Here is a 57,671-nt window from a genome sequence, read left to right as displayed (position 1 = left end):
AATTTTACTTGATTTATTAATATAGTCCATCCTTTTCTCTTAACTTAATGGCATCGATAATTTTTTTAACTTACCTTTTCTGCTTTCTCCTTTTTCGCATACAGAATATAGTATAATCTCCAACAACTCATAATCAAGCAGAGAGCAGTCTTCGATTGATAGAATTCTAGTTTCTAATTTTTCTCTTCTTTTATTCTCACTATTACTCATAAAAACCTCCAAGTTCAACATTATATACAAATTCAGCGCCAGCTTTCTGACGCAGTAGTTCTCGAGGAATCACCCTTTTGAACTCCAAATTGTTTTTTGCAATGTTGTACTTGTTGTCACCTATATGAGTTTCGAAAGAGATCTGGTAATATTTGAAACAGAAATCATACTTGAAATTAATATATGAAATACCTATCTTTAATAGTTAAACGCTGAACTATTATATATGAGCAAAAAAGACCATTATGAATTGCTAGGAGTAGATAAAAGCGCTAACGTTGATGAGATAAAAAAGGCATATAAAAAACTAGCATTAAAGTATCATCCCGATAGAAATCCTGGTAACAAAGAAGCAGAAGAAAAATTTAAAGAAATAACTGCTGCATATGAAATTTTATCTGACTCTAACAAAAGAGCAGGTTATGATCGCTATGGCCACGAAGGTGATTCATATAGTTCTTCTGATGGTTTTCAAGGGTTCAGCTCTGCAGGTGATTTTAGTGACATATTCAATGATTTTTTTGGTGGAGGATTTGGTGGTGGTGCAAGCAGATCAAGGACAAAAGGAAGCACAGTAAGTCAAGGAGCGCCTGGAGCAGACCTACGCTATGATCTTGAAATCAGCTTAGAGGATGCATTTAAAGGAATGCAAGCTCCTATACATTATATAACAAACGTACAATGTGGTACATGCAAAGGTACGGGAAGTGAAGGAGCAATTAAACCAGCTCAGTGTCATACATGCCAAGGAAGTGGTAGAATCAGAACTCAGCAGGGTTTTTTTACAATCGAAAGAACATGCAGCACATGTTATGGAGAAGGGGAAATAATACACAATAAATGCAAGAAATGTGGTGGAAGCGGACGCAAAAGAGATGAAGTGAATATATCAGTTTCAATTCCAAGGGGTATAGAAGATGGTGCTAAGGTAAGGGTAAGTGGTAAAGGAGAAGCTGGGGCAAGAGGTGGAAAAAGCGGAGATTTATATGTATACGTTAAAATAGCACCACACAAAATATTTACTCGGGATAAAGCACATCTACATTGTAAAGTGCCTATAAGAATGACACTAGCTGTGCTTGGTGGTGAAATTGAAGTGCAGTCAATTGATGGAACTAAAATAAAAATAAAAGTTCCAGAGGGTACTCAAACTGGCACCAAACTGCGCTGTAGGGAGAAGGGTATGCCATATATGAACTCACATGTCCGTGGTGATTTGTATGTACAGGTAATAGTGGAAACTTTAAATCCGAAAAATTTAACTAAAAAGCAAATTGACCTATTAAAGGCATTTGAAGAAGAGGAAAGTGCAGGTATAAAGCAGCAATCTGAAGGATTCTTCAGCAAGGTAAAAAAAAAGTAAAAAATTTATGGGACTAGCTGAAGATTTTAAGTTATTTCCTCTATGTGCCATCCGATGGCTGGATCCCAGTGTCACACTACTTGGATAACAATTTATGGATTGCTGGAATGACGCAATTTTTTGTACCTCATTTCAAAATGTAATCGACAGTTTTGCTGTTCATAACGATCAAATTGCAGTTGCGGTATCAGGTGGTGTAGATAGCATAGTCTTACTGCATCTAATTACTAATTGGGCAAAAAGAATCCAGCACCCTCTTCCTATAGCTCTAACAGTAAACCATGGATTGCGTCCAGAATCTCAGCAGGAAGCTGATTTTGTTGTAAATTATGCAAAAAAGCTTGGCTTAGAGTCATTTATATTAAATTGGGAAAAACAAGACGTCAAAGGTAACGTCCAACTGCAGGCAAGGGAAGCGCGGTATAAACTACTAACAGAATGGTGTAAAAATAACAACATTAAGTATTTGTTTGTAGCTCATCACAAAGATGATCAAGTAGAAACGTTCTTGTTGAGACTTGAGCGAGGTAGCGGTATAGATGGATTATCATCGATGCATTACAAATCTTTCTTGAATGATGTGTGTATATTCAGACCATTACTGAATTTTAGTCGTAGCAATATAGAAAAATATGCAAATTTCCGCCAGCTAAAATGGGTTGAGGATAGGAGCAATAAAAATATAAAATACAGGCGTACTTTATATCGCAACTTACTTAAAGCAAGTGATAATCAAGAAATTTTATCAGAGCGAATATGTCTTACAGCTCTTCATATGCAAAGAGCTGCAAAAGCGTTAATGCATTACACACGCCTTGCGTTCAATGACTGCGCTGATGTGCATGAACTTGGGTTTATTGAAATTAAACTCAATGAATTTTATCGATTGCCAGAGGAGATAGCCTTGAGGATTCTTCTTTACTCCATAATGGCAGTCGGCAGTAAATACTACAAACCAAGATACAACAGTCTCGTTTTCATATTTAATAAAATATTACAAAAAGATTGCGATATTAATCACACCCTTTCTGGGTGCAAAATAAAAAAATATGGAGAAAGCATTCTAATAATCAGAGAATCTTCGAAAATAAAGGAGGTGTCTGTAAACTTACCCATGAGTGAATCTATTAAATGGGATAATAGATTTAAGTGCACAATATTCGGAAATCAGAAGTGCTCAGTTACTATTGCTTCACTAAAGAAGACACAAAAAATTCCTGAATTTTTAAAGGATTATGATTGCTGCACTGAAGTGTTTTATTCTTTACCTGTGGTACAAAAAGATGAGAAAATACTTTCTTACCCGTGTGTAAATAATAAGAGTAATGATCTTAACGGCGATGAGGTTAAATGCATAATTAATTGCGTAGTAAAAGAAAATTTGTCAAACTTAATTAATATTTAATTAGGGTAAAGATGAGAAAATTAGATTTTTTAAAAATTGTTTTAGCATATCTGTCAATCGTCGCTCTTGTTTGCTATTTGCATATGTTAATGTTTGGCAAAGAGTCTACAATAAATGCCATGTTGGCATGTGTGATATCCGGTAGTACAATTGGACTGTATATTATCGTTGGACTTGTGTTATGTGCAGTTATATATGTGATAGCAACTGGCAGCGAAGAGAAAAAGCCAGTTAATCCAAATGAACAAAAAAAAATAACATTTGATGATGTTATAGTTTCAGATGAGTTAAAAGAAGACTTGAAAGTGATTTTTGATGGTATGTCAGCACAAATGCGAGAAAATTGTAAAATACTAGGTTTAACACCAGCGAAAGGCTACCTTTTTCATGGTCCTCCTGGAACTGGAAAAACTCTTCTTGCTCGTGCAATCGCAGGTGAAGCTAATATTAATTTTATAAGTATCTCGGCCTCTGCGCTTGTTGGACAGTTTGCTGGTCACGGTGTAGAGCGTGTATGCAGGCTATTTAAATAAGCAAGAAAAAATCCTCCTTGTGTAATTTTTATAGATGAAATAGATTCCATAGGTGCAAAGCGCATTTCTAATAGTAGTAGCGTGAGTCAAGATCACAATAAAACTTTAATACAGCTATTGAATGAAATGGATGGTTTTTACCCCAACGAAGGTATAACAGTAATTGCTGCAACTAACCGTCCAGAGGCTTTAGATGAAGCGCTGCTTAGACGCTTCCCTGAGAAAATCAATATTTCTTTACCGGACCTGATTTTACGAGAGAAGATACTTCGTCTTCAAATGGGAACTGCACCAGCTGAATCATGCCTAAGCCTTGAAGAAGTTGCAAAAAAAACTGAGGGTTATTCAGGGGATGATCTAAAAAATTTAGTACGTAAAGTAAAACTTCGCGTTGCAAAGCGTACCGAAGTTATCGTTACCATGGATGATTTTGACAATGTACTTGAAAAGCTTAATCGCGAACGTCAAAACCTTAAGAATAAAGAAAAAAAGGTATAGGTAGAGAGTAGGCTTAATACTGTTCGTGATGTGTTTGCTGCGAGTCAAAATGTAACTGTTCACGGAGTATTTTCCCACTAAGCAGGAATAGCGACTAAATTCTGTAATTTCTGGACAGGATTCTGATTATTCAAGCGTGCAGTTACAAATATCGAGAGTATTCTTTCTATGAACTTTTCTCCACGTTCTGACCAAGTGAAAAAGCTATTTTTACGATAAATGACATACCGTCTGGCCTGACGTTCTGCAAGGTTGTTAGTTGTCTCAATCAGATCAGGACCGCACAAATTTCCACATCATATCTTCAGAAGGTAGAATATTGGCGGCCATCCTAGAGGCCTGAGTGCCTTTTGCAGCAGGTCTCATGTAATATTTGTCCCATAACTCCTCCTTTAATGGTAACTTCTAATATATCATGCCATCACACTCTGGGACTGTACATCTAGACAAGATAAATCCAATGAAGTAGCTTTACTAAAATTGTTGAAGTATAAAGATAGAAAATCAGGAGCTTGCCAGCCAAAAAGTGGTGGTTGAAAACGTGAATCGCTATCGAAATTAACTTGTGAATAGTTCTATAGAGTTTTTTCAATAGTGCTATCTATAAGATAAACTGTATTATTTATTCCATAAAGCTTTATAAAAGAACCCATTCTTGGGCCAGTCTGTTTACCAAGCAATGTTTCATACAACAATTGGAACCAATCGCGTAAGTTGCTAAACCCATATTTTTTTCCAATAGAAAATACCTGAGATTGAATCTCTTCGGCAGTAGCAGTTTCGGCTAAAGAGTATAAAGTGTGCTTTAAATCCAGCAATGCTTGCTTTTCTGTTTCACTTGGAATTTTGTATGATTTTGTTGGTTTGACAAAGTCATGATAGTATTTCACCGCAAAATTTGAAAGCCTATCGAGCATTTTATTATTCTCTGGCGTAACATTTGGTGCATAAGTTGATATAAAACCCCAAAGAATTTCTTTATTTTCAGCGTTACAAGCTGCTGCTAAGTTTAAAAGCAGCGAGAAATTTATACCTGAAGTTTCTATATTAGGAACGTTACCCTTATGGATATGCCATGCAGGATTAGACTCCTCGTTAGGTGCCATTCCAGTGCGTAACACTGGAATGACAGAAGAGAGCCCTGGAGTGACACGTGATTCTGGAACGACAGAAGGTTCTGTAGTTATTCTATCGCTTATATTTTCTTCCTTATTTTCATGATAGCGTTTTACAAACTCTAAGTACTCATCAGTTGATTTTGGTATTACGTCAAAGTATAAGCGTTTAGCCTTTTTTGGACTTTGAAAGATATATAACGCTAAACTCTCGGTTGGTGCATAAGTTAACCACTCTTCAATTGAAATTCCATTTCCTTTTGATTTGGATATCTTCTTGCCCTCTTTATCAAGAAAAAATTCATAGCAAAATAGAAGCGGTGGCTTTTCTCCAAGTATTTCACATATTTGGCTTGAAAGCACAGCAGATGGTGTTAAATCTTTTCCATGAGCTTCATAATTTACTCCAAATGCAGCCCATCTCATTCCCCAATCCGGTTTCCATTGCAGTTTACATCTTCCTTTTGTTACTGGAACTTCTATTTTTTCTCCATTTAAATCTTCATATGTTATAGTTCCTTTTTCCGTATTTGTTTCAATTACTGGAACTTGTAAAACTTGAGAAGTTTTTGGGCATAATGGTAAAAATGGACTATAGGTCTGCTGCCTCTCTTCTCGAAACGATGGTAGCATCACATCCATAACTTTATTGTAGTTCTTTAGCAAGAGTAAAAGCTTTTCATCATAAATGCCGGATTTGTAGCACTCCGTTGCGCTTCTAAATTCGTATTCAAATTCAAACAAATCAAGAAATTTGCATAGCAGTGAATTCATATGATGCCCATAACTCTCATGAGTACCAAATGGATCTGGTATCATAGTGAGTGGCCTATGTAAATGCTCTCTTAGCATTTCTTGATTTGGTACATTATCTGGTATTTTTCGCAAACCATCCATATCATCTGAAACTGCAATGATTTTAGCTTTTATATCAGGAGCAATTTTCTTTAGTGCATTTACAACAACTGTAGTGCGAAAAACTTCTCCAAAAGTTCCTATGTGTGGCAAGCCTGATGGACCATAACCGGTCTCAAATATTATTTCTTTTTTATCAGGAAATTTTTGTAATATTTTCTCTGCTTCTTGAAATGGCCAACTCGTCATTATGCGATTAAATTAGTGATCAACATATTTTACTAAAAGTGCTGCTAGTTTCAATGAATTTTTAATATAATGATATAGTATTAGTGTGAGAGCTTTTAATTACAAAGGTTTAAAATATGTCTACAGGTAGCATACAAACAGATCAATTGTTTAAGGGTCTTACAAGGCCAGCGATGCTTTTCGGCGTGAGTTACATGTTTGCGATATTGAATGTCCTGATTTGCATGGTAGCTTTTATTAATTTAAATGATCTGAGGATATTTCTTCTACTCATAGGAATACATGGGCTTGGCTATATAGCTTCTGCAAAAGAACCGTTGTTTATTGAACTATTTATGGTAAAATTGGGGAAATGCTCCAAGTGTATAAATCGTCTTTATCATGGAGCCAATTCTTATGATATTACTTAAAATCATGCGATGCTGAGATTTAGAGCTATTCAATCAAAGAATAAATCTACTCTAAGAAGGGAAGTTCATGCTGCTGAATTTATTCCTTATTCTTGCTATTGGAATAGTACAACCTTAATGACAAAGGAAAATTGGCTAGTTAAGGTTATAAAATTGAGTGGTTTTGCGTTTGAAACTGCCGATGATGAGGATTTAGTAATACAAAACAACATCAGGAATCAGATGCTCAGAAGCATTTCATCTCCAGCATTTAGTTTATATTTCCATACTATCAGGCGCAAAAAAAATATTTTTTCTGATGAATTTGCAAATCAAGACTTGCCAAATTTTTTTGCTAATCATGTTAATCTAAAGTGGAAAGAAAAACATGCAACAAGGCAATCGTTTATTAACGACCTATACATTACAATTATTCGTAGAGCTGATACAAAAGGGGTGGAGTTTTTATCGCATCTACTTAAAAAATTTGGGCACGTAACATCAAAACATGCTTGGGAAAGTGACATGCGAGCTACGTATGAAGACTTGGAAGAAACAACAAATCGTGTAGTGACAAGCCTGAGAAACTATTCACCCAAAGTTCTTGCAGTAAAAGAAACTCCCAATGGCCTATTTTGTGAAATAATGGAATTTTTATCCAGAATTGTAAATTGTGGCTTTGTTACAAATACACTTTTTCCGCTGAGAACTGAAATATCAAGGTACTTGCCAGTGCACAGATTGTTCTTTGGTCGAAAGATGATACAGGTTGTGACTCACAATGAAAGCAAATATGCTGGAATAGTTAGTATCAAGGAGTATGGAAATAATACTTCTGCAGGAATGCTTGATTCATTTTTACAGCTTCCTTATGAATTCATTATTACACAGTCTTTTCAATTTACAAACAGGCAAATGGCAATTGGAAAAATGCAGATACAGCAAAATCGAATGATACAATCTGCAGATAAAGCTATTTCTCAAATAGCAGAAATCTCGCAAGCTTTAGATGATGCAATGAGTGGTAAGATTGCCTTTGGTCAACACCACTTGACTATTTTATGTATAGAAAAGAGCCCTAAATCATTGGATAACGCTTTATCATTAGTAGAATCCGAGCTTTCTAATTCTGGTGTTTACCCTATTCGAGAGAGAGTTAACCTTGAACCAGCATTTTGGGCGCAAGTTCCTGGTAACTTTGATTATATTGTAAGAAAAGGCACGATAAGTAGCCTAAATTTAGCTGGATTCGCATCTCAACATAATTATCCTACTGGTAGTAAATTCAATAACCATTGGGGAGATGCTGTTACAGTTTTTGATACAACATCTGGTACTCCATTTTTTTTCAATTTTCATATAAGAGATGTTGGCCATACTATGATAATTGGTCCAACAGGTGCTGGTAAAACTGTTTTAATGAATTTTTTATGTGCTCAGGCGATGAAATTTTCTCCAAGAATATTCTTTTTTGACAAAGATCGTGGTGCAGAAATCTTCTTGAGAGCACTTGGTGGTATCTACACCGTAATAGAGCCAAGAACTAAAACGAATTTTAATCCTTTGCAACTTGATGATACAGGAGATAATAGAACATTTTTAATGGAATGGATAAAGTCTTTAATCTCAGTGTATAATGATAAGTTTACTTCCGAAGATATTGCAAGAATCAATGATGCAATTGAAGGAAATTTTAAACTCAGAAAAGAAGATAGATTTTTGAGAAATCTTGTACCATTTTTAGGTCTTGCAGGCCCCGACACGTTAGCCGGATCTATATCTATGTGGCACAGCAATGGATCTCATTCTGCAATTTTTGACAATAAAGAAGACTTGTTGGATTTTTCACGAGCAAGGGTGTTTGGTTTTGAGATGGCTAATTTGCTGAAAGATCCTGTTGCTCTTGGACCGGTATTGATTTATCTGTTTCATAGGATTAGTATATCCCTTGATGGAACTCCATCTATGATTGTTCTGGATGAAGCGTGGGCATTAATAGATAATCCAGTTTTTGCACCTAAAATAAAGGATTGGTTAAAAGTGCTGAGAAAATTAAATGCTTTTGTAATTTTTGCTACTCAAAGCGTTGAAGATGCAAGTAAAAGTGCTATTAGTGATACGCTTGTACAACAAACAGCAACGCAGATTTTTTTACCAAATCTGAAGGCTACTAGTGTTTATCGCGATGTTTTTATGTTGACTGAACGTGAATATATATTAATTAAGCATACAGATCCAAGCACTAGATACTTTTTGGTAAAGCAAGGAGTAAATGCTGTGGTAGCTAGAATAGACTTAAAAGACTTAGATGATATAATCAATGTATTATCTGGACGTGCAGAAAGTGTTCTATTATTACATGATATATTAAAAGAGGTAGGGGATGATCCAAAAGTCTGGTTGCCTGTATTTTATCAAAAGGTAAAAAATGTTTAAAACTAAACTATCATTACTGTTAATTGCAATATTTTTATTAAATATAGATTTTCTACTTTCGTATCCAGTGTTTGCAGATGAGGTAAGCGGCACTGAAAAAACTGAATTTGTTAGCAGATTTAATTCTACAGGAAGCTTTAGCCGTGCTTCTAACCCTGATTGTGGAGCATTTAAGACAGCTGCAGCTATTGCTGGAATAGCTATCGCTGTTGGTGCAATATTTACCGGTATTGTAATAATTGTCTCTTCTATTGGCATATTTACTGCTCTTGTGATTATTGGAATGATAGCTGCAATTGTTGGAGTCTGGAAAGCTATAGGAGGACTTGTTGTTTGTCAACATAGTTTCGTTAAGCACCCAGTTGCTCGTGACCATGATGGAAATTATAAAGATTTTGAATTGTCGGAATCAAAGTATAAAGGTTGTACTGGTAAAAATTACCAAAAAGAAGAGGAATATTTCTTATGTTTGCAAAGCGAGGCAAGAAAAATAGATCCAAATAAAAAAGACTACAATGGGAAAAAAATAGAAGAGGAAATTTTAAACCTCGCTAAACAGGAAAGTACGAGTAGTTATTATTGGCCAAAAAACAGTGTCCAATATAGTGAATATATAGAAATCTGCCATAGAAATCCCTTAACATTTGGTAACCTTTTTTCAGATATAAAATTTGATTTAAGAGAGAAAGACACTGGATATGAGAGTGGACCATGGTCACCAAAGGTCGATGGTGAGCTAGTATGCAAAGCCCTCAAAGCTGGACAGAGTGAAGTAATACATGGATCTACATTTAAAGCAGTAAAGAAAATGGGTAGGCTATGTGTAGAGTTAGCAAATATTAGTACACTTGGCATTAATATGACCCCTTGGCCACAGGGTATTGATATAGGCTGTACAGAATTGCCACCTGATCCTCTTGCTCCTATGTGTCCAGGATCGAAAATGAAATTCAAAAATAAGGATGGTACGGGTAACGAAGAAGAGGTCCCTATTGGTGCAGATCAAGATCATAAGTCTGTCATGAGAGAAATGGAAAAGAAAGGAAAAATTTTTGTAGGTTATGACAACAAAAGTTGCTTTCAAGGTTATATTTCAGAAGCTTGCTATAATCAAGTGGGGAGTAAGTCATTAGCTCCTATTCCCATAACCTCTATGATAGTGCAATGCATTAGGGAATCTCTGGATAATTTAGTTGCCGGCCTTAATTCAGATGGTACAGTGCGAAAAGACCAGAGTGGTGAAGAAGTGGGTAGTTTTATATCTGTAGCACAAAAAAGGCTAAAAAATACCGTAACTGCTGTTCTGGTTTTAGCTTTAGTATTATTCTCTATCAAGGTAATGTCTGGGGGAGTTCAGAGACCACAAGAGATGTATATGCTGATCATTAAATTTGCTTTAGTGATGTATTTTACAACAGGTGGTGCTATGCAGTATTACTACGGACAGCTGACAAAACTTTCAAATGGTTTATCAGAAATAGTATTGAAAGCATCATCTGAAAGTAAAAATATATGTAACTATGAAGCTGGTGAGGATTACCAACACACACGCAATGGAGAGATAATATCCTATAGTTATCTTGCTCCTTGGGATAGGCTCGATTGTAGAATCTTATTTTATTTAGGAGCGCCTTTACAAGGGGTTGGAGGCAAAATTGGTACTGCAGGTGTTATAGGATTAACTGCTTTACTTGGTGCTGGCCCTATCTTGCTGGTTGCAGGCTCAGTAATTGGTATTCTTTTCGCTGGTGGACAGATTTTAGTGGCACTTGTTGCTATATTTATGGCTATTTTGCTTATGATGGTCGTTTTATGGATGTGTTATATATTTATTTTGTCTCTAATTGCTTTAAGCGTCATTGTTATTTTATCACCTTTGTTTATCCCTATGGTTCTATTTCAACATACTAAGGAATATTTTAATGGATGGATAAAAGAATTGATCACCTATAGCATATATCCAGTTATGCTTTTTTCATTTTTGTCTTTTATGTTCATAGCATGCGATAAAGTCTATTACAAAGACTTAAAATTCGAAAAAGAAAAACTCGAAATATTAGACAATAAGAAATATTGGTTTAAATTGAAAGATGTGGTTAATTCAAGTGGGGATAAGGTTCATCCATGCAGCGAAAGCAAAAATGCGACTACTCTAGCATGTATGCTGCAAGATTACAATTTTGAAAAAAGCAGTTTGCTTGCTGGATTGATCGATTACAAATATGTAAAGTTTCGTGATTTTCAAGGTACGCTTATTGTAGAATTATCAAAATTATGTTTAGTATTGTTCCTATTTTATCACTTTTTACACATCTTACCTAGCATGGCTGCCGAACTTGCTGGTAACCACAGATCCGCATTGGGCTCAGGTTCTACTCCTGGACAAATGATTGGCAAAGCTATATCTGCTGGTAAAGCAGTAGCTGGAGGTGCAGCAGGAGTGACTAAAGCACTGGCTAAAAAAGCTTTATCCAAAGCGAAGTCAATGGTCACGCGTCCAGGTGGTCCACAAGGTAATTCTTCTTAGCAAACGGGATATTATGTTCAAATTTTTGTTGATAGTTCTATTTTTTTTGCTACCTGGTTGTGCAGACCACTGTATTAAGCCAGAAAGCTTGTCGAATTTGCGTGAAAAATTGGATATAGTGTCAACGCAGCAGAAATGGGTTGATTCTGGAGTACACATTTCAGATACGGTAAAAGTAACAGAAATTAATATAGTTCCCAGTAAGCTTAATTTTTGTACTGATCAATATAAAGATTTTATAATTGCAAATGAAGGCACTACTGTTACAAAAGGTGAAGTTTCATTGCCATTTGAACTAAAGGAAAGAGATTCGATAAGCTTTAGTGTTGTCGAAAATAAAATGTGCAAGAATAACGAAAATCATGAGGAAAGGTATGTAAAAATCGACGAGAAGTGTGGTGAGAAAGAAACAGAACATTTTGCAAAGATTTTAAATCGAAAAGTATGTTATAAAAATAACGGTATAGATATATGTCCTAATAAATACACAATAGGCGATGCAAAATGGTTGGATGGAAAGGAGTATTGGACTTCAGATTTTTTAAAATCAGATCAAGATAAGGAAAAAAAGAAAATCAAAAGTATTATAGACCTAATAAGGCAAGGACAAAACATAGATTGCAGCAAACTTTCAAAGGGTGATGCAAGCGAAATAGATACATACATTTTAAATACTGCGTGTGACAAGATGTGTAACGCCACTGTAAATGTAAATTGTACTCAGGTGGAATTTCTTTCTAGGGGCGTAATTACTATTGATACTGTTGATACGATTGTTAAGGAAGCTAAAAAAGAAATAAAAACTTACATTCCATCTTTGCAAATCATGATGGAAAAGGAAGATTTTGAGTATCTGCAGGGTGGCATACGCACTCGCTACGATTATATAATGAAAAAAGGTCATCTTGAAGGTGAGAATTTAACTTTTATCTTTGGTAGTTATGGTGGCAAGGGTGGCTACAACATGAGAGTAACAAAGAATCATAGTCTAGAAAATAACTTTTATATAAGTGTTTCTGATAAATTGCCTGAACATAAGCCTGGTGAAAGTGCATCTGATATATCCGTAGATCTCAATAAAGTCCATGACCCTCAATATATGGAAGGTTTACGAGAAAAGTTAAAGAGCAAAAATGGTACCATGTACTATGGAGTAAGAGATCATGGTTGCGAATATAAAAACGAGGGTGAGTTGAATATTAACCTAACGATTAAAGAACCACCTAGAAGGACTTTCAGTGCAATATATAATTTTTTTGATGAGAAGGTGAGGAGTGCGTTTTTTGGTTCCAGTTATAAAGATGCTGATGCAATCCATTCTGGAAATAGTCCCACAAAGTCTCTTTATCAAAGTTTTGTAGCATCAAATAGAACAAATACCATCAGGTCTACAATAATATCGCTCTTAGTGTTATTTATAGTCTTATATACACTTTATTACTTTTTTGGGCTAACTCATCTTTCTATATATGAGTTTTTAATTATATGTGTAAAGATAGGAGTCATCGCTCAGCTATTGCAGGATAACAGCTGGAACTTCTTTTATAACAACGCATTTTCTATATTTGTTAACACTCCAAAACAGTTAATGGAAATAGCAAGTTTTAGAGGTACTACTTCAAATGTTTTTGAATTTCTTGATTTGCCATTGAATAGGTTTTTTTCACTACACTCAGTATTGTTAATAGTATCTCTTATACTTTCTGGTCCTTTAGGTATTGTAGCTTTTTGTTTGGTAATTTGGGGATTAATCACAGTGTCCTTATCTATTTTTAACGCTTTGTTCTCTTTTGTTACATCTATAGCAATCATTGCATTATTGCTATCTTTAGCCCCTATCTTTATTATTTTTCTCCTATTTAAATTTACTAGGCAAATGTTCAGCAGTTGGGTAGGATATTTGGCAAGATTTGCAATCCATCCAGTGATAATGTTGATTTTTATATCATTAATAAGCCAGGTTATGGATTACATCGTGTACTCAGTGTTTGATTTTGAGGTCTGCACTACCTGTATATTGAGAATAGACCTAAAGATTTTTAATCCTTGTATTCTCTATGCTTATGCTTCTAAATACACACCTAATATCACTGCTATGATGTCTTTTGTTATTTTAGGTCATGCTATGAAAGCTTTGATTCAAGCTTCTACAGAGATATCTGATGGACTTTTTGCTTCCTATACAGCACATGAACCTGGAGAGCAATATAAGCAAAGTTTACTGGGGGTAGTAGGTTTAGATCAAAGAAGTACTATGAGAAGGAGAGGAAGTGGTGGTGCTTCTTATTCATCAGATACGACAAGCAAAAGACCTCAAATACCTCAGGTACCTCGAACACCTCAGACACCAAGTGGAAAATAAAACTATGAAAAACAAAAGCTCATTGTTACTTGTCTTGTGTTTCGTAATAACTAGCTGCACAATGGATTGCGTTGAACCTGGGCTACAAAGCAGAAATACTACTGTTAATGTGGATGTTCCAGTAAAAAAAGCTGATGACGGTGCTACAATTCACTGGGTTAATTCTAATCAAGTTATTAATAAGGATGAAAAAGTAAAATTTACCATCGGTGGATCAATTAATCTTTGCCACTCTCAAGAAGGAAAGAATCCAAGAAAAGTGCTTGTACCTGCTAGCTTTTGTGCTAATGGTAACATGCCAAATTATGATAAAGCTAAGGACATTAGTAAAGTGCCAGATAATTATGGTATTGATGAAAATGAATTATGTAGGGAGCGGGGTTTTGGTAGTAATAGACGTTATGTTGACACTGAAATCAAAGTCAATCCTGGTGATAAATTAACCTTTAGTTTAGTGCCAAGAGAAATGAGAATTGATCACAGCAACCCAAAAGGTGTCAGCTTTGATGACAGCTATTATAAAAGTGAAGAAGGAATTGAGAAAGTTAATGTAAATGAAATATTAAAAGGAGGGGAGTTTTTTACAGATAAGGATGGTAAAAGAATAAAAGTGAAAACTTCACCATTGGACAAAGAAAAAGTTCTAGTTGGCAACGGATACACTCCATATGATAATAAAGTACATTTTAATAAAGATCATATTGGAAAAGATCATACTGGAAGTGAAGTACCATGGATAAATGGCGCGTTATTAGATTTACGTAGAGCTAAAATAGGATTAGATGAATTATGTGGTAAAGATCGAAGTGATGGTTGGGAAAGAAGATGTGGTTTGGACAAAATGAAAAAATACAGCTCTTATGAGCTTAATTGTTATGATCAGAATATATGTTATAACGAAAATGGTACATGGAATAGCAATGGTAGGAATTGTGTTTCTTCAATAAGGTATAAAAAGTACGATGATGAAAAAGGTGCATGCGATATGTACTCTCATCTCAAAGAAATGGAAAAGGATATTAAAGCAGGTACTTTTACTGAAGATGATGATTCTTGGGCCGAGGCTCTTGTAGCAAAAATTGGAGCTCCTTACTTCGGTGATATTCCCGAGAGTAGGCGTGATGATATGAAAGACACTGCTGAAGGTTCTCAATGTCTTCCAAAAAACAATGGGGCAAAAGGTGATAAAATATGTTCAAAAATTAGCAATAAATCTTTTGAAGATTTTTCTTTGGAATTGAATCATGCATACAAAATAAATGAAGATGTCACACCTGATAGCAATGTTATGCTTGCTATAGCATATTATGGCGCTTCTGGATTTAAGAGAGGCGGATATCATGTTGAAGTTAGTAGATCGTGTGAATTCACTAATGGCCAAAAGCTATATATGTATCTAGGTGATGAACCACCTGCAATATCACTTTTTGAAACTCCAAACTTTAAGGAAGTAGAAAGTTTAAATAAAAAAACAGAAGGTAATGTTGACTATTATATAATAGATGGAAGTCACTTAGACGAAGGAGAATCTAAAAAGATATACTTTGGAATTGATGTAAGTAATGTAAAAGAAGAGGATATTACGGACAAAGATGGCAAATATTATGAAAATAACCAATATAATGTAAATTTATTTGTCAAAAAGAAAATCAATGATTTTATTTCATCGACTATGAACAAGATATTTGATTTATTTTTGGGAGAAGAAGAAGGGAAAAAGGGTGTAGAGTACATCATAAACAAAAAAGATGCTGGTAGCATGTATAGTTCATACGAAGAATATAGAAAAGGTCTGCTTCAAGGTGTGAGAGCCTTACTTACTTTATATGTTATATTTACTGTTGTGGGATATATGCTTGGAACAGTACAACTGAGTAAGTTTGATTTCATTATTAGGATGACTAAGATAGCATTTATAGCTTTTGTCTTTAGTGATAAAAGCTGGGAGCTTTTTGGTACAAATTTAGCTAAACTTTTTATAGGTGGTAGCTCTTATTTGGTTGATAGTTTTTCTGGATATATAGGTGAAGGAGGTAAAAAATTTGCATTCTTAGATTTAACTGTTGGGGTATTATTCACAAGCGAAACTTGGTTAAAGTTTCTATCGTTGATGCTTGCTGGTCCTTTTGGGTTTATTGCATTTTTATTGATACTTAAGGCTACTTTTACGTTTTTAACATGCTTTATCAGCGCTATAGTGAAATATTTAATAGCCATTGTTTTTGGAGCAATTTTATTGTCATTAACACCTTTATTTATCGTGTTTATTTTATTTCAACAGACCAAACCCTTGTTTGATAACTGGATAAAAACGCTGGCTCATGTTTCATTACAACCAGTCATTTTATTTTCGTCCTTGTCTCTTTTAAATCAATTAATGTATTCAGTATTATATAATCTCACAAATTTTTCTGCATGCTACCAATGCTTAATTAGTATAAATTTCTTATCATATGATCTATGCCTTATGAAATCAATACTACCGCTTGGATACAGTCCTGGGACTAGTGTTGATGTCGCATTAAATGGTGGAAGAGCTAGTGGACATTTTGCAGCATTACCCATAGATTTAATCCAAGCGTTTATATATTTGATGATTGCCAGTGCAATGAACGCATTTGTTTCTGCATCAGAAACTATTGCGCAAGCAATTTTCAAATCTGGTTATGGAATTGCTGGTAGTGTAAGTCGAGTTGCTAGTAGTGTATCTCAATCTATGTTGTCAACTGTTGGTGTTGATGATGATACCCAAGGTATGATACAACGCATTAAGGGAGCAGAGCATAAAGGTCCAACCAAAATTGAGGCTAAAGCTAAGGCACCTAACACGCAACCTGAAGCACCAAGTCAATCGGGTAATAAAGGTAGTGGTTCTAATGAAACAATGAGTACTTCTAAAGCTAAGAAAGATGGAGGAAAACGTAAATGATATCATGCAGTAACGAATTAAAAAGATATTTTAAGTAAAATTTTAGAAATTTATTTCTCTGTGTTTAGAAGAAGTTTGGATATGCAATCACGTTTAGGCAACCGTTGGTTTAGATTATTACTTTTTGCAGCTTATATGTTGATAATAGGTTGCAGCAAGAATGACATGCCCTTTCCAAGATGTATATCAGCTGACTACTTCGGTCCTGAACCTGTTGCAGTTAGCGCTCATTTTACAAGCGATCACGAAGACTTTATTCCGGAAGACGGGGAAATTATTGATTCTGATACTGGGGAAATTAATTATGGCTTTCATCATAACCAGGTAGTTAAATGGAAAGATACAGGGTTAGAAACCAATGGAGATAGTTTAATAGTACGAGTCAATGGTGCGTGGACATCGTGGAGTAATAATAATAAGAAAGAATCTAAGGGTAACTATGATTTGCAGAGTTTGGAGCAATTAAAGTACGCAACTAAATTTGAAGGAGGGAAGGGTGATAACAGCTTGCCTGATTTTCACTTGGTTTGTAATGATTATAAAATAAAGAAACAAGATCTTTCAAATTGTTCTGACGTAAATTGTAAATGTATTGATGAAGGCAAAGATACAAATATGATATCACGTGGCGTTCCATGTTGGTTCACCAATGGCCATGGTGCGTATCTTTTATTTAGAAGATCCTCAATAGGTAGTGATGGTAAAAAGACATTTATAGACTCAGATCCAAATGAAAATCTGAAGTCTATGCGTAATCCTCCATCCCCTACTATACACTTAGGTTACAACTCTACAGCAGAAGGTGAAAGTGGAGTTTTTACTTTAGAAAGGAATAGCAACAAATTAAAGGATGAAAAGTGTGATGTATTGCCATTAGAAAAGGGGTGGAAAATATATGTAAAAATATTAGATGGATACTATTTAGATAATGCAGGTGGGTATTCATTTGAGTTTTTGGGGGGAGTTCAGCATCCAAGTGAACCTAAATTTTTTGACGAAGTTTATAAGTATCTAAAATGCGTGTTATTGATCAATAAAAATTGTAAAGCATACTTCAATAGCGATGAACCTGCAGCTGCGCAAGCCATGTTCAAAAACATAGTGAAAGAGGGCTCAAGTTTTCATAATTTTGTACTTTCCTTGCTTGTTCTGTTTATAGTGATTTCATCACTTCTTTACCTTTTCGGTATGATACAAGAAACTAAGCATGATATGCTTATCAGAATGATGAAGTTCACGCTCGTAGTAGTATTAATATCTCCTGGAAGCTTTGAATTTTTCTATAATCATTTTCTTGTTTTATTTGTTGAAAGCCTTGAGCAGTTGATAAAGATAATTACTAATTTTGCCCCTAATTCAAATGCTGACGAATTGTTCAGCTTTATGGGGAATATGTATGATAAATTTTTTGCTTATTCTGTTTGGAAAAAGTTTGCAGCGTTTTTTCATTATCAAATGTGGGCAAGCATCTTTATGGTACCGGCGATTTTCATAGGAATAGTTTTATATTTCTTATTATGTTTATATGCTTTCATAATATTTCTCTCTGGTTTTATGGGAATAGCTTTTCTTATAGCTATCATGCCACTGTTCCTAATTTCCATTTTATTTTCACAGCTAAAAAGCCTATTTGAAGGTTGGATAAAATTCTGTATCAGCTTTTGTTTACAATCAGTTATGATGTTCACCCTATTGTCATTGCTGGCTGCTATCATAATGAACACCTTCTATAGACAATTAGGTTTTACTGTATGCTACAATAAATGGTTAGAGATAAGGCTGTGCGCTCCATCATGGATGGGAGGTTTTTGTATTCAGGACAAGCAGTATTTCGGTTGGACTCCAGGGCAAGTTTTTGTGCCTTATACTATCGGAGAAGCCTCTCCGCTTAACATAGATAAAAGTATGGAAGGTATGAGCAGAGCAGGTGGTACAGTAAAATTTACCGGTGGAGCTGGATATATCCCTCTTCCACCTGATTATATTGAAAAAGGTTTTCGTTATATAGATTATCCTTTCTTTAACCCAGTTCCTGGCACTGAGAGGAATCCAGCAGATCATTATATTGCAGAAAATGATATAGTAGTTAATAAGACTTGTGATTTAAAAGATCTGGTTCGTTTAACAAATAGTTTATTACATGCAGTGGAGCAGTCTGAAATCTTATTACTTATCAGTAATATAGATAAAAAGCTAGAAGGCATAGATAAGGAAATAATTGGTGACTACAAAAATGGTATTATTCGATCAGATTTAAAAAATAAAATAAGGCTTTTAGTGGAAAATATAATTAAAAAAAATACAAGTTGTAGGTTACAGAATTTCTATAAAGTAAATGAAAAGTATCAAGACAATAGTGACTATCAAAGAGTGCAAGATATAAATAGAGGCTATTTAATCAATGCAGCGGAAATCTTTATACTATTCTTGCTTTCATTTCTAATGTTCTCATTGCGCAAGTCAGTGCAAGAAATGGGCTCAAATATTGCTGGTGGTGGATACAGTGTTTACAGTATATCTAGTATGTATAGTCCTCATGCTAACACTGGTGCTGGCATTGGTGCTGGTGATTTATTAGGAGAGTTAGTAGCAGAACATGTGCAAAAACCTATTGGTGGCAGTTTGGATGCTCTAGGTAATTTTGTTACTGGACTTCCTAATAGGCTAGCTGGAGGAGCGGCAAATTTGGTTGGCAGGTTGCTTCCTATGAATGTAACTATTTTAGGTAAAGAATTTAATCTAACAAAGCTAGATTTGAATGCGCCCCGTAAACTTGTAAACACTGCTATTGAAGCAACAAAATTTGCAACATCACCTAAAAATGATGTTGATAAACTTGAGGCAAAAATTTACAGGTCATTTGGAGTTTACGAAGATGATATTGAACATAGAAAAATTGGTAAATACCTAAATTACTACAAAGGTTGTGTAGGATCACACTTGGGCTATACATTAGAAGATGCTATGAAATTTACTTGGGAGCATGGCCTTGATTCTACAGGAAAACGTGGTTACGAACATAATCTACTCTATAGAGCAAAATCGCATAGAGAAGAATTTTTAAAGAAGCTTCATGATTACACCATTGGTTACAAAAGGAAGCCAGAAAAGGATAAAGACGAGGATGGCGATAGCCAATCACATGAATCAACAAACGCATCACCTGTGGATCCAACATCAGGCGAATTGCTACAGGCAAAAACATCACCACCAAGCGAAACAGTTATACGGAGTACACCAAGTTCGCGAACAACAAGAAACTCGCTTAAAGGGAAAGCACCAAGTCCACCAACTTTATCAGAAAAAAAAGTTAGTAGGGATGTGCCAACTGACCTACCAGGTCAAGAAAGTGATGAGGAGCAGAGTTAACGATGAAGACTAATAAAAATTTTAAAGGTTTTGATTACTACAAATTGCAGCAAGACAATGATGGTAATATAAAGTTGAATGACTATGATGATGTTTTTAATGCCCGTAGGGCAAAGGTTGATATCTTGCTTGATAGCGTATCACCGGATAACGATGTCGATTTTGCTAAATTAAATAAAGCGCTGAACGAGAAATTTATCAATGATAATGGGTTGTGGTCTACATTGGATAAAGAAGATCATGAGATCGCACAAGAAGAGTTTAAGATATTTAACATTTTAGACAATCTAGACGACCTTGCAACTATTAAAAGTGAAGATTTATTAGAGGTTAGTTTATTACTTTCAGACCTTAGCTTCATAGAAAGAAATATTGTGCTCAATGATGACCAGGATTCAGATCTAGCTGGCTTTAGAAACTTATTTATCGGAAAAAAAGCATCTGGTGAAGTATATAGTGATAAAGAATGTAAAGATTTTCTCGATGATATAGATAAAATCAATACTTTAGTTAAGTTAGAATTAGAAAGCAGAATTGACAAAATGAATAATGATGAAAGAAATGATTATGGCGATTTACAAGATGAGATCGGTCAAGCAATCGACATAGTTAATAAAGATAATTGATTAATCTTTTCTCCTAAATGACTCTGGTATGTGTTCTTTATTGGGCTGCTATTGACATTAATTATATAGCGTTAAATAATTAGTGATTTGGAGCTTAGTATGCTGCGTATTATTGCAGGCAAATACCGCGGAAGGAAAATAGCTACATGTAAGAATCTAGCTGCACGGCCAACTATGAGTATTGTCCGAGAAGCGATATTTAGTATACTTCCCTCAAGAAAGCCTGTTTATAACTTAAATGTACTTGATTTGTTTTGTGGTGGTGGTTCTTTGTCATTTGAAGCACTGTCTCGTGGTGCCAAACATGCATTTATGGTGGATTCAGATTATTATAACCTACAATTTCCTAAAAAAACAGCAGAAGACTTTGGAATTACGGACAATGTCACGCTAATTTGTTGTAGTGCTGATAAATTACCACAACCTATTTCAAAGTGTGACATAGTTTTTATAGATCCACCCTATAATAGCAATTTAATTGAACCAACTTTAGATGGGCTAGCCCACTCAGGCTGGTTAAGCAATGACGCATTAATAATTCTAGAGATTAAGAGAAATAAAGATTTTCAGTGTAACAAAAATTTTAGTGTAATTTTGGAACGTACTTATGGTGTAGCAAAAATAATTTTTCTTTCTCTATCCACTAATAGCCTGTCTTAAAAACATTTAAATAGCTAATTTATTAAGTATAAAGATTACCGTTAATATTGATGGTTAATTTAAGATTAGACCCCCTGCGAAACAACGTGAAGCAAGTTGCTGATAAAATCAGGTAAGAAATCCCCAGCCCAAAAATTATTAAAAACTATGCCGCAAGTTCACAATACCCGCAATAATATTAAATCTCATGTTATATTTTTTCTGAAAATTGCGGTAAATATTTGACATAATCTTAAAAATTTTGATCTCGCGAATCTTATTTTCTACTCGCATCCTGAACGATGCCAACTTTCGATTATGCTCCTTTTCCCCCTCCGTTAGTGGCTTTTTACGGTATTTTTTGTACGGAATCACAACGTTTTTCTGCAGTTTTTGCCAACCTTGATAGCCAGAATCAGCATATTTTATGCTATCTTTGGGCAACAATTTTTCCTGTTTTCTTATGCGAAAATCATGCATTCGACCTCGATGTGACTTTGAAATCGACAGAATTTGCCCATTTCCCTCAATCACAATTTCGGTTTTTATTGTGGTCATTTTTTTCTTTCTGGAATAAGATTTTTTACGTTTTTTTGCGTCTTTTGGCCGCTGTATCGGTTGCTCCGTGACGTCTGCTAAAATTTTTAAAATCCTTTCTGGCGTCAGCGTTCTATCCTTTTTTATCGCAATTTTTTTGGCCAATAATGGCTCCATTTTCTTCAAAAGTCGGCAAATATTTGAGTTGTGCAAATTAAACAAAAACCCTAAAAATGGATGCGTTATGTACGTTCTGTAATAAATTAGAACACATAAAATCCTGTCTTCTAGCGTCTCAACATGCGATTTTCTTCCGTGACATTTCTTTTTCGCCTCCATTTTTTCCCACTCTGGACGTACTTTTGCCACAATTTTTTCAAATTCAGATGTTGTCAGACCCGTTAATTGCCTAAAAATATACTGGGTTTTTGCAACTTTTGCGTAACTTATTGCCATTTTACTCTTCTAAAATTTTCATTTTACATGCTTTTTAGTCGTTTTCACCTACTTTCTACCTTTTCGCAGGGGGGCTACTAATATTAGGAAAATGTGGGCTAATATGGGGTATCAAGGAAAAGGTTTAAAGGATCATATAAAGAAAGAATATGGAATAGACATTGAAATTGTTAAGAGCTCTCCGTGCAGATTTTTGGTACATCAAGACACACCTATAGTACAGCCGCGAAGATGGGTTGTAGAAAGAACTTTTGCTTGGGAATTAATAGAAATAGGAGATTATTAAAAGAATATGATCTGCTAACAACTTCAACAGAAAATTTTATATATTTAGCTATGAGTAAAGTTATGTTAAGTAGGGAATATGCTTGATTTACTAGTTTGTGGACAAGCTCTAACACTTGTCTTATCGCTTTACGGGATGTTCGTACAGCTGTGGAATAAATCGCGGTATTTTAGCCGCTAATAAGTAGCGGGATGATGATGTTATTAAACAGACACAAGATTATTTCATATCTGTTTTAAAATTTCCTCTTGCTCTTTAGCGTGAATGCTAGCATACCCGCATGCAGGAGATGCAGCCACAGGCCTAGCAATGCACTTAGGTCTTTTTGCTCGAATATTCAAATTGGATAATACTTCCTCTATTAATGGATTGATAGAAAACCACCCCCCCATATTCTTCGGCTCTTCCTGGCACCATATAACTTCAGCGTTTTTATATTTCTCAAGTTCTTTACTCAGTTTATCTGCAGGAAAAGGATAGAACTGTTCTAAGCGTATTACTGCCACATCGTTTATTTTTTGTGTTTCGCATGCATCAATTATATCATAGTAAACTTTACCACTACATATTACCACTTTTCGTATTTTGTCGCTTGAAACTAAATCTTTCCTTTGCTCTCTAATCACTGTGCAGAATGTTCCTTCAAAGTCAGATAAATTGGAAACTGCTTTTTTATGACGTAATAACGATTTAGGTGTAAATACTATAAGAGGTTTACGAAAATCTCTATGAATCTGTCTGCGCAAAGCATGAAAATAGTTAGCAGGAGTTGAACAATTAACAACTTGCATATTATCTTCAGCACAGAGTTGCAAAAACCTCTCTATACGAGCAGAGCTATGCTCAGGTCCCTGACCTTCATAACCATGTGGCAATAATAAAACCAAACCACTTGATCGTAACCACTTTGTTTCTGCAGAAGCAATAAATTGGTCGATCATAATTTGCGCACCATTTGCAAAATCACCAAATTGCCCTTCCCATAGCACTAACGAATATGGAGAATCAAGACTATAACCATATTCAAAACCCATCACAGCATACTCTGATAAAGCACTATCTATAACCTCAAAGTGAGCTTGCTTTTCATTTATGTTGTTTAGCGGAATAAATTCTTCCTCTGTCACTTGATCAATTAGCCTTGCATGACGATGTGAAAAAGTTCCACGACCAGAGTCTTGTCCTGATAAACGCACTCCTATTCCTTCTGCTAACAATGATGCAAATGCAAGACTTTCAGCTATTGCCCAATCAATATTATTACCAGAATTTATACTGTCGATTCTTCCATCGAGTATTCTTCTGACCTTATTATTAATATTAAAGCTACTTGGAATATTGGTATTTATATGCACGCCTAATTTTTTCAGCTCATCTTGGGAAACACCAGAATCAGTATAGTACTCAATCAAATCATTAAGTCTTGCTCTTCTTAATTTTGACCACACTCCACCAAACCAATCAGCTTTCTTGGGAACAAAACCCACTGATTCTGTGAGACTTTTATCCAATTTTGCCCTAAATTCACTGCGTAATTTGGCTACTTCATCACCGTCTAATACTTTCTCTGCAATCAACTTCTCCTCATAAAGTGTCGCTGGAGTTTTATGCTTTGATATTGATTTATACGTAAGTGGCTGAGTGAAATTTGGTTCATCACCTTCATTGTGACCATATTTGCGGTAACATATTATGTCAATCACCACATCTTTCTTAAATTTCTTCCTATACTTCATCGCAAGGCTTGCAGTGAAGCTCACAGCTTCTGGATTATCACCATTCACATGAAAAATAGGAGCTTCTATAGATTTTGCTACATCAGTGCAATAAAAAGAGGATCGCGTGCAGCATGGGTTAGCTGTGAAGCCAACTTGGTTGTTAATCACAATATGTATGATGCCGCCCACTTTGTAACCTTCAATATTACTTAAGGTTAATGTTTCATGCACAACGCCTTGGCCTATAAAAGCTGCATCACCGTGTATTGCTATCCCAAGTACAGAATTATTTTTTGTGTCTTGTTTTGCTCTTATTCTTCCAGCCAGAACCGGATTTACCGCTTCAAGGTGAGATGGATTAGGACACAAACTCAAATGTATTTTTTTACCATCAGAAAGTGCTCGGTCAGAAGAATAACCAAGATGATATTTAACATCACCAGAAACCTCAAGACCAGCTGGATATGCAAGATTTCCTTGAAACTCAGAAAGCATGGCAGAATACTCTTTTCCCATAACTTTGGTTAGAACATTGAGCCTGCCGCGATGTGCCATACCAAGGACTACTTCTTCGATACCAAAAGCTGCGGAATCACTAATAATTTTTTCAATTGCAACAATAGTTGACTCTCCTCCTTCTATAGAAAAACGCTTATATCCAGGAAATTTCATATGGAGAAACTGCTCAAACATTTCAGACTCAATCAAGTACTTAAGCATTTCTCCTTTATCCTGTGAATTCAGTTTGTAGTTTTGGCTTTCTATTTTTTCTTGCAGCCATATTCTTTCTTCATAGGAAGAGATATGCATAAATTCAAAACCGATATTTTTGCAGTAAATATTCCTATAGATTTCAGCATCAGACGCTGGAGGTAGATTCGAATATTTTTTGTAATCTATTGATTGATTCTCATTTGGCGATAATGGATCAAGATCTACAAAAAAATGACCATAAGATCTAAAAAAAATTGCCGAACTAGCATCTGTTTCAGCTACATTCTGCACATTACTGGATTCTGCCCTATTAATACCTATATCACTCGAAAAAATTCTCTGCCAATCTTCTCCAATTGATTTATCCCCTTGTAAATAACGGCTATACATTTCTTCTACAAACTCTGCATTATCACCATGAAGGCAGGAATTGTTTTTTAAATCAGGCATAGTTACTATATTGAATATCAAATACTATCAATTATAGCTTAATTTTTTTTAAATAGAATTTTTTTGATCTCTATAATATCCTTTTGACAAAAACGCCTTAACTTCCTCTCCACTTTTTCTGGGTAAGGTCAGACCTTATTCTATAACTTTTTTTGCCATGCTTGATTTTAAGCCACGAATAAAATCCTCAATGCCACACGAGTTTCTACCCTCCATTTGTACAACTTTAGGAAGTAAAGTGCCGCCTCTTAAGCTTATATGCATATTATCATTCATAATCTCACCTTGCTTTGAAGCCAAATGTCCGTTTATTTCAAAATCAGCATCAAGTATTCTTATGCGTTTATTTTCCATCTTGATAAATGCCTTTGGATAAAACGCTTTAATTTTTCTGCAAGCAACTTCACAAGTATCACTCGCATAAATTTTATAATCCTCTACTTTATCAGCGTAGCATGCATCATTGTCGTTCTGTTCTATAGGAACGTGTTTTTCAATTCCATTTAGCACATCCAGTAATAAATGACCACCTAGCTCAGACAATTTTTCATGTAGTACTTCATAATTGTCATTCTTTTCAATAGGAAGTTTTTCCTGTTTTAAAATAGGACCAGAGTCTAACCCCTCATCTAATTGCATAATACTTACACCAGTTTCTTGATCTCCCGCTAAAATTGTGTGTTGAATTGGAGCTGCACCACGCCATCTTGGTAATAATGAAGGATGAATATTGATGCACCCATACTTTGGAGTATTTAAAATTTCTTGTGGAAGTATTAATCCATATGCAGAAACAACTGCAACGTCAGGTTTAAAATTTTTAAATTTTTCTTGCTCTACCCAAGGCTTTAGAGAAATAGGAGTGCATACCTCTATATTATTTTCTTCAGCAATAACATGTACTGGAGATTTTGTCAGCTTTTGCCCGCGACCAGAAGGTTTCGGAGCCTTGGTATATACTGCTATTATCTCATTAGACCCCTTGCATAACCCGATTTCTGTGAGCAGTAAGATTAACGCACTAACAGCAAACTCTGGTGATCCCATGAAGATAATTCTCATGCTGCTGATCCCTCTGCTACCCCTTTTGCTTTGGGAAATCAACAATTCTCTGCTAATTTACCACTTACAATTTCCACCAATTTGGCAAAATCATCTTTATAATTAACAGCTATTTCAGCAAGAATCTTTCTATTTATCTCGATCTCAGCAAGCGCAAGGCCATGCATAAACTTACCGTAAGTAAGCCCATGCTCTCTTGCCGCTGCATTAATACGTATTATCCATAAACTACGGAAATCACGTTTACGATTTCTTCTGTCTCTGTAAGCATATTGCAATGCTTTTTCAACTCTTTGCAATGCAGTTCTATAACAACTTTTTGCACGTCCTCTATAGCCTTTTGCTAATTTCAATATTTTTTTATGACGAGCGTGGGTAGTGACTCCACGTTTTACACGAGCCATTCTATTTTACCTCCATTTTACTAAAGACCATAAGGCATATAAAGTTTAACTATGCGCGAGTCAGATTTACCAAGAATCGTTGTACCACGCTGATTACGAATATTAGATTTACTCCTCTTCACCATTCCATGCCTCTTCCCCGACTGAGTGGCAATAACCTTACCCTTAGCTGTAAGACGAAAACGCTTCTTTACAGAAGACTTGGTTTTTAATTTTATTTTTTTCATACTCTAAATAAACTCATAAATATCACTATTGAATCCTTTAATAGCAACTAAGTAGTAGTATAAATAATTTTATTAAAGAATCAAATTAAAATTGTATATTAAAGAAGCTTAAATGTAATTACACCCAATATGTGAGTAATTTTATCTTTATTTCCCAGCGGCAACAGTACTTGTCTTATTTTCGCACTTTCGCTTTCTTCTTCTTCTTTAATTGGGCATTCGCTATCTACTATAGTATCAAACTTATCAATAACTGCATCTATCTTATATAATCGCAAAAATGGTGCATCAATTGCATACTTATCATCAATGCGCATTTTTTTCTCAAAACCATAGAAGTCAACAGCTTTTTCTCCTGCATCTTCACAAATATAACCTTGTTCTTCAACTGCAATGATAAAACAATTTTGCCATGACTCCATTATTTCAGAAGTATCTATCTCATCTCTTCTTGGCCATGGTCTGCCACCTTTTATGTCACTCCAATGCTCAGCAACTACATTTGCTATTCTTCTTTCTTTTCCCGTATAAGCACTCATTCTAATTTCCACATGTAAAATACAGATATGAAGTAAATTTATCGTGAATATATTGATTTTTTCTTACTATAAGGTGCATGTTGCTAAAAGCTCTAACAGTATTTACATATTATGTAAATTACTATTCTTTAATATATAATCTAAAGCTTTATTCTAAATTATTTAAATAATTATACAATAGAGTTGTGCAAAGTTTTAGTAAATAATTCACCATGGCGTAATTAATAGAATTTATATTACATAATATTTTCATTATAAGGATAACTTTTCATATGGTGTTTGGGATGTTTAAAGCTTAAGTTTTATGTTATTATAAATGTAGATCTTAATATTAAAAATAATATGGTAAATATTAATACAGAGAAACAGATAACAGGATTTTTTGTATACATTATTGGTTTTTCAGGTAGTGGTAAGCTTTCCACTGCCGTAGAACTGTCAAATATGATAGATGCGTTAATTATAAATATAAACTTGTCTAATAATGCTCAAGTTTGTTCTATATATGACGATACTTTTGAACGTGATCAAATCCCTAAAGAAGTCCAAGGCAGGTTGTATGATATTGCACAAATTATGCTTCGGGTAATAGAAATTTATCCAATTAGCTCAAAAAATTACATATTCATCGATGAGCTAATCAAAAATAATGACCATGATATTAGGATGTATAATTCAATAATAGAGCTTAGTGAAAAAATGAATACTAAGGTTCTTCCTATAGTGCTCAAGTGCAATCTTTCTACATTACAAAAGCGGGTTGAATCAAAAAGACAGAGGGAGAATAGGAAGTTTACTAATCCAAGCCTTACCGCAGAAAAATTTAGAAGAAAAAACTTGTTTATACCACCCAACGCTATAGAGATAGAAAACTCGGACATAAGCGCAAAAGAAGTAGCTGAAAAAATAGTAAATCAGATGCGTAAATTTAGCTGAATTACTAGGTATGTATGTCAGAGGATAATTTATAACGATTTCATGTATTGAGGATTATTCAAATATAAAGGTTCAGCATTATTTAAATTTTGCTTATTTTTGAGCCTATAACGTACCAATAATCCAGCATGACTTGCGTTTGGTTGTTGTAAGTTGCAGTCTTTATGTGTAATGCAGTCACTGCTTACCATTGCAATCTGGAATTCAGGGCAACCAGCGTCACACGCTGGAATGACATCAGTTGGACCTGATAGTGGCAACAAATTGCAATCAAATAACTGTGTATAAAACCCTTGTGTATTTTTGATTATGGCTCTGATGTTTTTCTTGTTATTTGTATAAAGTAAAGATATCGCATATGCTTGAATTTCCAAGGCACTCACTCCATATAATGGTTTATTTGTAGCAAGACTAATACCCTGCGCTGCAGATACACCAGCTCTAATTCCAGTAAAGCTTCCTGGTCCAACCACTACTGCTAGATGATCTATTTTATCGTAGTTATAATTATTCTTATTGAATAAAGTATCCAGAATTTGAAAAAATGACTCTGCGTGATTGTTGCTGGCAGAGTTATGCTCTATAAAGTAACTACCATCATAATTGATTATCGCTATTGAACTACCGGCGCCTACAGTATCAATTGCTAAAATAGACATCACTTAAGTTTGTTATAGAGTTTTGTAAACATCATAGTGAATGCACCGTTACCCATAACATTTGCTGAAGTGATTATTGGGTCAAATACTATATATAATGCTGTGATTAATGAAAGCATCTCCGGAGAGAATTTAAGATACTTTTCAAGAATAGGTAGCATTACCACAATTCCACCTGCTGGCACTGCAACGATAGCAAATTTGAATAATAAAAAATAAACAAGGAAGGTCACATAGTCTGTTGTACAAAGTGGATAACCAGAAGTGATCATCATTGACAATATTATAATAAAAAAGCAGTCACCTACTAAATGAAAACTAGCAGTTATTGGTATCACAGACGATGCCACATTATCTTGCTTTACATTTTTTTTGCTTCCTTCGAGCGTGAGTGGCATGGTTGCATTGCTGGACATTGTGCTCATTGCAGTAATAAATGCTGGCATCATATTGCCTATACTAGCTACCCAATTTGTAATCTTGAATGAATTTGCTGCCCCGTATAGGAGGAAAACATAAAGGTAAGCCACAGATGTTATAATAATAAAAATTATTGAGTAATTCTTGAATATTAAAGATAAAACCTCGTCGTGCTGCATTTTTAAAGCAAGCCCAAGTACAAATATTGGAATAACGGGTGTCAAAAACACTTTCAAAACAAATAGAGTTAAATCTAACATTTTTTGTGAAAGTTCTTTACTTTTTTTAGGTAACAACAAAGAGGCGATGATGCTTGATATAAACCCGAAAGCAAGAGCATGAAAATTAGAAAGTAGTGTAGGAAGTTCAAATGACCATAAAGGAGCTATCGCTTCTTTGTGCTGCGCTATATCGTGCATAGAGCCAGTATTCTTTATTATAAAATATCCAACAGAATAAGCTATTAGGCTTGAAGCTAGGTTTGATAAAAAAATTGTTATTACAAGTAATAATATAAACTTTACAGCTGATTGTTTTAGATTATTCACACTACTAAAGATTAGAGTGAAAACAATGAATGGCATTATAAACAACAAAACCTCTTTGATACTGAGACTCACTGAATATAAAAAAGTTTTTGCTTCTATGGCTACCGAGTGACCAAAAAATGCCGCAAAAGCTATAATAGCAAGTAAGGTGAATAGTTGTAGCATATTCTGATGAAGTAATATTTTATTAAAGATAAATACAACAGGTTAAATATTAAGTAAAGTGAAACTATTTTTAGATAGTTAAGAAGCAATATGGTAGCAGCGTTCAATGTCTTACATAATTCAACAAAAAGGGTATATATACTGCTTCACGGAGCATGGCACGAAAGTTGGCATCGTTCAGGATGCGTGTGGAAAATAAAATTCGCGAGATAAAAATCTTCAAAATAATGTCAAATGTTTACCGCAATTTTCAGAAGAAATATAACATGAGATTCAATATTATTGCGGGTATTGTGAATTTGCGGCATAGTTTTTAATAATTTTTGGGCTGGGGATTTCTTACCAGATTTTATCAGCAACTTGCTTTACGTTGTTTCGCAGGGGGCTACTGTCATAGAATCTTGAAATTCTGTAATTTAAGCATTTTGATGCCATTGGGTGAACGATTACGGATTAGCTTAATGAGAGTCCACGCTTCAACTGATACTTTATTTCTTCTTTAGAAGCTCTATATCTAGTTATTTGAACTAAAAAGGCGTGAAAACCACTTAGCCAACCAAAAGCTACCAACTTTTTCTTGTAGTTTATTTAAATTATGAGACTTCTCGTTGCTAACATTTTTATTATTTTCAATTTGATATCCAGAATTTTCCAATGGCTTAGTGATTTCAGCATGACCATTTAAATGAATATCTTCTCCTTGTTTTAAAGTGAATGCATCCACATCTAAACTATTATCAATACTGACATTGAGTGTAATATTGTACTCATTCTCTATTATAGCAACAGTACTCCGTTTATTGTTAAAAATATGTGCTACAACTGCACCATGTGCTACTAAATCAAATAATTTATTTCGATTCTTATTTGCAATGTATTGTAAATCTCTGAGTATCGATGTCACAATTACTTCGCTGGATTTTACCCTTCCAATTCCCTTGCAGTAAGAGCACTCTGTGGTGTTAACTTCCTGTATGTTTGGTTTAATTCTTTGCCTTGAAAATACCATTAAGCCAAAGTCGTTTATATAGCTAAATTGAACCTTAGCTTTATCTTGCTTAAATGCTTGTCTTATAGCAGATTCAACAGCTCTACAATATTGGTACCTTAGCATATCAATAAAATCGACCACTATTAACCCTGATAATCCCCTTAGGCTTACTTGCCTGGATATTTCAGGTGCTGCTTCCATGTTGGTTCTATAAGCTGTTTCCTCTATACTATCTTCTCCTGTCATTTTTCCTGAATTCACATCTATTGAAACAAATGCCTCAGTTAAAGTTATTATTAGAGATCCCCCAGATGGAAGCTTCACTCTATTGCTATATAGTTCAGAAATTTGATCCTCAATGCCGTAGTAGGTAAATATTGGAATAGAACCTCTATATAACCTATAACGTAATTTACTGCCTCTTAACGCATTTTGAGCATACTTTCTTACTTCTTCGAAAGCTTCCCTTCCAGTTATTACGATTTCTACATCATTGCCACAAAAATCACGGACAGATCTCATAATTATGTCTGCTTCATTATAGACTAATGATGGAGCATTTATAGAAGAAACATTTTTTTGTATATTCTGCCATAACGAAGATAAGTAATTGTAATCCTGTTCAATTTCTTTCTTGCTTTTTCCTGAACCAACAGTCCTTATTATTAAACCTGACCTTCTTGGTAAATTTAGTAAATCAAGCACTTCCTTTAGTTGTTTTCTAACACTAGAGTCTTCAATTCTACGCGATACTCCACCTTTACTCATGGAATTTGGCATAAAAACACAGTATCTACCTACTAAGGTTATGTATGTTGTAAATGAGGCTCCCTTGTTACCTCGTTCTTCTTTAGTAAGCTGAACCAATACTTTTTGATTTACTGAAATAACATCCTGTAATTTGTATTTCTTGTATAAAGGTACTTCTCTAACAAAATCATTACCGGATTCACTGCTGCTCTTACTATTTGTGTGATCTGAAGAAACAGTTGTCTTAGTATCATTACCTTCTTCTGCGCAATGATCATTTGAGTAATGCTCAAAAAGAGCTTCCTTTTCTTTTTCCGGAATATTGAAATAATCCAGAGATATCTCGAAAAAAGACAAAAAACCTTGCTTATTTTTACCGTATTCGATAAAAACAGCTTGCAAAGAAGGTTCTATACGCTTTACATAAGCAACATATATATTACCCCTTAATTGTTTTTTTTCCCTAAATTCTTGTTCAAATTCTACAACCTTATTATTGACTGATAAGGCAACCCTTACCTCATCAGAACAGATAGAACTTTCTATTAACAGTAACCTTTTAACACTAGTTGCCACTTATGTACCGTTCGCTCTTGCCATTGAAATTAATGAGTATACTATCCAATGCACTGCTTACTGTCAAGAATTTTGCAGTTTGCGTTATTACTAGTAGTATAAAGCGATTGACTTTTAGTGCTTTGCGTAATAAACTTACATGAAATTCATTGTATTATCATAAATATGGCTAAAAAAAATGCTTCTCTGCTTGTTAAATTGGTTAGCACTGCAACCAAAATAGCGAGGGATGGTGAAGAAAAATTGACAGGTTATTTTTACGTCAAAAAGCGTAACCCAAAAAAACTTATTAAAAAGCTAGAGTTTAGAAAGTATGACCCAGTGGTCAGAAAGCATGTATTGTTTAAAGAAGAAAAGTTAAAGTAGTTTTTTCATAAGGAGGGTTATTTATGAAAAATTCACAATTAGGTTGCTCTATGGTAATAGAGTTCGGCAATATAAAAGATACAAAACTGGAGTTAATAAAGATTGTTGCTCGATTAATAAATAAGAGGTACAAAACGCAGAAAAAGGCAGCAAGTGCTCTAAACATCGATCAACCTAAAGTATCTCAGATCAATAGATCAAGAGTTGAGGGTTTTGCTTTAGAATATCTGATTAATCTTTTGGTCGCATTGGATCAAGACGTACACGTAAAAATAAAGCACAATTCTGAACCTACTTAGCGTCTCAAAAAAGCTTTGCACCCACTTTCATTCATAGGGTGCTAGGCTATGTGAAAAATAGCATTCATAAAAATTTCATGACAATTTATATATTAAATAGTTTTCTTAAGCTAATAGGAAACAAGTCAAAGAAATGTTCATTCCTAACAATGATATTAAAATTGTCTGTAAGTTAGAAAAGGATGATGGGAATACAGTTAAAATTAACCCTTCAAGCCAAGGAACAGAAGAAGATCATGCTAAGGTAAAAGTTACTACTCCTGCAAGTAACATTAGTATTAGCGATATATTTAATTTTTCTCCAGGGTACTTCGATGTAGATCAACAATGGCAGAAATTTCAATTCCATGCTAACCATTCAAGTATACATAACACTAGACTAGTAGAATCTTATCAATTTAGTAAAATACAAGATTATTTATATGCAAAAAAGATGATAAAGGGTTATTGAAATTGTCTATGTGGGACGTAGGGAATAAGAGAGAATTAACTCGTCCTGTAGGTTCAAGTGAAATAATTTGTGATCCAAGAAATATACTGACCAAGGATGGCAGACTTATTGATGTAGAAGAGTATAATTATGGTAGCACAAATAAATTCTTAAAATTTGTTCCATCATGGAGTAAAGAAGTAAAAGTTGTGAGAATTGATCATATTGATGGAGATGATTCTACACAAGACAAACAAATAGGAGAATTACCTGTTGTATATCCCTATTTTGATGCAGCAACCTCTCAAATAAAGTTTATAGGAGGTGGAAACGTTAGTGATGCTGCTATAAAATATGTAGGTGCTGATAGTGGATATTTCACTATAGAATTAAAAAATGGCATTCAATATGGTTATTTTTCAGATGAAAATGGCAAGCCAACCAGTCAATCTGAATATAATAAATTTCCATTACCAGATATAGATCCTTTGCAATTAACACTACCTGCAAACATCGAAGAACTAGCACAAAAAAATTTAGAATTAGAAGAGTGCCACTCTGCAGCCCTGAGTACCGCACAAGTTAAAGGCAAAGCAATATCCACAGTTGTAAATAGAGTTAAACGCCAAGTTGAGGAGGATGAAACCTTTAAAGGCGATATAAAAGATTTACTAAAAGGTGATCAAAGCTTTAAAAATAGCGTAAGGGGAGAAGCTGGTCCAGCAGGCCCTACAGGATCTCAAGGTGTTCAGGGAGATAGAGGCTTTGAAGGAATTCCAGGTGCAACTGCAGAACAAGTTGCTAAATTCTTATTAACTCAGAAAGGAAATGATTTAGGAAAAGCAGTGATTGATGCAGATTCATCCAATCAACATCCATTATCAAGTTGGCTTAAAAATCAGCTGAAAGGTGATCAAGATTTTCAAGAAAATGTTGCTGATGAACTGCTTGATAGAACTAATGGCAACAGCATAGTGTCAGAAGTTGCAAAAAGAATGAACAAAAGATCAGTGGAAGATAGAGCTGTAAAGAAAGTAACAGATAAGGTTGATGTGCAGGATGTTGTGGATAAAGTAGATCAAGATAAAGTTATAAAAGAGCTCATAGAGGCTCTTGGTAGCAATACTACTGAAGCAATTATTCGAAATAAAATTCGCGGTGTCAGAGACACTAGATTTGCCGATAAACTTGTCAAAGAGGTTGGAAGCGATAAAGCTAAAGATATTGTTAGTGATAAAATTACTGATCCATCGCTACTTATTGATAAGCTTTTAGAAAAGAGTTCAGATCTTGAACAAAATGTCATAGCAATTTTAACTGATCCAAACAACACTGGGTTAATAATTAAAGTATTTGCAGAAAAATATCCTGAAATTGACATTGAGTCTATTATAAAAAATTTACAAAAACCTCGTGCAGCAAGGGATTTGAATGTTCGAAATAGCTTCAAACAGGGAGAAGAAGCAGCACAACAGGCAGAAATTGCACAAAAATCTGCAGAAAATGCCAGAGATGAAGTAAAGGCTTTGCCAATCAAGCACAGAGTTCTGCAAAAGAGGCCACGTCAGCAAAAGATGCATCCATTAATTCATTGCATGATATTGCCCAACGCTACTCAAATTTAAATAGAGATAAGAGTAATCTGTTAAGAAAAGCGCATAAGGTAAAAAGAAGTACAGTGGAAGAAAATGTGAGTGAAGAAACTACACAAATGCTAACAATGCACGATATACGCAGGCTTTTGGAAAAAAACGTAAGTGAATCAGCAAATAGAGTAAAAGGAATGCGAAAAATATGGTAGACTTAAGTGAAGAGAAAACGGTAAAAGAAATAGAAAAGATAAATTCGCAGGTAACACAAATCGAATCAGAAGTTTTAGAAGTTAAGGATATGTTTACACAAGTAGATGAAAGACAACAAGAGATTCAGGAAAGAACGCAAGAAATTGAACGAGATGTTCACCAAGTTGGGTCTGACTCTCTAAATGCACAACGAACAAGCAGGAAAGTTGTTCAAAGAGCTGATGGCTCAAGAATCAAAGCTAAACAGGCTGCGGAAGAGTCAGTAGATGCACGAGATGAATCTCAAATTTTCGCTGAAAATTCATCAAATTCTGCGAGTGAAGCCCAAGTATCTGCAGAAAGAGCAGTAGATGCAAGAGATAAGTCTCAAAATTTTGCAGAAAAATCACAAAATTCTGCAAGTGAAGCCCAAGTATCTGTAGAAAAAGCCGCTCAAGCTATTGAGAAAATAGAAGAAGAAATTAAAGATATGGAGCAGCGAATACCACATACAACACCTTATTCTAGCGCATATAAAGAAAAAAAAGATCAGATAAAAATAATTCAAAGTGATAATAATTCAACTAAAATAGCAATTGAGGGCAAAGGTGTTATTGGTAAATTCTCTAAGACCGGATATTACTTTTGTAGCGGTCAATTACACATGCATAACCCTGAAACAGGAGTTGATATAGTCATTCCTTCAGAATTTAACCTTCTCAAGGTTGTAGAAAATTCAGAAATGCCCACACATTATATGTTGGTGCTCACAAATCAATTGGGCAATGAGCTCTTTGAATATAAAAAATACGATCCAACTTTTTGTTCTCTTGCGAACGAATTTAAATCTCTAGATTTACAACAAATTAAAACTCTAAATAAGATTAATTTTCAGAATGGATCGTATTTTATATTAAAACCAGGTGCTGTTAGCTCTCAGGGTTATGCAGTTAATGTGCATGAAATTGAATCCAACGAAAAAATTGGGACGCTGGTCGATGAGTTTTGCTACTATCAAAATGGCAAGTTCAATTATATGAATTACCACACAGGAAGTGAGATTCACCATTCTTCGTCTCATGAACACTATTTATCTCATGAACACTATTTATCACTAAGTCAAAGCGAAAATTATCAAGCTGAATCTAGTATTGTTTGTGACGAAAGTAGTGAAAAAGTTGCACATGATGTGAACCCGATTATAACCAGCGAGTTTGGTCTACTTGAATATCTTGCCGATCATAGCCCAATTTGATGAAGCCATAGCACTTCCCAATATAAATGATAAACTTCCATAATCTCCTCTATCTCTCAAAGCTTTTAGTGACTCCTTGCTGGCTTGTCTTGTCCACCAATTTTTTGAAGTTTTGGTGTTGCAACAGTTGGTTTTATAAAAGGTGTAATGAGTTCTTTTTTATCATTGTCTCCAGTACCTAAACCCAATGCACTTAATTGGTCTTCTAAATCTTCTTTTAGTACATAGTTATCATTGCTGCCTTTTACTTCTACTGAAGCTATCAATAATCCTACATAATTGCCAGATAGTATTGGTTTATTATTGGTAAAGACAATGCGTACTCTCTCTCCTTCTGAATTAGTGAAACCCATACAAAATTCATTTGGTATAAGCTTATCATCGTCATTCTTCCTTTGATACTTGGTCGTTATGTACTCATAATCCCCATTTGTTTTTTGTACCTCTAGAATTAAGCTTCTTTCATTACACAAAACAATCTTTGGACCTTCCATTTCAGATATTTTATTGTTTGCGATAACATGAGATATTGCAAGAACAGCCATTAGAGCAAACAATGCAGCAAAACCAGCTAGTATACCCATACCAAGAGGAGTAGCTGCAAAAGCTACAAGTGGAGCGGGTGGAGCAAAGAATGCAATTGGAGCTGGGCTCCAGTATGGCATTGAAATTGTCACTAAAGAAGCTATAGAAGATAAACCAGCTGGAATAATGAGAAATGTAAGTGCAATGTTTTTACCGCGGCACCGACCCAAATTATCTACGTAAGTTGACATAACTTATCTCCTTTAATGTAATATTAATATATTTAGAGTATATATAAAAAAACATTATAATCAAGTAATTTTTAATCCAATTGCTTCGGGTATTATGCTGTTTTTTTACTTTTCGCAGGGGGGCTAATCTTTCCTTTCTCATCAACGATACTAATAAAAGTTTCTGTGAGTGAGACATCTAACCCGATATAATGCTTCTACTCAATAGCAATTACAGTATGTCTAATCTCTTTCGAGAACTGACTTACAAAAGTTGATTAGATTGCAAGATTGGTATTCAGCCCTTTCAGCCCTAGTCTCTGGGAGCGTATATATAATATCTTTTATAAGCTAATGCTTTGGTGTTTCTGATAAAGGAAATGTATCCTCTTTATTTTCTACGGTGGAAGGTGTGCTGCTTTGACTTTTGCTCTCAATTGGAGTAGTTGGGTGCATTAAAGCAATTTTTATGACTTCATCAACATTCTTAGCAAAAACTACATTAATTCCTTCTTTAATATTTGCCGGAATCTCCTGCATATCTTTCTCATTTTCACTCGGTATTATCACAGTTTTAATTGATCCTCTGAGCGCTGCGAGCAATTTTTCTCTCAAACCACTAATAGCTAAAATTCTACCACGCAATGTCACTTCACCTGTCATAGCAACACTTTTGTTAACTGGTATATCTGTCATAAGAGAAACAATAGATGTACATACTGCACCACCAGCGGAAGGACCATCCTTTGGTACAGCTCCCTCGGGAACATGCAAGTGTATATCATTATTTTGAAATTTTTCAGGCTTTATGCCAAAAGATAAACAATTTGATCGAATATAACTATACGCAGCCTTTATAGACTCTTGCATAACCTCTCCAAGCTTTCCTGTGTACTTTATTTCTCCCTTGCCCGGAATTATGACTGACTCTATCATCAAAATATCACCACCTGTTTCAGTATAAGCAAGTCCAGTTACTACTCCGACTAGATTCTCATTTTCTGCAATACCGAAGGTATGTTTACGCACTCCCAAATAATTCTGTAAATTGTCATCTCCTACAGCTATTGTCTTACTTTTCTCTGTTAATATTTCTTTAACTGCCTTCCTCATAAGCTTTGCAAGCTCTCTTTCCATGCTCCGTACACCACTTTCACGTGTATATAAACGTATCAACTTATATAGCGCATCATTAGTTACACTCCACTCCTTCTGATGTAAACCATGCTCCTTCTTTAACTTGGGAATAAGGTGGTGTGAAGCAATATTAACCTTTTCGTCTTCGGTATAACCAGATAATTGTATAATTTCCATCCTATCGCGCAAAGGATGTGGTAAATTCAAGCTATTTGCTGTTGCTACAAACATTACACTTGAAAGATCAAACTCAACTTCTAAATAATGATCAGTAAAGTGTTTATTATGCTCGGTATCCAAAACTTCAAGTAATGCGGATGCAGGATCGCCACGTGAATCAGCACCCATCTTATCTATTTCATCAAGTAAAAAAAGTGGATTACATGAATTAGCCTTCTTCATGTATTGAATGATTTTACCAGGCATTGAACCAATATAAGTTTTTCTATGTCCACGTATCTCAGACTCATCACGTACCCCTCCAAGCGATATGCGAACAAAATCTCTGCCCACTGCTTTTGCTATAGACTTTGCTAGAGAAGTTTTACCAACACCTGGAGGGCCAACTAAGCAAAGTATAGGGCCTTTTATCTCTTTTACTCTTTTTAATACTGCCAAAAATTCTATTATCCTGTCTTTTACTTTCTCTATACCATAATGGTTTTCATCTAAGATCTTTTTAGCGGCATTTAAATTAATCTTTGTATCTTTGTACTTTCCCCATGGTAAATCAAGAATCCAATGTAAGTAACTAGAGATAACTGTAGCTTCAGGTGAAATAGGATTCATTTTTTTGTATCTTTTCAACTCGGTCATAGCTTTCTCTCTTGCTTCTTGAGAAAGTTGTGTTTCGTTTATTTTTTTTTCAAATTCATTTAGTATATTCCCTTCATCACCATTTTCAAACTCACCTAATTCCTTCTGTATAGCTTTCAATTGCTCGTTTAAGTAATAAACTTTTTGAGTACTTTCAACTTGAGACTTAATTGTTTTATATAAACGGTTTTGTGCATTTAAAATGCTTATTTCTCTTTCAATAAAAGCAAAAACTTTTTTTAAACGCTCTTTTAAGCCGTAAGCTTCAAGTATGCTTTGCTTATCTGATATTTTTATATTTAAGTATGAAGCTACAGTATCTACAAGTTGATCAACTTCTTTAATTTGATCAATAGGATTGATAATAGTCTCAGGCTGGTTTTTTTTGTTCAACTTACACCAACTATCAAACGCACCTATGACAGACCGTCTCAAAGCTTCTAAATCAACATTATCTTCATCTTCTTTGTTTACATAATTGCTGTCTAATTCTACTTTAGCTTGCAACAAAGCGTGAGAACTAATATATTCTACTACTTTTCCCCTACTTATCCCTTGAACTACTACCTTTACTGCATTGTCAGGTAATTTTATTAACGGTTGTACAATATTTGCTAGCACACCTACTTCATAAAGATCTTCTGGCTCTGGATTATCAATAGATCCGTCTCGCTGTGTAACAAGAAAAACCTCCTTTGGGTGGTTACTACTTATCGCATACTCCAGTGCATTAATAGATTTTTCTCTACCTATGAATAAAGGTACCACTATGTTGGGAAATATCACTAAATCTCTTAAGGGCAATACTGGTAATAGAGCTGAATTAGAGCTTACAGCACATTCATTCATAATATACACCTAAAATTAATCATTAACTGTCATAATATTATCTTTATTATTATGATTAGCCGTTGCTTTTCCGAGCTCTACCATTTTCTTAGTGATTACTATGGTGCTGTCCTCAAATTCTCCGTTTCCAGCTTTGTACATAATGTCAAGCAAAAGTGATTCTAAAATAGCACGCAACATTCTTGCACCTGTTTTATAGCTTATAGCTTTTTTAGCAATAGCTGAGATCGCTTCATCCAAAAACTCAAGATTAACTTTGCTAAATGCAAACAATGCTTTGTATTGCTTTATTAGTGCATTCCTTGGCTCTGTCAATACATGTACTAAGTCTTCATGATTTAACTCATCTAAAACAGCATTTATCGGGACTCGCCCTACGAATTCGGGTATTAAACCAAATTTAATTAGATCTTCAGGTTGAACATCATGTAAAACATTTTTTTTCTTTTTATCTTTAGCATGGCTTATATCTGCTCCAAAGCCTACTGATGTTCCCTTTTTTCTTGCTTCAATAATTTTATCTATACCGTCAAAAGCTCCCCCACAAATAAAGAGTATTTTACTGGTATCTACTTGTATAAACTCTTGTTGCGGGTGTTTTCTTCCACCTTGTGGTGGAACGTAAGCAATCGTACCTTCCATAATCTTAAGTAGAGCTTGCTGCACTCCTTCCCCTGAAACATCACGAGTAATTGAAGTGCTTTCAGATTTCCTTGTTATCTTGTCTATTTCATCTATAAATACTATGCCACGTTGCGCCTTTGCAACATCATAATTTGCAGCTTGTAATAAACGCGACAACACGCTTTCTACATCATCACCCACGTAACCAGCCTCAGTTAAAGTTGTAGCGTCAGCCATAGCAAATGGTACATCTGAAACTTTAGCAAGTGTTTTGGCTAACAAAGTCTTACCAGAACCGGTGGGACCAATAAGCATTATATTTGATTTCTCGATTTCAATATCACTTATAGAATTGAATTGCACCATGGATTGACAATGATTGTGCATAGCCACAGATAGAACATGTTTGGCATGCTCTTGGCCTACAACGTGTTTGCTAAGAAAATTCTTTATATCTTCAGGCTTCTTTAGCAGTAGTTTCATATCAGATATATGATCTGAACTAAAAGATCTATCCTTCTTTTGACCTATTGCTTTATAAGATAATTCTATGCACTCATTACAAATAAATACCCTCACGTTATCTGAAGAGTTAGTGATTAATTTATCTACCTCATCCTGTACTTTGTTACAAAAAGAACAGTAGTGTAAATCATTTTTATTATCCATTAATCTACCTTTGTTTAACCTTCAGTTTTAATATCTGTACGCTCAGCTATAACCTTGTCAATCAAGCCAAGTTCCATTGCTTCTATAGGATCCAAAAATTTATCTCTCTCCATCATTCCTTCAATTTTCTTTAGTGAATTTCCAGTGTGTTTTTCATAAATTTGATTCAATTTTTTCTTAATTCGCAAAATCTCTTTAGCATGTATTTCTATATCAGTTGCTTGGCCTTGATAACCACCAGATGGCTGATGTATCATAATCCTCGAGTGCGGCAAAGAGTAACGTTTGCCTTTTGCACCGGCTGCAAGTAATAAAGAACCCATAGACGCAGCTTGACCTATACATAAAGTTGAAACATCTGGCTTTATATACTGCATTGTATCATAGATCGATAAGCCGGCGGTTACAACACCACCTGGTGAGTTAATATACATGTAGATGTCTTTATCAGGATTTTCTGATTCTAGAAATAGGAGTTGTGCTACAATTACGCTGGCCATGTTATCCTCAACAGGGCCGGTAACAAAAATTATTCTTTCTTTTACTAATCTTGAATAGATGTCATAAGCACGTTCACCGCGACTAGTTTGCTCAACTACAATTGGTATAAGAGTCATGCCTTTTCCTATTAAATGTTATCAAATAATTCCTTTAATTCTTTCACAGAAACAATCTGCTCTTCTTTATTAACTTTTTCTATTATATAGTCTGTAACTTTATATTCAAGCGCTTGCCCTCTAACTAGCTCTTGAAACTGTCTGTCTACCTTAAAATGTTTAAGCACTATATCAAATGGTACATCTCTACTGACATATTGATTTACGATAACATTAAAAATGTCATTTTGAGTTAATGATATTTTATGTTCTGTACTGAATTTCATAAATAACATGGCAAGCTTTACACGTTTTTCAGCTTCTTTACTAGAGTTATCTTGAGTGCTCAATTCTCTTTCTACTCTCTGTTGTTCCTGTTTTACTATATCTGTAGGCAAATCAAAGCTATAGCTAGCATCCAAATAATCAAATAGCCCTTTTTTCATTAAGAGATCTATCATTTCAGTGCACTGATTGCCAACCATTTTTTTCGCATGATCTATGAGCGAAGAATAATCGCCAAATCCAAGACCCTTAGCTATTTCATCATCGTTTTCAAAATCTTTAACAACTTGAATATCATTAATTTGAACAGAAAAATTAGCCTCCTGTCCTGCAAGGGAAATTACTTGGTAATCTTCAGGAAATTTCAACTTAAAGCTTTTTTCTTCTCCCTTTTTCATACCAGTTAATTGATCTTCAAAGCCGTTAATAAACGTGCCAGATCCTAACTTAACGGCAAAATCCTTGCTAGTTCCACCCTTAAAAAGTTTACCCCTAATACGCCCCTCAAAATCAATTATTAATTTATCTCCAGTTTTTGCCTGATAAGAGGCGTCATCAACAGAAACGAAATTAGGAAATTTTTTCTTGATGGAATCAATAAATTCTTTTGTATCTTTCTCTTCAATTTTTACTTCAATTTTCTTTAGATTTATTTTTTCAAGATCTATTGCTGGTACTTCTGGCATCGATTCAAAAGATAATTTATATACAAAAGTACCATCGTCATCTTCTTTATCTAGATCTGGTAATGATGTAACATCAACCTTTGGATAAATGTGAGATTCAACCTTAACTTTTTTCATCAAGTCATCTGAGCAATAATCAATTGTGTCGTTCAGCACACGCTCCAAAGCTTCACCTCTATAATTTTTAACAAGAAGGTCGTAAGGGACCTTTCCAGTTCTAAATCCAGGCGACTTTGCGGTTTCTGCTACCTGCTCTAACCTAGAACTCACCCTTTGTTTTATATAAGCACTACTAACTGTAATTTCGTATTCATGTTTTAGCTTATCTACGCTAAGCTCTTTATAAGTATATATGCTGCTTGATGAATCTACTTCAACTTCTGCATTTTTAGGTATATTATTAGACATTATAATCCATTTATCAATATTTTAATTTATATCTTAATAAAGCCATTTTACCAAAATTTAAGTTAAATACAATCCTTAAGAACGGATTTTTCTATAAGAATAAAGTATATTTAGCGATTATAAATTTTTCCTTAAAACATAGCTACACGACCTTAAATGCGGATAGAGGGACTTGAACCCCCACGAGCAAGCTCACCAGGACCTAAACCTGGCACGTCTACCAATTCCGCCATATCCGCGAAATTCTCTAACCTATGAGCCTATTATAGGCATCATATTAAAAACATTCAAGGTTTAAAGCCTCACTTAATTTCTAGTATTTACACAGCTAAAAAAAAATATTAACATTTTTTAATGAAAGCTCTAAAATCTTGGAATCAATAATGAGATTAATAACAAGCTTCTTGCTCTTAATTTTTCTGATTACACAAAGTGGCTGCACAACTCTGATAATAGGTGGCGTAGTGGCGACAGCGACAGCAACAGCTGTAACAATGCAAGACAAATCGTTGGGTAATATAATTGACGATACGAACATGGTAATCAGAATTAATAAGGGGCTTTTAAAACATGGTCTATTTTCCTCTATAAAAGTTAAGGTCAGTGAAGGGAGAGTATTACTTATAGGGAATGTTGATACTCCTGAAAAACAGCTCACAGCCGAAAAAATAGCTTGGCAGCAAAAAGAAATTAAAGAAGTAATAAATGAAATAAGAGTCACACCAATTAACATGACTTCCATACTAGATACCACTGTGGATGGTATGATAACGGCAGAAATAACAACAAGATTGCTGGGGAAAAGGAACATTAAATCAATTAACTATAGCATTAACACACTAGATAAGGTTGTTTATTTAATGGGTATAGCCCAAAATAAAGCGGAATTAAAAGCTGTAATAGCAATTGCAAGAAAAATCAAAGGAGTGAAGCAAGTTGTGAGTTATGTACGGTATAGGCATAGTAAATTACGTCACTAGCCAAAATGAGTTGAGTGTTCAACAAATCATACGCGACAAGTTAAGGAAAATTGTGAGTAAAGTTGGTAGAAGGAAGGAAAACAATATGGAGCTTTCATTCACCCTACCTAACACAGCCTCCAGATAAATACATATTAATTTCTATTTTTAATAGATTCCGTAATAATTTTTTTTGCTTCCTCAACGCCAACCCACTCTCCAACCATTACTGTTTTTCCTTTTTCTAGGTCTTTATAGTGTGAAAAGAAATGAGCAATTTTATCAAGCAGATTTTTAGGCAAATCAGAGTAGTTTTTTATATCATCATAATAGCTATCGACGCTGGAAACAGGCACGGCTAATATTTTTTCATCTTTTCCCTTTTCATCCTGAGTGAGCAATGCTCCTATTGGACGTACCGATATTAAAACACTAGAGGCTAAAGGAAATTGAGTTAATACAAGAACATCGGCAGGATCACCATCCCCTGCATGGGTATTTGGTATAAATCCGTAATTGCAAGGGTAAGTCATTGAGGTAGACAAAAATCTGTCGACTTGTAGCAATCCAAGTTCTTTGTTGAATTCATACTTTACTGGTTCCGAGTTTGCACTTATTTCAATTATCACATTCACTGCATCTGGTGTTGCAGTTATTTTACTTAAATCCATAAATTACCTATTTGCTAAGAGGAAGTATTATATAACATATACTCTCAAATTGCCACATTTGTAGTTAACTGCAATATTTTCGAATAGATCTCTTTCAAAACTCATTTTTCTCTATTTATTTTTAGAAATTGATATTACCTTTACTATTTATTTAAGTATATATATTATTTTTACTAAAAATTATACTATTTTATATATAATTACAATATCTAAATCTCAGGTACAAAGATGAATCTCATAATAAAAAAAAAATTTAGTATTTTTCTTATAATATTGCTCTTTTCTTTTTCCCATAGTAGTGGCGCTAATACTCAGAATAAGGTTGATGATATTAAATCTGGCGACGCAACTACCCAAGTAATATGTAATATTATTGGCTATGTTTGGGGTATAGGTGGCCCACTTATGACCGTGGTGATAATAGGCGCAGCTATGATGGCAATATTTGGTAGAATGCCATGGCCAGCTCTCTTTGCACTTGGTGTATTTTGTGCTGTTTTTTTCGGTGCTAAGGCCATTGTAACAAAAGTGATGGGTGGTATAGGTACAAGCGGAGACGATTATTTTACGAAGCAATGTGGAGTAAAAGACGATCCAAAAAACCCAGGCGGTACCTGATTTACAGGAATTTATACAACACTTCTCTAAGATTATGGGGGTAAGGCTATAGGTGGTTGTTGAGTTAATCTTTATATGCTATATTGCTAAAGGTTTTAATAATTTTTCTATTTGATGAGCATTTTAAAGCAAGTCTTTGCCACAATCTTAAGTAGATTGAATGCATTGAAGCAAAGTGGGGTTATAAGTACAAGTATAGAAAATTTTATTGTGGAACCGCCCAGCAATAGAGCGCATGGTGATGTTTACACAAATGTTGCTATGGTGCTTGGCAAGCACGAAAAGAAGAATCCTATAGAAATTGCAAAGATTTTAGCAAAGGAATTTGAGCTCTTTGATGAAGTTTCAAGAGTGGAAATTGCAGGCCCAGGTTTCATTAACATGCATTTGAAGGCAGAAGTGTGGCACGGAATTTTGAGACAAATAAATGAATTAAAAACAGAATTTGGAACTTTGAGTATTGGAAACAATCAGGCTGTTAATGTCGAATTTGTGTCTGCAAATCCAACTGGTCCGCTACATATTGGTCACGCAAGAGGGGCTGTATTTGGTGATGTTTTGGCGAATTTACTGAAAAAAGCTGGTTATAAAGTTACTAAGGAATATTATATCAACGACGCGGGAGCACAAATAGATACACTAGTAAAGTCGGTATATCTTCGATACAGAGAAGCCCTAGGGGAAGAAATAACTATAGAAAAAGGTTTGTATCCTGGTGAATATTTGAAACCAATAGGGGAAGGTCTGGCTGAAAAATACGGCAAAGAACTGTTAAGTGATTCAAATAGTAAAAAGATTAGAGACTATACTTTAAGTTTTATCTTGAGAGTAATAAAAGAAGACTTAGGATTGCTAGGAGTAAGTCATGATGTTTTTATTTCAGAATATGAACTGCAAAAAAGTGGCAAAATTGAAGAAAGTGTAAAGATATTGTCTGACAAGGGTTTAGTGTATGAAGGATACCTGGAAAAACCAAAAGGAAAAGAAAGTGAGAGTTGGGTTTCCAGAAAAGAGCTGTTATTTCGCTCTACAGAGTTTGGTGATGATGTTGATCGCGCACTGAAAAAAGAAGACGGCAGTTGGACTTATTTTGCGTCGGATATCGCTTACCATGCTGATAAAATATCACGTGGTTTTAAAGATATGATAGTAGAGCTTGGCAGTGATCATGGTGGTTATATCAAAAGGTTAAAAGCAGTTGTTTCTGCGCTAAGTAATGATCAAGCAAAGATAGAAGTAAAATTACATAATATTGTAAATTTTTTAGAGAATGGAAAACCTGTTAAGATGTCCAAGAGGTCGGGAAATTTTTTAACAGTAAGGGATGTTGTGGAGGAAGTGGGCAGGGACATCACTCGCTTCATAATGCTCACACGCAAGAATGATATGGTTCTTGATTTTGATTTTGCCAAAGTTAAAGAACAATCAAAAGATAATCCTGTTTTTTATGTGCAATATGCTCATGCGCGTGCTCATTCGTTAATGCGTAATGCTCCGAAGTCTTTACCAAATGCAGACCCATCACTCTTAAAGAGTGATGGAGAGCTATTTTTAATCAAAACTCTAGCAAAATGGCCAGATGTGGTGGAAATTGCAGCAAGACTTCATGAGCCACATCGTATTACTTTCTACTTACTTGAAGTTGCAGAAGTATTCCATGCTTTATGGGGATATGGCAAAAGCGATTTAAATATGCGTTTTATATTAGAAGATAACCTGAGCCTCACTGCAGCAAGAATGTTCCTTGTGCAAGCTTTAGCACATGTCATCGCTTCTGGGCTTTCTATCTTTAATATAGAGCCTCTCGAAGAAATGAAATGAAATTGTATCCGTTCGGTCAATGGAGTCAACTTAAGAGAAAATATCAGCGATTGTGTGACTCATTTTTCATATCACACCTCTTTGAAATATTTTACTTCAAAAACGTCTTAACTTCCTCTTCACTTTTTCTGGATAAGATCAATACAGCAAAAAAATTTGACTAATTTTGTGTTGGCTATAGCATTAAAACTTAAGGCCCCTGTGGTGGAATGGTAGACACGGCAGACTCAAAATCTGCTGCTCGTGAGAGTGTGCTGGTTCAAGTCCGGCCAGGGGCACATGAAATATTGAGAAGCGTATATATGTTACATAAATTTTTTGATCGTTTACTTTCTATTTTCTCTTCTATAAGCATTATTCAAAAGGTAAAAAAAGACGAAAATGGAATATGCTATGTTACAGGACTTAGGCGCTATATATCAGTGCTGCTTGATTTAATTATTATTATTTTGTTCTTGCAATTCTGCAGCCAAGCTTTAAATCAGCTTTTTATCAATTCAGGGGATAGTAAAATATTAAGTCAAATTGCCGCAAAGTATCCAATGGTGCAATTATCTGTAGAGGAAGAGATAGCAAAAAATAGGTTTATTAAACTAATAATTCTAAATCAAATAGTCCAGACTATTATGCTCTTTAGCTATGTGACATATATGTGGGTAAGGTTTGCTGCTACTCCTGGAAAATTATTACTTGGAATAAGAGTTGTGAATTCAAACACTTTTGAAAAAATGACTTTGAGCCAAGCAATTAAGAGATTTTTTTCCTTTATATTGTCAGTAGCACCATTATTTTTGGGCTTCATATGGGCAAACTTTGATAAGCGCTGCCAAACTTGGCATGATAAGATTGCAGGAACAGTGGTTGTAACTAACAAAAGCCTACGGGAATATAAAAAATAGAAGATATGCTCGTCCACTTTTTCTGGGCAAGGTCAGTAGTCCTGCTGCGAATCGGGAAGGAAAAGTTTAGGGTATAAGGTTAAGAAAAAGATAACCGTTCACGGAGTATTTTTCAATTAAGCAGGAATAGCGACTAAATTCTGTAATTTCTGGACAGGATTCTGATTATTCAAGTGTGCAGTCAAAAATATCGAGAGCATTCTTTCTATAGACCTGCTGCTTCTCCTGTTTCTATATCTGTCTGCGATAATTTTAAATCTTTTCAGCAAACCAATTTTCTTATACCGTGAACGGTTACCGCGTTTATTAGTACTGTAGATACATTCATAAACCTTCACGTAATATTTAGCAAATCTGAATTAAATTTAAGAATTCACGCTTCACGTCAACCTACCGCACATTCTTCATTGAACGCTGTATTTGCTTTATATGAGTATTTGATATAATAATAAAATTATACAATTTATCAAAGTAAAAAATGCTAGCATGAATGAAGTAATAACATTTGGTTGCCGTCTAAATTTTTATGAGAGCGAATTAATCAAAGAAGCATTAAAAAAGGCAGAGAGAAAAGATGTTATTGTGGTGCATAGTTGTGCGGTAACAAACGAAGCAGAGCGTCAAGTAAAGCAAAAGATACGCAAAATTCATAGGGATGATCCAAGTAAAGAAATTATAGTAGTTGGTTGCGCTGTTCAGTTAGATTCTGAGTCTTATATTAACATTCCTGGTGTGAGTAGAGTATTGGGTAATAAGGATAAACTAATCACTGAAAGCTATTTACCAAATAGTGGTAAAGTGTTGGTAAGCGACAACAAACCAAGTAAATCAGAACCTGTTTTAATTAATAAATTTCAGGATAAATCAAGAGCATTTATTGAAATTCAAAACGGCTGTAACCATAGCTGCACATTTTGCTCAATTACTGTAGCAAGAGGAGATAATCGGTCAGTACCGATAAATAATATTATAGAGCAAATCAAAGTCTTTATAGAAAATGGCTACAGGGAAGTAGTGTTCACCGGAGTGGATATCACTGATTATGGTGAAGATTTATTTGGTAAACCATCACTTGGTTCAATGATTAGAAGGGTCTTAAGGGATGTACCTGAACTAAAGAGACTTAGACTCTCTTCTATTGATGTTGCTGAAGTTGATGATGGGTTACTTGATTTGATAATCAATGAGCCAAGGCTGATGCCTCATTTACATTTAAGTCTACAATCTGGTAATAATCTAACATTAAAAAGAATGAAGCGCCGTCACAATAGAGAACAAGTAATAGAGTTTTGCCATAAAGTAAAAAATTTAAGACCTAATGTAGCATTTGGTGCTGATATTATTGCTGGGTTTCCCACAGAAACTGATGAAATGTTTCAGGATACAGTGGATCTATTAAAGGAAGTAAATATAGTATATTTACATGCTTTTCCATACTCAGAACGAAAAAATACACCTGCTGCAAGAATGCCACAGGTACCAGAAAATGTGCGAAAAGAGCGAGTAAAAACCTTAAGAGAAATCAATAAAGAAATCATGGATGGTTTTTATCAATCGTTGATAGGCACTGAACAAAGCGTTCTAGTTGAACAAAATTATATGGGTAGAGCAGAAAATTTTGCACTGGTAAAATTGAAATCAAAGCTACCAGCTAAAAGTATCGTAAAAGTTCACATTATAGGGAAGGAAAATAATTATTTAATTGGAAGTACATTTCCTTGATTTTTGCATATTAATAAAATGTCATTATAATATAGGATGTAATTATATTGTGAGTTATAAACAGCGGATCTATTTGTGAGTATTAGAAAATCCACTACTTTTATTGTATTGCTGATTTTGTGTCTTGGCTTTCCTCCTATTCATGCCAACAACTGTGATAAAGGTTGCTCAGACGTTGAGCAAATTGTTGAGGATCTCGCTCCTATAGACGAACCTCCATGCCATAAATCAAGAAAACATAATAAAGCAGAGATTGTACTGGATAAAAATAAAAAACTTGATTTTTATGTCGGTGTTAGCGGCGGCAAAGTATACTCTGATAACTCGGAAATATTTGTAAAGGGTATACAAGCAATAGGAAAAAGAGTTCTAACTTTGGTTGAAAGTAGTTATGGTCCTGTGGTAAAAAACATAGTAGCGGGAGAAATTCAAAGCATCCTGAAGTTTAATGGTAAAGTTGATTTTCAGTGGCTTGGCAGCATGTCTTTAGGTTACTATGCTGGAGAAAATGGTAGAGTTGATTTTGAAACTATGTATTCTAAAGTAAATATTACTCAAGGTAGTAATGCTACGCCAATATTTGACAAATCAGCAGGTATATTTACATTTTTGTTAAATTTTTATTATAATCCTGACATTCAGAATACACAATTTGCTCCATACATCGGTCTTGGTATCGGACCAACAGTTTTTAGATTAAAAAAAGTCAATACACCGTCTCAAGATCTAATGCCACTAAATGTTCCTTGGTTTGCTTATCAGGTAAAACTTGGTGTTGATTATTCCATAATTCCAGAAATAAAAGCTTTCCTCGGCTACCGTTATTTTAGTATTCCGATACCAGTGGCGGATGATATAGCCACCCACAATATTGAAGTGGGTTTGTTGTTTAATTTTTAACCTCAACTATAATATTTATGGCTAATAGTAAGCTTATAGTCGTTTGTTGTTTAGTGTCCCTTTTGGGGGATTACAAAAACCCCTCGCCTTAAGGCGGATGAGTGTATAATCACAGCTATTCCTGTAAATCTTAAAGAAGGAATAAAGCTAGAGTTAACATATGATGACTTCACTTTCATATCAGAAAAACCGTTCATAGAAGGCATAGTGCAGAAAACTTACTTGAGAAAAGAAAAATAAATTTATTTCTTTAGGTAACATTTAGGTCTATACTTTGTTTTTATTTTAAGATCTATGTATAAGGCTAAAATTGTATATTTGATTCTCTTATTTTCCCTATTCACACAATCGTATGCGGATGTTGGCGCTCAGGTTGAAAAAACTGAAACTGAACTATACGAGGAAGCAGCTGAACTTTTTGACCAAAAGAAATATAAACAAGCCATCAGAGCTTTTCAAACAATTGAGGATTTATATCCTTTTTCTTATTGGGCAATGAAAGCAAAGTTGTTATCTGGTATTTCCAGTTATAATATGGATGATTATAGCAGTGCTGCAAGTAGTATGGATGACTACATATATATTTACTCAAATGGTGAAGATCTACCGTACGTGTACTATTTAAGAGTATTATCTTATTACATGCAAATTAATAAAGTGCAACTTGGGCAGCAAACCGCATACAAAACCTTAGAGCTTGCTACAGAGTATATTAACCTTTTTCCAGGCAGTGAGTATATAGATGAAATAAAGGAAAAAGCAAATCTGATCACAGAACATATATCAGAAAAAGAGTACGTTATCGGCAAATTTTATCTAAAACGTGGTGAATACTTGGCAGCAATTAAGCGTTTTCAGAATATAGCAAACTACAAAAATTCTAGCTATTTACCTGAGTCTGTTAACTATTTAGTAAAAGCCTATTTAGCTCTTGGTCTTGACTTGGAGGCTAAGCAACATGAAAATATGTTAGCAGAAAATCCTCAACCCGATTGCTTAACTTGAAGAAAATCTGTGCTGCTGTGGTAATAAAATTTTAAAAGGTATCTAATAAAGATATAGTAGATATTGGCAAAATATGTTATTTACAAGTTAAAAGGATTTTAACGATAGATAACAAAAGGTAAGTAACATGGTGCAGTTTTCTCTACCAAAGAATTCTCAAATTAATGAAAAGGGTAAAGTTTTTCCTATCCCTGTTGGAGCAAAAAACATCAAACGAATCCTAATTTATCGCTGGTCTGCCGATGATAAGAAAAAACCTAGAAAGGACACATTTTTTGTTGATATGGATAATTGTGGCCCTATGGCGCTTGATGTATTAATCAAAATAAAAGATGAAATAGACTCAACCTTAACCTTTAGACGCTCTTGTAGAGAAGGAATATGCGGGTCTTGTGCAATGAATATCGACGGAACTAATACTCTTGCATGCACTAAATCTGTACACGAAATAAAAGGTGACGTAAAAATATATCCATTACCTCATATGCATGTGATAAAGGACTTGGTCTCGGATCTGAGTCAATTTTATGAGCAGTATAAGTCAATAAAACCTTGGTTACAAAATGATGAGCCTGCGGTGCCAAATAAGGAATATCTTCAGTCTCCTGAGGATAGAAAAAAATTAGATGGCCTTTCTGATTGTATATTATGTGCTTGTTGTTCCACTGGTTGCCCAAGCTATTGGTGGAATAGTGATAAATTTTTAGGGCCAGCAATATTACTACAAGCTTACAGATGGATTGTTGATAGTCGTGATAACAAAGCAGGTGAACGACTTGATGCTTTAAATGATCCATTTAAATTATATCGTTGCCATACAATAATGAATTGCACAAAAACCTGTCCTAAAGGGCTTAACCCAGCAAAAGCTATAGCGAAAGTGAAGCAACTGATGATAGAAAAAGAGGGAATTTAAATATCATCTTTTACATTCTTCATAAGAGAAGAGTAAACCTTCTGAAGCATAATGCATCATTAACACTCTAAACTCTTTTTCATTTGTGAGATGAATAATATCATTATATGATTCAAATAGTTTTTTAAATAATTCATGCCTTTGGTTACTAATGGTTTGAAAATCTTCTTTCTTTAAAAGCTTTTTAGACTCATAAAGATAAAGCATAACTTCGTGATAAGTCGGGTAAGATGCCAAAAATTTTGGATCAAGTTGAAAGGCTTTTATGAAAGAATTATTATAAAATCTTAGCTTTTGATTCTTATTGTATATCGCTATGGCAACTGGTAATTCTTCAAGTAGTTTTTTATGTGTAGCCAAATAATCGTTTAATTCAGTATGTAATTTTTCTGTATCGCTAATGTCTTTTCCATATACTACAATTTCATCAGAATCCTGTATTGGAATTTTAATAAAATCAAAAATCTTACGTTCGTTTTTACAGGTTATAATATGCTTTCTTGATTTAGCACCATAAATGCTACTGGTTACAGCCAATTTCTGAGAGCTATTTATATATTTATCATAAAACAAGTTGTAAAACTTCACCTTCTTATGCTTGTTATATTTTACTACTGGATATGGTAAGGAGTTGAAAATATTTTTATAATTTTCCACTTCTTGAGCAAGCTTGTCATTTTCTAACTCAAGACCGTGAGCCTTTATTCTATGGTCTGAGATATTTCTGATCCATAATAGTGCACCAATCACATTATTAGAGTCGTCTATTATGCTTCTGCCATAACATATACAGTAAACCTCACTGTCTTTTGACTTTAAGTCCAAAGTAAAAGATTTATTGATTTCCTTTGCTTCAGTAAAATTTTTAATTAAGATTTCTGGTTGCTCAAAAAAATTTACAAATTCATTAAATGAGTAAAAAACAGTATTAAGTAAAATCAATAAATTAGGAGAAAATTTTTCTATACGTTTTTTCGCGTCCCAAATATAAAACCCATCATCCACAGTATCAATTAAATTGTTAACGACAATATTTTGATGTTGTAAGTTCTTAATTTTATTATTAATTTTTAATTTAGAATAAGAAAGAAAAAACAATATTAGAGTTAATACTAAAATTACTTCATACAGAAAAAACATGGCACTTTTTAAATAGATGTAAAGATTTGTAGTTGCTTGGACAGAGTTGCGTGCAAGTTAGGCTGAAGAGATATACAAGTAAAGATTACCTAACATTTGAAAGCCTAACCTTTTATAAAGGTTTACAGAAGGTTTCATACAGTGCGCTACTATATATTTACATTCAAGCTGCTTAGCAAGCTTTATTCTCTCTAAAACCATTTGAGTACCTATTCCTTGATTTCTATACATTGGCAAAACGCCATCGCTATAAAAACCAGCTACATTATCTTGAATATAAATACCACATGTTCCAACAATCTCGTCGTTTAAAGTTACAAGAAAAAACCTTAATCCTGAATTTTCATAATCATAATTTGATAATCCACGAAAAAATGTGCTAACAACTCCAATGTTATGATAAAAAATTTTAGAAGTATATAAATCTAACTGCTCTAAAAGGTAGCTGCTATTTACAGCATTTAACCTTAAGTTCGGAACAACATCATCAGGTAAAAAATAATTCTTTATATTAAGTAGAGCTTTTTTTGGTGTGCTAACATGCTTTATTTCATATTTTTCTAAAATATCCTTTGTTTTCATATGTGAGTTTATTACCCACGTTGCTTCTACATTTCTTTCCCTCAGATATTCCAAAGTTTTTTGTATAGATAGCTCGATATATTGATCTTCACAAAACACAAAATTAAATAACGATTCCTTTGTACCATTTATCGTAAATATAGTGTTATCAAATTCATCGTGTACTTCCCACTTAGATAAATTTGCTGCATAAATTATATAATCTTTCAGATTTTGAGTGATGAAATTTGAATAATGGAGTTTCTTAACCTGCATATAATGACAATAAACAATAAACAGCCCCTATAAGAACACAGGCTAAAATTGCAGCTATAACATCGTCTAGCATAACACCTAGAGGACCTTTGGTATTTTTATCGATCACATTTATAGGCCACGTCTTTATTATATCAAAAAACCTAAAAGAAAAAAAGCACAACAACAATAAGGAGCAATTAATCTCCTGATTGTTTAATAATATCGAAGCAAGAAGTATTGTTAGTAATTGCCCAACTACTTCATCAATCACTACTTCTTTTGGATCATATGAGGTTCGGTAATGTTTTATATAATTACCTGTAGACCACAACCCGATTAAGAATAAAAAAGAAATGACTGCTGCACCTAAAGTTTTGTCGCTCAATACTATGGGAACAATTGGAAAAGAGGCCAAGCTACCTACAGTACCTGGCATTTTTTTTACTGTACCAGATAGCATCCAGGTTGATATTAATTTATATAAAAGTTTCATAATGTGCCAAAATAAAAGTTAAATTTTTATTTAATTCTTCAAAATTACGCTTATTCATCATCTTCCTTTTTATCCGGCAAAAACCCACCAACTTGTGCATTCCATAATGCTTTGTACGTTCCATCTTTATCAAGAAGTTTCAGGTGGGTACCATCCTCCACAATTTTACCTTGATCAAGCACTAAAATGTGGTCCATATGCAGGAGTGTGGATAAACGATGAGCAATAACGATCGTTGTAGCATTGCTTGTTTCAAGTACTTCGTTTAGTGATTCCTGTATTAACTGTTCAGTTGGGGTATCAAGTGCAGAAGTTGCTTCATCCAGAATTAAGATAGGTGCATTTTTTAAAATAGCTCTTGCAATTGCGATACGCTGCCTTTGTCCACCAGAAAGTTTCACACCACGTTCACCAACAATAGAATTATACCCATTGGTCATTTGCATAATATTCTCATGGATCCTTGCTTTTTTACATGCTTCAACAATTTCATCAAAGCTTGCATCATGTTTAGCGAGTTGTAAATTTTCTAAGATAGTTCTGTGAAACATAGTAATATCTTGTGGAATCACTGATATATTCGCTCGCAAAGATTCTTGTGTAACACTGGTGATATTTTGGCCATCGATAAGGATTCGTCCACTATGCACATCAAAGTATCTGAGCAGACATTTAATGATAGTTGTTTTTCCTGCACCAGAAACACCTACAATGCCGATTCTCTGGCTGGCTTGAATATGTAAATTGAAGTTATGGAGTACATCAGTTTTACTTCCACTATATGCAAAGCACACACTCTCAAATTTAATTTCACCACGTGCATTTGTAAGGAGTTCTGCATTTGGAGCATCTTCAGTATCGTAATTACGATTAACAAACGAAAACGACACTTTCATCGACGCAATCGCTGGATTAATATCAAATAATAAATTCGATAGAAATGAGTCCAGATCCCCATGTATATTAAGTGTAGTCATTGCAATAAAAGCAAAACCACCTGCAGTGATTTGTCCGCTCTGATATAAATAAGCAAGTAAATAAATTTGCACTAAATTCATAGTCATTACCATGATTGTATCGGCATTATCTACCCAATAGGCATCAAATTTACGAACTTTTTTATCACAGCTTTGAAAACGCAGCAGTGCAGGAGTTAGCTTTAACTTAAATTCTGTCCACACATTACCAATAATTTTTATGCTGAATATGTTCGTTACCGAATCATTTATGATTCCTACAACTTCTTGTTTTGCTGTAACAAATTGCTCATGCAGCGCCATTTGCCTGTTTAGTAAAAGAGTTATAACTGGAGTGTAAATTATCACAAATATCAATATTACAGCTGCCGACGCTACATTAACGCTTAACAAAAATAATATACTTATGATAATAGTTGCTATATTATGTAAAGCGCTAAAGCAGTGAGTTATTAGACTAGCCAAATTATTCTGAAAATCTGTAATCTTATTTGAAATTTCACCAGATAAATGAGAGTCAAACCAATGTAATGAGTGCCCAAGTGTTTTTGTATACATGCTAGTTATAGTTTCAGCTAGTATTGTAGGTTTATATTTTATACTAAGTAATTGACTAATAAAAAACATGCCGTGATGCATAAGCTTATAAAAAACAAATAACATAAGTAATATCGCAACATCGGAATTTATCTGAATTGTATCGATGATTTCTTTTATGCTCTAATCAACAGCAATTCTCCAAATGGACGCAAGTATATTTACTATAAATAATAAGCAAAAATATACTTTATACTTTGTAATAATGGATTTAAGATTAAGAGGAGAGTTTAAT

Annotated in this window: 48 protein-coding genes, 2 tRNA genes and 3 pseudogenes; 30 read left to right on the top strand and 23 right to left on the bottom strand. The window is 34.4% G+C overall.

Going from position 1 to position 57,671, the window contains the following annotated elements:
* Positions 1-39: 39 nt before the first annotated feature.
* A complete protein-coding gene (locus AAGD89_RS03955) occupies positions 40-210 on the bottom strand; it encodes a hypothetical protein (protein WP_341807821.1) in 171 nt (56 codons plus the stop codon).
* 226 nt (positions 211-436) lie between these two features.
* Here AAGD89_RS03955 and dnaJ point away from each other — a divergent pair, with 226 nt between their 5' ends.
* The 4 genes and pseudogenes from dnaJ to AAGD89_RS03935 all read left to right on the top strand — a co-directional run bounded on the left by dnaJ (position 437) and on the right by AAGD89_RS03935 (position 4,009).
* Entirely contained in the window at positions 437-1,573 is a 1,137-nt protein-coding gene (gene dnaJ, locus AAGD89_RS03950) for a molecular chaperone DnaJ (RefSeq protein ID WP_341807820.1), read from the top strand.
* Positions 1,574-1,667: 94 nt separating this feature from the next.
* Complete coding sequence (gene tilS / locus AAGD89_RS03945; protein ID WP_341807819.1) at positions 1,668-2,978, top strand: tRNA lysidine(34) synthetase TilS; 1,311 nt, start codon at positions 1,668-1,670, stop codon at positions 2,976-2,978.
* Positions 2,979-2,989: 11 nt separating this feature from the next.
* Positions 2,990-3,688: pseudogene (locus tag AAGD89_RS03940) on the top strand (AAA family ATPase); the annotation flags it as partial.
* 102 nt (positions 3,689-3,790) lie between these two features.
* Complete coding sequence (locus tag AAGD89_RS03935) at positions 3,791-4,009, top strand: hypothetical protein (RefSeq protein WP_341808917.1); 219 nt, start codon at positions 3,791-3,793, stop codon at positions 4,007-4,009.
* A 77-nt stretch (positions 4,010-4,086) separates the two neighbouring features.
* On the opposite strand, the gene AAGD89_RS03930 is transcribed toward AAGD89_RS03935, so the two are convergent.
* Positions 4,087-4,296, bottom strand: a complete 210-nt coding sequence (locus AAGD89_RS03930; protein ID WP_341807818.1) for an IS66 family transposase — start codon at positions 4,294-4,296, stop codon at positions 4,087-4,089.
* A gap of 288 nt (positions 4,297-4,584) precedes the next feature.
* Positions 4,585-6,228, bottom strand: a complete 1,644-nt coding sequence (gene lysS, locus AAGD89_RS03925) for a lysine--tRNA ligase (RefSeq protein ID WP_341807817.1) — start codon at positions 6,226-6,228, stop codon at positions 4,585-4,587.
* A 116-nt stretch (positions 6,229-6,344) separates the two neighbouring features.
* Between lysS and AAGD89_RS03920 the strand changes: the two genes are divergently transcribed.
* The 8 genes from AAGD89_RS03920 to rsmD all read left to right on the top strand — a co-directional run bounded on the left by AAGD89_RS03920 (position 6,345) and on the right by rsmD (position 21,526).
* A complete protein-coding gene (locus tag AAGD89_RS03920) occupies positions 6,345-6,638 on the top strand; it encodes a type IV secretion system protein VirB3 (RefSeq protein WP_341807816.1) in 294 nt (97 codons plus the stop codon).
* Between the two features lie 9 nt (positions 6,639-6,647).
* Complete coding sequence (locus AAGD89_RS03915; protein ID WP_341807815.1) at positions 6,648-9,053, top strand: VirB4 family type IV secretion/conjugal transfer ATPase; 2,406 nt, start codon at positions 6,648-6,650, stop codon at positions 9,051-9,053.
* Positions 9,046-11,580: a type IV secretion system protein gene (locus AAGD89_RS03910; RefSeq protein WP_341807814.1), complete on the top strand. Its 2,535-nt coding sequence runs from the start codon at positions 9,046-9,048 to the stop codon at positions 11,578-11,580. Before AAGD89_RS03915 ends, AAGD89_RS03910 begins: the two co-directional genes overlap by 8 nt.
* Before the next feature lie 13 nt (positions 11,581-11,593).
* The gene (locus AAGD89_RS03905; protein ID WP_341807813.1) at positions 11,594-13,942 is read left to right on the top strand and encodes a type IV secretion system protein; all 2,349 of its coding nucleotides are present in this window, start codon (positions 11,594-11,596) and stop codon (positions 13,940-13,942) included.
* Between the two features lie 4 nt (positions 13,943-13,946).
* The gene (locus tag AAGD89_RS03900) at positions 13,947-16,871 is read left to right on the top strand and encodes a type IV secretion system protein (RefSeq protein WP_341807812.1); all 2,925 of its coding nucleotides are present in this window, start codon (positions 13,947-13,949) and stop codon (positions 16,869-16,871) included.
* Between the two features lie 81 nt (positions 16,872-16,952).
* On the top strand, positions 16,953-20,240 hold the full coding sequence (locus AAGD89_RS03895; protein ID WP_341807811.1) for a type IV secretion system protein: 3,288 nt from the start codon (positions 16,953-16,955) through the stop codon (positions 20,238-20,240).
* 2 nt (positions 20,241-20,242) lie between these two features.
* Positions 20,243-20,866 carry a hypothetical protein gene (locus AAGD89_RS03890; protein ID WP_341807810.1) on the top strand — a complete coding sequence of 208 codons (624 nt, stop codon included), beginning with the start codon at positions 20,243-20,245 and terminating at the stop codon, positions 20,864-20,866.
* A 99-nt stretch (positions 20,867-20,965) separates the two neighbouring features.
* A complete protein-coding gene (gene rsmD / locus AAGD89_RS03885; protein ID WP_341807809.1) occupies positions 20,966-21,526 on the top strand; it encodes a 16S rRNA (guanine(966)-N(2))-methyltransferase RsmD in 561 nt (186 codons plus the stop codon).
* Positions 21,527-21,664: 138 nt separating this feature from the next.
* On the opposite strand, the gene AAGD89_RS03880 is transcribed toward rsmD, so the two are convergent.
* Complete coding sequence (locus AAGD89_RS03880) at positions 21,665-22,498, bottom strand: transposase family protein (RefSeq protein WP_341807808.1); 834 nt, start codon at positions 22,496-22,498, stop codon at positions 21,665-21,667.
* 76 nt (positions 22,499-22,574) lie between these two features.
* Between AAGD89_RS03880 and AAGD89_RS03875 the strand changes: the two are divergent.
* A pseudogene (locus AAGD89_RS03875) lies at positions 22,575-22,870 on the top strand (transposase); the annotation flags it as partial.
* A gap of 138 nt (positions 22,871-23,008) precedes the next feature.
* Here AAGD89_RS03875 and AAGD89_RS03870 read toward each other — a convergent pair.
* The 5 genes from AAGD89_RS03870 to AAGD89_RS03850 all read right to left on the bottom strand — a co-directional run bounded on the left by AAGD89_RS03870 (position 23,009) and on the right by AAGD89_RS03850 (position 27,898).
* The gene (locus AAGD89_RS03870) at positions 23,009-25,666 is read right to left on the bottom strand and encodes a 2-oxoglutarate dehydrogenase E1 component (protein WP_341808916.1); all 2,658 of its coding nucleotides are present in this window, start codon (positions 25,664-25,666) and stop codon (positions 23,009-23,011) included.
* Between the two features lie 135 nt (positions 25,667-25,801).
* On the bottom strand, positions 25,802-26,728 hold the full coding sequence (gene fmt, locus AAGD89_RS03865) for a methionyl-tRNA formyltransferase (protein WP_341807807.1): 927 nt from the start codon (positions 26,726-26,728) through the stop codon (positions 25,802-25,804).
* Positions 26,729-26,766: 38 nt separating this feature from the next.
* The gene (rplT, locus tag AAGD89_RS03860) at positions 26,767-27,132 is read right to left on the bottom strand and encodes a 50S ribosomal protein L20 (RefSeq protein WP_341807806.1); all 366 of its coding nucleotides are present in this window, start codon (positions 27,130-27,132) and stop codon (positions 26,767-26,769) included.
* Between the two features lie 20 nt (positions 27,133-27,152).
* On the bottom strand, positions 27,153-27,359 hold the full coding sequence (gene rpmI / locus AAGD89_RS03855; RefSeq protein WP_341807805.1) for a 50S ribosomal protein L35: 207 nt from the start codon (positions 27,357-27,359) through the stop codon (positions 27,153-27,155).
* 98 nt (positions 27,360-27,457) lie between these two features.
* Complete coding sequence (locus tag AAGD89_RS03850) at positions 27,458-27,898, bottom strand: PAS domain-containing protein (protein WP_341807804.1); 441 nt, start codon at positions 27,896-27,898, stop codon at positions 27,458-27,460.
* A gap of 342 nt (positions 27,899-28,240) precedes the next feature.
* On the opposite strand from AAGD89_RS03850, the gene AAGD89_RS03845 reads away from it, so the two are divergent.
* Positions 28,241-28,834 carry an AAA family ATPase gene (locus AAGD89_RS03845; RefSeq protein ID WP_341807803.1) on the top strand — a complete coding sequence of 198 codons (594 nt, stop codon included), beginning with the start codon at positions 28,241-28,243 and terminating at the stop codon, positions 28,832-28,834.
* Between the two features lie 29 nt (positions 28,835-28,863).
* Here AAGD89_RS03845 and tsaB read toward each other — a convergent pair whose 3' ends face one another.
* Together tsaB and AAGD89_RS03835 are read right to left on the bottom strand one after the other, a co-directional pair.
* A complete protein-coding gene (gene tsaB, locus AAGD89_RS03840; RefSeq protein ID WP_341807802.1) occupies positions 28,864-29,493 on the bottom strand; it encodes a tRNA (adenosine(37)-N6)-threonylcarbamoyltransferase complex dimerization subunit type 1 TsaB in 630 nt (209 codons plus the stop codon).
* On the bottom strand, positions 29,493-30,626 hold the full coding sequence (locus tag AAGD89_RS03835) for a cation:dicarboxylate symporter family transporter (RefSeq protein ID WP_341807801.1): 1,134 nt from the start codon (positions 30,624-30,626) through the stop codon (positions 29,493-29,495). Before AAGD89_RS03835 ends, tsaB begins: the two co-directional genes overlap by 1 nt.
* A gap of 158 nt (positions 30,627-30,784) precedes the next feature.
* Between AAGD89_RS03835 and AAGD89_RS03830 the strand changes: the two are divergent.
* Positions 30,785-30,943: pseudogene (locus tag AAGD89_RS03830) on the top strand (IS5/IS1182 family transposase); the annotation flags it as partial.
* A 197-nt stretch (positions 30,944-31,140) separates the two neighbouring features.
* On the opposite strand, the gene AAGD89_RS03825 reads toward AAGD89_RS03830, so the two are convergent.
* Positions 31,141-32,943 carry an Rne/Rng family ribonuclease gene (locus tag AAGD89_RS03825; RefSeq protein ID WP_341807800.1) on the bottom strand — a complete coding sequence of 601 codons (1,803 nt, stop codon included), beginning with the start codon at positions 32,941-32,943 and terminating at the stop codon, positions 31,141-31,143.
* Between the two features lie 165 nt (positions 32,944-33,108).
* Between AAGD89_RS03825 and rpmG the strand changes: the two genes are divergently transcribed.
* The 6 genes from rpmG to AAGD89_RS03795 all read left to right on the top strand — a co-directional run bounded on the left by rpmG (position 33,109) and on the right by AAGD89_RS03795 (position 37,074).
* On the top strand, positions 33,109-33,309 hold the full coding sequence (gene rpmG / locus AAGD89_RS03820; protein ID WP_341807799.1) for a 50S ribosomal protein L33: 201 nt from the start codon (positions 33,109-33,111) through the stop codon (positions 33,307-33,309).
* A gap of 23 nt (positions 33,310-33,332) precedes the next feature.
* Entirely contained in the window at positions 33,333-33,608 is a 276-nt protein-coding gene (locus AAGD89_RS03815) for a helix-turn-helix domain-containing protein (RefSeq protein WP_341807798.1), read from the top strand.
* Positions 33,609-33,741: 133 nt separating this feature from the next.
* Positions 33,742-34,059, top strand: coding sequence for a hypothetical protein (locus tag AAGD89_RS03810; protein WP_341807797.1), 318 nt, complete (start codon positions 33,742-33,744; stop codon positions 34,057-34,059).
* A gap of 8 nt (positions 34,060-34,067) precedes the next feature.
* Positions 34,068-35,663, top strand: coding sequence for a collagen-like protein (locus AAGD89_RS03805; protein ID WP_341807796.1), 1,596 nt, complete (start codon positions 34,068-34,070; stop codon positions 35,661-35,663).
* A gap of 53 nt (positions 35,664-35,716) precedes the next feature.
* Positions 35,717-35,839, top strand: coding sequence for a hypothetical protein (locus AAGD89_RS03800; protein WP_341807795.1), 123 nt, complete (start codon positions 35,717-35,719; stop codon positions 35,837-35,839).
* Entirely contained in the window at positions 35,833-37,074 is a 1,242-nt protein-coding gene (locus AAGD89_RS03795; RefSeq protein ID WP_341807794.1) for a hypothetical protein, read from the top strand. Before AAGD89_RS03800 ends, AAGD89_RS03795 begins: the two co-directional genes overlap by 7 nt.
* 65 nt (positions 37,075-37,139) lie before the next feature.
* Here the strand turns inward: AAGD89_RS03795 and AAGD89_RS03790 are convergent, their stop codons facing one another.
* The 6 genes from AAGD89_RS03790 to AAGD89_RS03765 all read right to left on the bottom strand — a co-directional run bounded on the left by AAGD89_RS03790 (position 37,140) and on the right by AAGD89_RS03765 (position 44,138).
* Positions 37,140-37,850 (bottom strand): hypothetical protein, encoded by a 711-nt coding sequence (locus AAGD89_RS03790; RefSeq protein ID WP_341807793.1) that lies wholly within the window; start codon positions 37,848-37,850, stop codon positions 37,140-37,142.
* A gap of 330 nt (positions 37,851-38,180) precedes the next feature.
* Entirely contained in the window at positions 38,181-40,631 is a 2,451-nt protein-coding gene (gene lon / locus AAGD89_RS03785) for an endopeptidase La (protein ID WP_341807792.1), read from the bottom strand.
* 15 nt (positions 40,632-40,646) lie between these two features.
* Entirely contained in the window at positions 40,647-41,924 is a 1,278-nt protein-coding gene (clpX, locus tag AAGD89_RS03780; protein WP_341807791.1) for an ATP-dependent Clp protease ATP-binding subunit ClpX, read from the bottom strand.
* A 14-nt stretch (positions 41,925-41,938) separates the two neighbouring features.
* Positions 41,939-42,541: an ATP-dependent Clp endopeptidase proteolytic subunit ClpP gene (gene clpP / locus AAGD89_RS03775; protein ID WP_341807790.1), complete on the bottom strand. Its 603-nt coding sequence runs from the start codon at positions 42,539-42,541 to the stop codon at positions 41,939-41,941.
* A gap of 11 nt (positions 42,542-42,552) precedes the next feature.
* A complete protein-coding gene (gene tig / locus AAGD89_RS03770) occupies positions 42,553-43,899 on the bottom strand; it encodes a trigger factor (RefSeq protein WP_341807789.1) in 1,347 nt (448 codons plus the stop codon).
* 157 nt (positions 43,900-44,056) lie between these two features.
* Positions 44,057-44,138 (bottom strand) — tRNA-Leu (locus tag AAGD89_RS03765).
* A gap of 144 nt (positions 44,139-44,282) precedes the next feature.
* Between AAGD89_RS03765 and AAGD89_RS03760 the strand changes: the two genes are divergently transcribed.
* Positions 44,283-44,879, top strand: a complete 597-nt coding sequence (locus AAGD89_RS03760) for a BON domain-containing protein (protein WP_341807788.1) — start codon at positions 44,283-44,285, stop codon at positions 44,877-44,879.
* A 134-nt stretch (positions 44,880-45,013) separates the two neighbouring features.
* On the opposite strand, the gene ppa is transcribed toward AAGD89_RS03760, so the two are convergent.
* Positions 45,014-45,529, bottom strand: coding sequence for an inorganic diphosphatase (gene ppa, locus AAGD89_RS03755; protein WP_341807787.1), 516 nt, complete (start codon positions 45,527-45,529; stop codon positions 45,014-45,016).
* Between the two features lie 228 nt (positions 45,530-45,757).
* Here ppa and AAGD89_RS03750 point away from each other — a divergent pair, with 228 nt between their 5' ends.
* The 8 genes from AAGD89_RS03750 to AAGD89_RS03715 all read left to right on the top strand — a co-directional run bounded on the left by AAGD89_RS03750 (position 45,758) and on the right by AAGD89_RS03715 (position 53,410).
* Entirely contained in the window at positions 45,758-46,147 is a 390-nt protein-coding gene (locus tag AAGD89_RS03750) for a TrbC/VirB2 family protein (RefSeq protein WP_341807786.1), read from the top strand.
* A 114-nt stretch (positions 46,148-46,261) separates the two neighbouring features.
* A complete protein-coding gene (gene argS / locus AAGD89_RS03745; protein ID WP_341807785.1) occupies positions 46,262-47,968 on the top strand; it encodes an arginine--tRNA ligase in 1,707 nt (568 codons plus the stop codon).
* Positions 47,969-48,163: 195 nt separating this feature from the next.
* Positions 48,164-48,246: transfer RNA gene (locus tag AAGD89_RS03740), tRNA-Leu, on the top strand.
* Between the two features lie 24 nt (positions 48,247-48,270).
* Positions 48,271-48,867 (top strand): RDD family protein, encoded by a 597-nt coding sequence (locus AAGD89_RS03735; protein ID WP_341807784.1) that lies wholly within the window; start codon positions 48,271-48,273, stop codon positions 48,865-48,867.
* Between the two features lie 486 nt (positions 48,868-49,353).
* Positions 49,354-50,589, top strand: coding sequence for a tRNA (N(6)-L-threonylcarbamoyladenosine(37)-C(2))-methylthiotransferase MtaB (gene mtaB / locus AAGD89_RS03730; RefSeq protein WP_341807783.1), 1,236 nt, complete (start codon positions 49,354-49,356; stop codon positions 50,587-50,589).
* Between the two features lie 75 nt (positions 50,590-50,664).
* Positions 50,665-51,489 carry a P44/Msp2 family outer membrane protein gene (locus tag AAGD89_RS03725; protein ID WP_341807782.1) on the top strand — a complete coding sequence of 275 codons (825 nt, stop codon included), beginning with the start codon at positions 50,665-50,667 and terminating at the stop codon, positions 51,487-51,489.
* Between the two features lie 294 nt (positions 51,490-51,783).
* Entirely contained in the window at positions 51,784-52,494 is a 711-nt protein-coding gene (locus tag AAGD89_RS03720) for an outer membrane protein assembly factor BamD (RefSeq protein ID WP_341807781.1), read from the top strand.
* A 127-nt stretch (positions 52,495-52,621) separates the two neighbouring features.
* Complete coding sequence (locus AAGD89_RS03715; protein WP_341807780.1) at positions 52,622-53,410, top strand: succinate dehydrogenase iron-sulfur subunit; 789 nt, start codon at positions 52,622-52,624, stop codon at positions 53,408-53,410.
* Between the two features lie 3 nt (positions 53,411-53,413).
* Here the strand turns inward: AAGD89_RS03715 and AAGD89_RS03710 are convergent, their stop codons facing one another.
* The 4 genes from AAGD89_RS03710 to AAGD89_RS03695 are packed head-to-tail and all read right to left on the bottom strand — an operon-like array spanning position 53,414 to position 57,466.
* Entirely contained in the window at positions 53,414-54,550 is a 1,137-nt protein-coding gene (locus AAGD89_RS03710) for a hypothetical protein (protein ID WP_341807779.1), read from the bottom strand.
* Between the two features lie 57 nt (positions 54,551-54,607).
* The gene (locus tag AAGD89_RS03705) at positions 54,608-55,387 is read right to left on the bottom strand and encodes a GNAT family N-acetyltransferase (protein ID WP_341807778.1); all 780 of its coding nucleotides are present in this window, start codon (positions 55,385-55,387) and stop codon (positions 54,608-54,610) included.
* On the bottom strand, positions 55,377-55,862 hold the full coding sequence (locus AAGD89_RS03700; protein WP_341807777.1) for a phosphatidylglycerophosphatase A: 486 nt from the start codon (positions 55,860-55,862) through the stop codon (positions 55,377-55,379). The genes AAGD89_RS03705 and AAGD89_RS03700 overlap by 11 nt, the downstream gene beginning before the upstream one ends.
* A 50-nt stretch (positions 55,863-55,912) precedes the next feature.
* Complete coding sequence (locus AAGD89_RS03695; RefSeq protein WP_341807776.1) at positions 55,913-57,466, bottom strand: ABC transporter ATP-binding protein; 1,554 nt, start codon at positions 57,464-57,466, stop codon at positions 55,913-55,915.
* Positions 57,467-57,671 lie beyond the last annotated feature (205 nt).

It is taken from the genome of Wolbachia endosymbiont (group E) of Neria commutata, assembly GCF_964026735.1.
Taxonomy (GTDB): Bacteria; Pseudomonadota; Alphaproteobacteria; order Rickettsiales; family Anaplasmataceae; genus Wolbachia.
The sequence above is the reverse complement of the archived record's forward strand: the minus strand, read 5'-3'. Positions and strand labels throughout refer to the sequence as shown.

Bases quoted from the DNA above. Each gene is read 5' to 3' on its own strand.
- AAGD89_RS03955 (WP_341807821.1), bottom strand. From the start codon at position 210: ATGAGTAATAGTGAGAATAAAAGAAGAGAAAAATTAGAAACTAGAATT.
- dnaJ (WP_341807820.1), top strand. From the start codon at position 437: ATGAGCAAAAAAGACCATTATGAATTGCTAGGAGTAGATAAAAGCGCT.
- tilS (WP_341807819.1), top strand. From the start codon at position 1,668: ATGGATTGCTGGAATGACGCAATTTTTTGTACCTCATTTCAAAATGTA.
- AAGD89_RS03935 (WP_341808917.1), top strand. From the start codon at position 3,791: ATGGGAACTGCACCAGCTGAATCATGCCTAAGCCTTGAAGAAGTTGCA.
- lysS (WP_341807817.1), bottom strand. From the start codon at position 6,228: ATGACGAGTTGGCCATTTCAAGAAGCAGAGAAAATATTACAAAAATTT.
- AAGD89_RS03920 (WP_341807816.1), top strand. From the start codon at position 6,345: ATGTCTACAGGTAGCATACAAACAGATCAATTGTTTAAGGGTCTTACA.
- AAGD89_RS03915 (WP_341807815.1), top strand. From the start codon at position 6,648: ATGCTGAGATTTAGAGCTATTCAATCAAAGAATAAATCTACTCTAAGA.
- AAGD89_RS03910 (WP_341807814.1), top strand. From the start codon at position 9,046: ATGTTTAAAACTAAACTATCATTACTGTTAATTGCAATATTTTTATTA.
- AAGD89_RS03905 (WP_341807813.1), top strand. From the start codon at position 11,594: ATGTTCAAATTTTTGTTGATAGTTCTATTTTTTTTGCTACCTGGTTGT.
- AAGD89_RS03900 (WP_341807812.1), top strand. From the start codon at position 13,947: ATGAAAAACAAAAGCTCATTGTTACTTGTCTTGTGTTTCGTAATAACT.
- AAGD89_RS03895 (WP_341807811.1), top strand. From the start codon at position 16,953: ATGCAATCACGTTTAGGCAACCGTTGGTTTAGATTATTACTTTTTGCA.
- AAGD89_RS03890 (WP_341807810.1), top strand. From the start codon at position 20,243: ATGAAGACTAATAAAAATTTTAAAGGTTTTGATTACTACAAATTGCAG.
- rsmD (WP_341807809.1), top strand. From the start codon at position 20,966: ATGCTGCGTATTATTGCAGGCAAATACCGCGGAAGGAAAATAGCTACA.
- AAGD89_RS03880 (WP_341807808.1), bottom strand. From the start codon at position 22,498: ATGGCAATAAGTTACGCAAAAGTTGCAAAAACCCAGTATATTTTTAGG.
- AAGD89_RS03870 (WP_341808916.1), bottom strand. From the start codon at position 25,666: ATGCCTGATTTAAAAAACAATTCCTGCCTTCATGGTGATAATGCAGAG.
- fmt (WP_341807807.1), bottom strand. From the start codon at position 26,728: ATGAGAATTATCTTCATGGGATCACCAGAGTTTGCTGTTAGTGCGTTA.
- rplT (WP_341807806.1), bottom strand. From the start codon at position 27,132: ATGGCTCGTGTAAAACGTGGAGTCACTACCCACGCTCGTCATAAAAAA.
- rpmI (WP_341807805.1), bottom strand. From the start codon at position 27,359: ATGAAAAAAATAAAATTAAAAACCAAGTCTTCTGTAAAGAAGCGTTTT.
- AAGD89_RS03850 (WP_341807804.1), bottom strand. From the start codon at position 27,898: ATGAGTGCTTATACGGGAAAAGAAAGAAGAATAGCAAATGTAGTTGCT.
- AAGD89_RS03845 (WP_341807803.1), top strand. From the start codon at position 28,241: ATGGTAAATATTAATACAGAGAAACAGATAACAGGATTTTTTGTATAC.
- tsaB (WP_341807802.1), bottom strand. From the start codon at position 29,493: ATGTCTATTTTAGCAATTGATACTGTAGGCGCCGGTAGTTCAATAGCG.
- AAGD89_RS03835 (WP_341807801.1), bottom strand. From the start codon at position 30,626: ATGCTACAACTATTCACCTTACTTGCTATTATAGCTTTTGCGGCATTT.
- rpmG (WP_341807799.1), top strand. From the start codon at position 33,109: ATGGCTAAAAAAAATGCTTCTCTGCTTGTTAAATTGGTTAGCACTGCA.
- AAGD89_RS03815 (WP_341807798.1), top strand. From the start codon at position 33,333: ATGAAAAATTCACAATTAGGTTGCTCTATGGTAATAGAGTTCGGCAAT.
- AAGD89_RS03810 (WP_341807797.1), top strand. From the start codon at position 33,742: ATGTTCATTCCTAACAATGATATTAAAATTGTCTGTAAGTTAGAAAAG.
- AAGD89_RS03805 (WP_341807796.1), top strand. From the start codon at position 34,068: ATGTGGGACGTAGGGAATAAGAGAGAATTAACTCGTCCTGTAGGTTCA.
- AAGD89_RS03795 (WP_341807794.1), top strand. From the start codon at position 35,833: ATGGTAGACTTAAGTGAAGAGAAAACGGTAAAAGAAATAGAAAAGATA.
- AAGD89_RS03790 (WP_341807793.1), bottom strand. From the start codon at position 37,850: ATGTCAACTTACGTAGATAATTTGGGTCGGTGCCGCGGTAAAAACATT.
- lon (WP_341807792.1), bottom strand. From the start codon at position 40,631: ATGAATGAATGTGCTGTAAGCTCTAATTCAGCTCTATTACCAGTATTG.
- clpX (WP_341807791.1), bottom strand. From the start codon at position 41,924: ATGGATAATAAAAATGATTTACACTACTGTTCTTTTTGTAACAAAGTA.
- clpP (WP_341807790.1), bottom strand. From the start codon at position 42,541: ATGACTCTTATACCAATTGTAGTTGAGCAAACTAGTCGCGGTGAACGT.
- tig (WP_341807789.1), bottom strand. From the start codon at position 43,899: ATGTCTAATAATATACCTAAAAATGCAGAAGTTGAAGTAGATTCATCA.
- AAGD89_RS03760 (WP_341807788.1), top strand. From the start codon at position 44,283: ATGAGATTAATAACAAGCTTCTTGCTCTTAATTTTTCTGATTACACAA.
- ppa (WP_341807787.1), bottom strand. From the start codon at position 45,529: ATGGATTTAAGTAAAATAACTGCAACACCAGATGCAGTGAATGTGATA.
- AAGD89_RS03750 (WP_341807786.1), top strand. From the start codon at position 45,758: ATGAATCTCATAATAAAAAAAAAATTTAGTATTTTTCTTATAATATTG.
- argS (WP_341807785.1), top strand. From the start codon at position 46,262: ATGAGCATTTTAAAGCAAGTCTTTGCCACAATCTTAAGTAGATTGAAT.
- AAGD89_RS03735 (WP_341807784.1), top strand. From the start codon at position 48,271: ATGTTACATAAATTTTTTGATCGTTTACTTTCTATTTTCTCTTCTATA.
- mtaB (WP_341807783.1), top strand. From the start codon at position 49,354: ATGAATGAAGTAATAACATTTGGTTGCCGTCTAAATTTTTATGAGAGC.
- AAGD89_RS03720 (WP_341807781.1), top strand. From the start codon at position 51,784: ATGTATAAGGCTAAAATTGTATATTTGATTCTCTTATTTTCCCTATTC.
- AAGD89_RS03715 (WP_341807780.1), top strand. From the start codon at position 52,622: ATGGTGCAGTTTTCTCTACCAAAGAATTCTCAAATTAATGAAAAGGGT.
- AAGD89_RS03710 (WP_341807779.1), bottom strand. From the start codon at position 54,550: ATGTTTTTTCTGTATGAAGTAATTTTAGTATTAACTCTAATATTGTTT.
- AAGD89_RS03705 (WP_341807778.1), bottom strand. From the start codon at position 55,387: ATGCAGGTTAAGAAACTCCATTATTCAAATTTCATCACTCAAAATCTG.
- AAGD89_RS03700 (WP_341807777.1), bottom strand. From the start codon at position 55,862: ATGAAACTTTTATATAAATTAATATCAACCTGGATGCTATCTGGTACA.
- AAGD89_RS03695 (WP_341807776.1), bottom strand. From the start codon at position 57,466: ATGTTTTTTATTAGTCAATTACTTAGTATAAAATATAAACCTACAATA.